This is a genomic window from Leptospira stimsonii (assembly GCF_003545885.1).
GTDB lineage: Bacteria > Spirochaetota > Leptospiria > Leptospirales > Leptospiraceae > Leptospira > Leptospira stimsonii.
In genome coordinates this window covers 557033-614703 of sequence record NZ_QHCT01000003.1, presented here as the reverse complement: position 1 = coordinate 614703, position 57671 = coordinate 557033, and the positions used below count along the sequence as shown (strand labels likewise).

50 protein-coding genes and 1 tRNA gene (2 of these 51 running past the window's edge) are annotated in these 57671 nt (G+C 44.0%); 28 read left to right on the top strand and 23 right to left on the bottom strand.

Annotation, left to right across the window (positions count from 1 at the left end):
• A protein-coding gene (locus DLM75_RS14300; RefSeq protein ID WP_118969143.1) for an LTA synthase family protein crosses the window boundary here: on the bottom strand, positions 1-723 show its 5' end (the start). It extends 1254 nt beyond the left edge of the window; 723 of the gene's 1977 nt are visible here — the first part of the coding sequence; the start codon lies at positions 721-723; its stop codon lies beyond the left edge, outside the window.
• A 363-nt stretch (positions 724-1086) separates the two neighbouring features.
• Between DLM75_RS14300 and DLM75_RS14290 the strand changes: the two genes are divergently transcribed.
• From DLM75_RS14290 to DLM75_RS14260, 6 genes are all read left to right on the top strand, one after another.
• Positions 1087-1794, top strand: coding sequence for a TetR/AcrR family transcriptional regulator (locus DLM75_RS14290; RefSeq protein WP_118969205.1), 708 nt, complete (start codon positions 1087-1089; stop codon positions 1792-1794).
• Positions 1795-1809: 15 nt separating this feature from the next.
• Positions 1810-2625 carry a secretion protein HlyD gene (locus tag DLM75_RS14285; protein WP_118969141.1) on the top strand — a complete coding sequence of 272 codons (816 nt, stop codon included), beginning with the start codon at positions 1810-1812 and terminating at the stop codon, positions 2623-2625.
• Complete coding sequence (locus DLM75_RS14280) at positions 2625-3863, top strand: ABC transporter permease (protein WP_118969140.1); 1239 nt, start codon at positions 2625-2627, stop codon at positions 3861-3863. Before DLM75_RS14285 ends, DLM75_RS14280 begins: the two co-directional genes overlap by 1 nt.
• A 1-nt stretch (position 3864) precedes the next feature.
• Positions 3865-4581 carry an ABC transporter ATP-binding protein gene (locus DLM75_RS14275; protein ID WP_118969139.1) on the top strand — a complete coding sequence of 239 codons (717 nt, stop codon included), beginning with the start codon at positions 3865-3867 and terminating at the stop codon, positions 4579-4581.
• 62 nt (positions 4582-4643) lie between these two features.
• On the top strand, positions 4644-5864 hold the full coding sequence (locus tag DLM75_RS14270) for a hypothetical protein (RefSeq protein WP_118969138.1): 1221 nt from the start codon (positions 4644-4646) through the stop codon (positions 5862-5864).
• A gap of 629 nt (positions 5865-6493) precedes the next feature.
• Positions 6494-6883, top strand: a complete 390-nt coding sequence (locus tag DLM75_RS14260) for a hypothetical protein (protein WP_118969204.1) — start codon at positions 6494-6496, stop codon at positions 6881-6883.
• Positions 6884-7493: 610 nt separating this feature from the next.
• On the opposite strand, the gene DLM75_RS14250 is transcribed toward DLM75_RS14260, so the two are convergent.
• Positions 7494-8351 carry an A24 family peptidase gene (locus DLM75_RS14250; protein ID WP_118969135.1) on the bottom strand — a complete coding sequence of 286 codons (858 nt, stop codon included), beginning with the start codon at positions 8349-8351 and terminating at the stop codon, positions 7494-7496.
• A complete protein-coding gene (locus tag DLM75_RS14245; protein WP_118969203.1) occupies positions 8335-9447 on the bottom strand; it encodes a pyridoxal phosphate-dependent aminotransferase in 1113 nt (370 codons plus the stop codon). Before DLM75_RS14245 ends, DLM75_RS14250 begins: the two co-directional genes overlap by 17 nt.
• Before the next feature lie 165 nt (positions 9448-9612).
• Between DLM75_RS14245 and DLM75_RS14240 the strand changes: the two genes are divergently transcribed.
• From DLM75_RS14240 to DLM75_RS14200, 9 genes are all read left to right on the top strand, one after another.
• Entirely contained in the window at positions 9613-12645 is a 3033-nt protein-coding gene (locus tag DLM75_RS14240) for an AAA family ATPase (protein WP_118969134.1), read from the top strand.
• A gap of 212 nt (positions 12646-12857) precedes the next feature.
• A complete protein-coding gene (locus DLM75_RS14235; RefSeq protein WP_118969133.1) occupies positions 12858-14177 on the top strand; it encodes a hypothetical protein in 1320 nt (439 codons plus the stop codon).
• Positions 14178-14359: 182 nt separating this feature from the next.
• Complete coding sequence (gene smpB / locus DLM75_RS14230) at positions 14360-14845, top strand: SsrA-binding protein (protein WP_069607876.1); 486 nt, start codon at positions 14360-14362, stop codon at positions 14843-14845.
• Between the two features lie 21 nt (positions 14846-14866).
• Positions 14867-16339 carry a ribosome biogenesis GTPase Der gene (gene der / locus DLM75_RS14225; protein WP_069607875.1) on the top strand — a complete coding sequence of 491 codons (1473 nt, stop codon included), beginning with the start codon at positions 14867-14869 and terminating at the stop codon, positions 16337-16339.
• Positions 16336-16986, top strand: a complete 651-nt coding sequence (plsY, locus tag DLM75_RS14220; protein WP_118969132.1) for a glycerol-3-phosphate 1-O-acyltransferase PlsY — start codon at positions 16336-16338, stop codon at positions 16984-16986. Before der ends, plsY begins: the two co-directional genes overlap by 4 nt.
• Positions 16961-17713, top strand: coding sequence for a hypothetical protein (locus DLM75_RS14215; RefSeq protein WP_118969131.1), 753 nt, complete (start codon positions 16961-16963; stop codon positions 17711-17713). The genes plsY and DLM75_RS14215 overlap by 26 nt, the downstream gene beginning before the upstream one ends.
• A 114-nt stretch (positions 17714-17827) precedes the next feature.
• Positions 17828-18040, top strand: coding sequence for a hypothetical protein (locus tag DLM75_RS14210; protein WP_069607872.1), 213 nt, complete (start codon positions 17828-17830; stop codon positions 18038-18040).
• 144 nt (positions 18041-18184) lie between these two features.
• Positions 18185-18763, top strand: coding sequence for a hypothetical protein (locus DLM75_RS14205; RefSeq protein WP_118969130.1), 579 nt, complete (start codon positions 18185-18187; stop codon positions 18761-18763).
• Between the two features lie 254 nt (positions 18764-19017).
• The gene (locus DLM75_RS14200; protein ID WP_118969129.1) at positions 19018-19335 is read left to right on the top strand and encodes a hypothetical protein; all 318 of its coding nucleotides are present in this window, start codon (positions 19018-19020) and stop codon (positions 19333-19335) included.
• A gap of 94 nt (positions 19336-19429) precedes the next feature.
• Here the strand turns inward: DLM75_RS14200 and DLM75_RS14195 are convergent, their stop codons facing one another.
• A complete protein-coding gene (locus tag DLM75_RS14195) occupies positions 19430-21268 on the bottom strand; it encodes a motility associated factor glycosyltransferase family protein (RefSeq protein ID WP_118969128.1) in 1839 nt (612 codons plus the stop codon).
• Positions 21269-21357: 89 nt separating this feature from the next.
• Between DLM75_RS14195 and DLM75_RS14190 the strand changes: the two genes are divergently transcribed.
• A complete protein-coding gene (locus tag DLM75_RS14190; protein WP_118969127.1) occupies positions 21358-24132 on the top strand; it encodes a chromosome segregation SMC family protein in 2775 nt (924 codons plus the stop codon).
• Between the two features lie 112 nt (positions 24133-24244).
• Here the strand turns inward: DLM75_RS14190 and DLM75_RS14185 are convergent, their stop codons facing one another.
• Together DLM75_RS14185 and DLM75_RS14180 are read right to left on the bottom strand one after the other, a co-directional pair.
• Positions 24245-24769, bottom strand: a complete 525-nt coding sequence (locus DLM75_RS14185; protein WP_118969126.1) for a DUF1564 domain-containing protein — start codon at positions 24767-24769, stop codon at positions 24245-24247.
• Between the two features lie 106 nt (positions 24770-24875).
• Entirely contained in the window at positions 24876-25883 is a 1008-nt protein-coding gene (locus DLM75_RS14180) for an HD domain-containing phosphohydrolase (protein WP_241547926.1), read from the bottom strand.
• Between the two features lie 681 nt (positions 25884-26564).
• Here DLM75_RS14180 and DLM75_RS14170 point away from each other — a divergent pair.
• Positions 26565-27392 carry a thiazole synthase gene (locus tag DLM75_RS14170; RefSeq protein ID WP_118969123.1) on the top strand — a complete coding sequence of 276 codons (828 nt, stop codon included), beginning with the start codon at positions 26565-26567 and terminating at the stop codon, positions 27390-27392.
• The gene (gene thiH / locus DLM75_RS14165) at positions 27373-28506 is read left to right on the top strand and encodes a 2-iminoacetate synthase ThiH (RefSeq protein WP_118969122.1); all 1134 of its coding nucleotides are present in this window, start codon (positions 27373-27375) and stop codon (positions 28504-28506) included. Before DLM75_RS14170 ends, thiH begins: the two co-directional genes overlap by 20 nt.
• A 470-nt stretch (positions 28507-28976) precedes the next feature.
• Here the strand turns inward: thiH and DLM75_RS14160 are convergent, their stop codons facing one another.
• From DLM75_RS14160 to DLM75_RS14150, 3 genes are all read right to left on the bottom strand, one after another.
• Positions 28977-29261: a Cys-rich protein gene (locus DLM75_RS14160; protein WP_118969121.1), complete on the bottom strand. Its 285-nt coding sequence runs from the start codon at positions 29259-29261 to the stop codon at positions 28977-28979.
• 20 nt (positions 29262-29281) lie between these two features.
• Positions 29282-29355, bottom strand: a tRNA-Met gene (locus tag DLM75_RS14155).
• Positions 29356-29431: 76 nt separating this feature from the next.
• Complete coding sequence (locus tag DLM75_RS14150; RefSeq protein ID WP_118969120.1) at positions 29432-30718, bottom strand: hypothetical protein; 1287 nt, start codon at positions 30716-30718, stop codon at positions 29432-29434.
• A 327-nt stretch (positions 30719-31045) separates the two neighbouring features.
• Here DLM75_RS14150 and glnA point away from each other — a divergent pair, with 327 nt between their 5' ends.
• Positions 31046-32467, top strand: a complete 1422-nt coding sequence (gene glnA, locus DLM75_RS14145) for a type I glutamate--ammonia ligase (RefSeq protein ID WP_100784112.1) — start codon at positions 31046-31048, stop codon at positions 32465-32467.
• A 301-nt stretch (positions 32468-32768) separates the two neighbouring features.
• On the opposite strand, the gene DLM75_RS14140 is transcribed toward glnA, so the two are convergent.
• Complete coding sequence (locus tag DLM75_RS14140) at positions 32769-33497, bottom strand: hypothetical protein (RefSeq protein ID WP_118969119.1); 729 nt, start codon at positions 33495-33497, stop codon at positions 32769-32771.
• A 322-nt stretch (positions 33498-33819) separates the two neighbouring features.
• Here DLM75_RS14140 and DLM75_RS14135 point away from each other — a divergent pair, with 322 nt between their 5' ends.
• Positions 33820-35160, top strand: coding sequence for a protein-disulfide reductase DsbD family protein (locus DLM75_RS14135; RefSeq protein ID WP_429945475.1), 1341 nt, complete (start codon positions 33820-33822; stop codon positions 35158-35160).
• A 13-nt stretch (positions 35161-35173) separates the two neighbouring features.
• Complete coding sequence (locus tag DLM75_RS14130; protein ID WP_118969117.1) at positions 35174-35386, top strand: hypothetical protein; 213 nt, start codon at positions 35174-35176, stop codon at positions 35384-35386.
• A gap of 881 nt (positions 35387-36267) precedes the next feature.
• Here DLM75_RS14130 and DLM75_RS14125 read toward each other — a convergent pair.
• Both DLM75_RS14125 and DLM75_RS14120 read right to left on the bottom strand, forming a co-directional pair.
• Positions 36268-37200: a prolipoprotein diacylglyceryl transferase gene (locus DLM75_RS14125; protein ID WP_118969116.1), complete on the bottom strand. Its 933-nt coding sequence runs from the start codon at positions 37198-37200 to the stop codon at positions 36268-36270.
• 159 nt (positions 37201-37359) lie between these two features.
• Positions 37360-38376, bottom strand: a complete 1017-nt coding sequence (locus DLM75_RS14120; protein WP_118969115.1) for a M23 family metallopeptidase — start codon at positions 38374-38376, stop codon at positions 37360-37362.
• Positions 38377-38429: 53 nt separating this feature from the next.
• On the opposite strand from DLM75_RS14120, the gene pcnB reads away from it, so the two are divergent.
• Positions 38430-39968 carry a polynucleotide adenylyltransferase PcnB gene (pcnB, locus tag DLM75_RS14115; RefSeq protein ID WP_118969114.1) on the top strand — a complete coding sequence of 513 codons (1539 nt, stop codon included), beginning with the start codon at positions 38430-38432 and terminating at the stop codon, positions 39966-39968.
• Here pcnB and recJ read toward each other — a convergent pair.
• From recJ to DLM75_RS14085, 6 genes are all read right to left on the bottom strand, one after another.
• A complete protein-coding gene (gene recJ, locus DLM75_RS14110) occupies positions 39965-41896 on the bottom strand; it encodes a single-stranded-DNA-specific exonuclease RecJ (protein WP_118969113.1) in 1932 nt (643 codons plus the stop codon). The two genes, pcnB and recJ, sit on opposite strands and share 4 nt — an antisense overlap.
• Positions 41897-41898: 2 nt before the next feature.
• On the bottom strand, positions 41899-42219 hold the full coding sequence (locus tag DLM75_RS14105; RefSeq protein ID WP_118969112.1) for a bactofilin family protein: 321 nt from the start codon (positions 42217-42219) through the stop codon (positions 41899-41901).
• A 471-nt stretch (positions 42220-42690) separates the two neighbouring features.
• Positions 42691-43857, bottom strand: a complete 1167-nt coding sequence (locus tag DLM75_RS14100; RefSeq protein WP_118969111.1) for an iron-containing alcohol dehydrogenase — start codon at positions 43855-43857, stop codon at positions 42691-42693.
• An 82-nt stretch (positions 43858-43939) separates the two neighbouring features.
• Positions 43940-44263, bottom strand: a complete 324-nt coding sequence (locus DLM75_RS14095; protein ID WP_118969110.1) for a flagellar biosynthesis anti-sigma factor FlgM — start codon at positions 44261-44263, stop codon at positions 43940-43942.
• 12 nt (positions 44264-44275) lie between these two features.
• On the bottom strand, positions 44276-45043 hold the full coding sequence (gene rsmI, locus DLM75_RS14090; protein WP_118969109.1) for a 16S rRNA (cytidine(1402)-2'-O)-methyltransferase: 768 nt from the start codon (positions 45041-45043) through the stop codon (positions 44276-44278).
• Positions 45040-45780 (bottom strand): LIC11073 family putative lipoprotein, encoded by a 741-nt coding sequence (locus DLM75_RS14085; RefSeq protein WP_118969108.1) that lies wholly within the window; start codon positions 45778-45780, stop codon positions 45040-45042. The genes rsmI and DLM75_RS14085 overlap by 4 nt, the downstream gene beginning before the upstream one ends.
• A gap of 121 nt (positions 45781-45901) precedes the next feature.
• Here DLM75_RS14085 and DLM75_RS14080 point away from each other — a divergent pair, with 121 nt between their 5' ends.
• Positions 45902-46603 carry an LIC_20245 family lipoprotein gene (locus DLM75_RS14080; protein ID WP_118969107.1) on the top strand — a complete coding sequence of 234 codons (702 nt, stop codon included), beginning with the start codon at positions 45902-45904 and terminating at the stop codon, positions 46601-46603.
• A 585-nt stretch (positions 46604-47188) separates the two neighbouring features.
• Positions 47189-47500, top strand: coding sequence for a HigA family addiction module antitoxin (locus DLM75_RS14070; protein ID WP_118969202.1), 312 nt, complete (start codon positions 47189-47191; stop codon positions 47498-47500).
• A gap of 2 nt (positions 47501-47502) precedes the next feature.
• Here the strand turns inward: DLM75_RS14070 and nadE are convergent, their stop codons facing one another.
• Entirely contained in the window at positions 47503-49437 is a 1935-nt protein-coding gene (nadE, locus tag DLM75_RS14065; RefSeq protein WP_118969105.1) for an NAD(+) synthase, read from the bottom strand.
• Positions 49438-49551: 114 nt separating this feature from the next.
• Between nadE and pyrE the strand changes: the two genes are divergently transcribed.
• Positions 49552-50115 carry an orotate phosphoribosyltransferase gene (gene pyrE, locus DLM75_RS14060; RefSeq protein WP_118969104.1) on the top strand — a complete coding sequence of 188 codons (564 nt, stop codon included), beginning with the start codon at positions 49552-49554 and terminating at the stop codon, positions 50113-50115.
• The gene (locus DLM75_RS14055) at positions 50108-50815 is read left to right on the top strand and encodes a hypothetical protein (RefSeq protein WP_118969103.1); all 708 of its coding nucleotides are present in this window, start codon (positions 50108-50110) and stop codon (positions 50813-50815) included. Before pyrE ends, DLM75_RS14055 begins: the two co-directional genes overlap by 8 nt.
• A gap of 11 nt (positions 50816-50826) precedes the next feature.
• Here the strand turns inward: DLM75_RS14055 and DLM75_RS14050 are convergent, their stop codons facing one another.
• The 4 genes from DLM75_RS14050 to DLM75_RS14035 all read right to left on the bottom strand — a co-directional run bounded on the left by DLM75_RS14050 (position 50827) and on the right by DLM75_RS14035 (position 56388).
• Positions 50827-51756 carry a hypothetical protein gene (locus DLM75_RS14050; protein ID WP_118969102.1) on the bottom strand — a complete coding sequence of 310 codons (930 nt, stop codon included), beginning with the start codon at positions 51754-51756 and terminating at the stop codon, positions 50827-50829.
• An 80-nt stretch (positions 51757-51836) separates the two neighbouring features.
• Positions 51837-54326, bottom strand: a complete 2490-nt coding sequence (locus DLM75_RS14045) for an FtsX-like permease family protein (protein ID WP_118969101.1) — start codon at positions 54324-54326, stop codon at positions 51837-51839.
• 5 nt (positions 54327-54331) lie between these two features.
• Positions 54332-55033, bottom strand: a complete 702-nt coding sequence (locus DLM75_RS14040; protein WP_118969100.1) for an ABC transporter ATP-binding protein — start codon at positions 55031-55033, stop codon at positions 54332-54334.
• A gap of 230 nt (positions 55034-55263) precedes the next feature.
• Entirely contained in the window at positions 55264-56388 is a 1125-nt protein-coding gene (locus DLM75_RS14035; RefSeq protein WP_118969201.1) for a SpoIID/LytB domain-containing protein, read from the bottom strand.
• Between the two features lie 203 nt (positions 56389-56591).
• On the opposite strand from DLM75_RS14035, the gene DLM75_RS14030 reads away from it, so the two are divergent.
• Both DLM75_RS14030 and DLM75_RS14025 read left to right on the top strand, forming a co-directional pair.
• Entirely contained in the window at positions 56592-56921 is a 330-nt protein-coding gene (locus DLM75_RS14030) for a hypothetical protein (RefSeq protein ID WP_118969099.1), read from the top strand.
• Positions 56915-57671: the 5' portion of a hypothetical protein gene (locus tag DLM75_RS14025; protein ID WP_118969098.1), read on the top strand. The gene runs 386 nt beyond the window's last position; 757 of the gene's 1143 nt are visible here — the first part of the coding sequence; it begins with the start codon at positions 56915-56917; its stop codon lies beyond the right edge, outside the window. Before DLM75_RS14030 ends, DLM75_RS14025 begins: the two co-directional genes overlap by 7 nt.

Here is a 57671-nt window from a genome sequence, read left to right as displayed (position 1 = left end):
TTCCAATTTTAAGAATTTTGGAATGGACTGACTTTTCAAATCCATGATCGAAGTGAAAACTCCGTTTAACGCGATATTGTTGACGAAGTTGTTTCCCGATACGATGGCATTCGTCGCACGAATCGGAGATTCTTGAATTCCGCCTCTGACTGCGATAATCGTAAGGATCAAAACGATTCCTAAATGAGCTCCGTAGGTTTTCCAAGATTCTCTTTTGTATTCGTATGGATTGTATTTTAGAAAAAGCCAGGTCGAGACTGGAAGGAAAATCAGCAAGAATCCGATTCCGATGATAAACGTAGTCGTATTCTGTTCCAAGGCGGACTTTAAAATCACACCCAGGTCTTTTCCGATAAATACGAATCCTTCGTAACCGATGTGTTTGTTTGCGTTTTCGAAGTATATGATATCGGCGATCAAATGTGCAATCATCCAGATCCCCAAAAGGATCGGAGTATATCCCCAAAAAAACCGATAGGCTTTGAAACGATTCAAGTAAGGAAGAACGGATAAGAATGCGAATACCCCGAGGGTCATGCCGATTACTGCGAGATCGAATCGAAATCCCAAAAGAAACGCGATTGCAATTTCGTCTAACGGAACTCCGTGTAGACGATACCAATATACCGAAAGAAACGCGATCTTGTATAAGAGTAAAATGACGGCGAAGTAGACTACGTAACTGAAAATCAATTTGAGATGAGTTGGTATTCTTTGAAACATTCTGGCTCTTTCTAATTTATTCTGGGACTGATCGGATCGAAGGACGTTTCCTCAGGTCAAACCCGATTCTTATAATAAGCCGGAACGGAGGCAGACGCTCAAGTCAAAAACAAAAGAAATCGAACGCGGATCCAGATGAATCCGGTTACAAAATGGAAACGAAGGTTTCGTTTTGTCCCTTTGTCGATTCGATTCTCCGTATGTATATCGTTTCGAATTCGAGTGAAATTTCAGTTCGCTAACGGTTTCACTACGGATTTCCTCATTTTATTTTTTTGGAAATGGTTGAAGATTCTTCTTTCCTCGCTTGACAAAAGAGCTGTCCTGATTAAAATGAGTGAGTAATCACTCACCATGGAAGAAATCAAAGAAAGCATTGAGCTGGATCCGAGTTGGCCAGAGGGTCAAAAAAAGATATTTTTGGCGGCGATGGAGATCTTTGCTCAGAAAGGTTTTTCCGCTACGACGACGGGAGAAATCGCAAAGAAGGCTGGAGTCGCCGAAGGGCTGATCTTCAAACACTTTAAGAGCAAGAAGGAACTCCTTCTTAGCCTTGCAATGCCGATTATGGAAGGTTTTATCGCTCCTCTTACCTTAAAACGGATGAAGGTGATTTTCTCCCAAGAGTTTAACACTTTAGAAGAATTCCTACAGGCGGTCTTTGAAGAGAGAATCTCCTTTATACGAAAGAATCGAAATTTGATCCGAATCATTGTGCAGGAAGCGTTGATCTCGATCGAAATTCGTGCGATCTTAGAAAGAGTTTTCAAACAAAGGCTCGCCCCTTTGATCATAGAACGCCTACAGTCGTTTCAAGAACGAGGGATGATTCGGGACATTCCGATCCTTTCCGCGTTTCGACTCGTGGCTACAAATCTTGCCGGCTATATTCTTCTGACAGAGATATTCTTTCAACCCGGTGAGGACTGGGATGGAGAAGCCGAAATCAAACGAACCATAGAGTTTGTCGCAAGTGGTCTCGCCCCTAAAAAAATAGAATCTCCGGTTGCAAAACGCCAAGCGAAGAAAAAGAGAACGTTCCCTAAAGCTACAAAGGGGAAAAAAAAGTAAGCTGGAGTCAGTCATATGAACGTCGTAGTCAACACACTTAAATCATTATTCAGAATTTATAAGTCCTTGCGACTTCCTTATCGGATTCTTTACACGGCTCTTCCGATACTCGTGATTCTTGTGATTCTACAATTTAGAAACAAACCGAAGGCGGATGACTTTGCCATCTCCGGGCCGATCTCCGAAAAAGCTTACGGCTTGGGAACGGTTCATTCTTTGGATACGTTTCGTTTCCGAGTTGGAGTGCCGACGAAGGTTACTAAGGTTTTCGTTCTGGAAGGAGACGAAGTGTTTCCCGGTCAGAGCCTTTTGCAATTGGAAGGTCTCGCGACCGTTCGCTCTCCGATTCACGGAATCGTTTCCGATGTCGGTTATCATGAAGGAGAGGTTGCGTTCCAGTCGATGCAGGCCGTCGAAGTGTTGGGTGTGGGTTCGAAGTATCTGGTCGTCGCCCTCGATGAGCAGATTCTACTTTCCGTAAAAAAAGGACAAACCGCGCTCATACGCTTTGAAGGCAAACCGAATGAAGTCGTTTCCGGAAAAGTGCAAGGAACTTTTTCTCACGCAGGTCAATTTTTTGCAAGAATCGAGGCCTTCCGCTTTCCGGAGGGTGTTCTTCCCGGGATGACCGCAGACGTCGCGATCGAAGTCGGTAAACGGGATAGCGCCGTATTGGTTCCTCGGAAATACGAAAAGAAACAGAGAATTATAATATTCAGAAATGGTAAATCTTCGGCGGTCTCCTTTGTTCCGGGACTCAGATCGGAAAAGTTTATAGAAGTCAAAGAAGGCGATATTCAACCGGGAGATTTACTCTCCGAGGCGCCCTGATGTTGTTCATAGCGCTCAGGCAGATGCTCGTTAGGGGAAAGCAGACCCTGACGACACTTTCCGGGATCGTTCTAGGAACGGCGGCCTTTATCATCATATCCGGAGTTCTCTTGGGATTTCGAGGATATCTCATCGATCAATTGATCAACGCCGATTGCCATGTTCGGATTTCTCCCAGACAAGAGATCATTCAGGCGAATTCCATGGACGATTTATTTCCGAATGAGAACGTGTTCTGGCTTTCTCCTCCCTCCGGCAAGCGCGGGTCGAATCATTTGAACCAGGCGAGTCTCTGGTATGAACGACTTGATAGGGACCCAGCCGTCGAAGCGTATTCTCCTCAAGTAAGCGGACGAATCTTTTTATACTCCGGTTCCAATCAGGAAGCTGGAAAGATCATAGGAATCATTCCGTCGAGACAGATTCAAATCACTCCGCTCGCGGAATACATTACAGAAGGAAGTGTGGAATCCCTCGCGGCAGGAAATCGACTGATTTTGGGGGACGGCCTCGCGAAACTTTTAGGTTTGGGCCTGAACAAAACGGTCTGGATCACGGCTGGCCTTCAAGAAAGAACTCCGTTTCGTATTTCCGGAATCTTTCGATCCGGAAACAAAGCTTTGGACGATAGTATCGCCTATGGACTGTTATCCGAAGTCCAACAGTTGACCGGTCAGTCCGGAATGATTACGGACATCGCAGTGCGTTTGAAGGACGTAAACCAATCTATGCAGAAGGCCGAGGAATGGAAGAAACTCGGGGACGAAAAAATTCTAAGTTGGCAGGAAGCGAATTCGAGTTTTTTCGCGATCTTCAAACTGCAAGACGCGATCCGATATTCCATGACCGCCGCGATTCTGGTAGTCGCCGGATTTGGAATATATAATATTTTGAATGTGATTATCAATCAGAAAAAAAGGGAGATCGCGATTCTTCGTTCCATAGGGTTTCGACCGAAAGAGGTCTTGATGATTTTTTTGATGCAAGGGGTGATTCTCGGAGTGGTGGGAGGAATCATCGGACTGATCGTCGGATTCTTAATTTGTTTGAGAATCGAATCCCTTCCTTTTACGAATCCTTTGTTTTCGGCGGGAGCGAGTTCGATGGTGGTTTCGTTCGCGCCTTCGATTTATTTTCAGGCGTTCTTACAATCGATGGTCGCTACATTAATCGCGAGTTGGATTCCTGCCAGGTCGGCCGGTAAACTTTCCCCGATCGAAATCATACGAGGAGAATAGAATGCAGACCGCTGTTCAAAATGGAATCTCCGTTTTTAATCTTCAAAAAACGTTCGGAAGCACGGAAATCATCAAGGGTGTGAGTTTGGATATTGAAGAGGGAGACTACGTTTCTCTTACGGGAAAGTCCGGTTCGGGAAAGAGTACTCTTCTATATATGATCAGTTCTTTGGATCCTCCGAGTCTGGGTGCGATTCATATCGACGGCAAAGATATCTATCGAATGGACGAAGAGGAAATTCACGAGTTTCGAAACAAAAGAATGGGTTTTATCTTTCAGTTTCACTATCTTCTTCCGGAGTTTACGGCTTTGGAAAACGTTTTGATGCCCGCGAGAAAGGCGGGACTATTGAACGAACGTCAAAGTTATGCGGAACATCTCTTGGAAGAATTCGATCTCAAGGACAGAATGAACTACAGAATCAATCGTCTTTCCGGGGGCCAGGCTCAGAGGGTTGCGATAGCAAGGGCGCTCGTGATGAATCCTAAGTATATCTTCGCAGACGAACCGACGGGCGCCCTCGATTCCGCCAACACCAAAGTGGTGATGAATATTCTCGCAAAGGTCAATCGGGAGATCAATACGACCATCGTCGTGGTCACACACGACCCGGATTTCGCCGCAAAGACCAAAAGACAGATTCATCTGGTGGACGGAAGGATCGTATCTGGTAAGGAATGGGAAACGATTCAGAAGGTATCGAAAGCAAGCCGCTGATTATTTGAATTTGAGAAAGTTTTGAGATAGGCCGTACGGACGCGATATTAAATTCTACTTCCATGCTATGGAAGTTTCCTAAATTTAAGTCGGGTCAGCTGAGGAGATGGGAATATCTGCTCCCAACGGGATCCGCGAAGGAAACCGAACAAACCGCGAAGAGGATCATCAGCGATTCTTATCTTCCGAAAATGTCGACACCGTTTCTCAAAGTTCTCCCTGGGAAAATTTTACTCGAGAATGCTAACTTTCGTCAGGCACTCGAACTCTTGGTAAGAATTCCTTGGGTTCGGGACTTCCGACTCAATCTGGGGATGTATCCTCTCAAACGTTCTTTTGATTTTAAGGAATTCGAAAACTCGTTACGGAAATCCGAGATTCTTCCTGATGATTGGGATCTTCAGTTTCATCCTCAAGTCAAAGGTGCAACCGAATGGACCCCGGAAGATCTGAGAAGGCTCTGGGAAACGGAACACACGAACCCCGCAAGCGGGAAGAGAACGACCGAACTCAGCGCGATGATCATGGACGACGAGATCGTGATGAACGTAAGTCTTGCAGGCGAACCGCTGAATCAAAGGGGAAAGTTTAAACCTCTTTCCAAGTCCGCACCCATCCGGGAAGACCTCGCAAGATTTTTGATCCAGAGAATGCACAAGATTCTTCCCAATCCCGATGCCGTTTTTGTTCCGTTTGCAGGAACGGGAACCCTGATTCGAGAGTCGGTGGATTCGATTTTTGGAGTCGGCTTTCCACATTATCAGAGAACTTTTTTGTTTCAGGACATGGGAGAATTTCCGGAGTCCACTTGGGACTTTCTGAAGAAAAAAACTCTTAAACCCCCAGGTAAGAATCCGATCGCAGTTTGGTGGAACGAACTCAACGAAGAGACGTTTCAATACACGTGCAAGAGAATGGATCAATATCAGGCTTTCCTAAAGGAGTCTCAGATCTTGGATTTGGTTTCGATGCAACAATGGAAAGGTGATTTTTTTACAGGCTCTCCGAATGAAATCTGGGAAAGTGTCGGTAAGCCGAAACGGATTTGGATGCCTCTCAATCCTCCATATGGCTTGAGAATGGAAGCGGGTGCGACGAACGCGTTTTATAAGAAGTTAGGCGAAAAACTCAAACTTTGGTGGGAGCTTCCCGTTGAAATCAGCGGTTTGATTCTTTGTCCGGACGAAGATTCTTGGTCCATTCTCAATCGAAATATGGGAATCAAAACGGATACGATTCATGTGACGCACGGAGGAGTGGATCTCAGAGTCGTTTATTTTTGATTCGGGAAGAATGAAAAACGTATTAGAGTTATAGAATGTGTTTTCGTTTCTTTTTTTCGAAGCGAAAACTTCCTCTTCCTTGTAAATAACCCTTCGAGCCAATCCTAAGATCGATCGGATCGGACCTCTTTCGAAAGTCTTTTCTATACGAGCCCAATTCAAAAAGGTTACAGCAATCTTTCCCATTCCAATCAGAAAGAGGAAGGGGAAGGGAATCCGTTTTCTTTAAAATCCTCAAAATCATATTAGAAAAAAGTAACCTTTTTCCAAGAACCCTCGAAAATATTTTCAAAGAGTAAATCGAGCTCTAAGTTATAAGTAAGGGTTTGAATTTTGTCCTGATTTCCTTTTTTAGGAACCGATTTCTCGCATCCTTACAAAGAATTTGAAAGTCGAATGCTCTTTTTGATTCGGAGATTTATTTTCTGTGGTTCATTTTATTTTTATGAGAAATATTTTGATTTACAAAAAAATCGAGTCAATGAAGTAAACACTATGACATAAATGTAGAAAATTTGCGTTATTCGACATCGAAGAATTATTTTTGAAACTTGTTGCTCAAGGTGCATTTTGAGTTTTGGGGTTTTTCGATCTTGAATCCGCCGTTTCGATTGTGGAGGAAAAAGGTTATGGTTGGAATTTGGGGAGCTGAATCGAGTTTGTTTTTGTACATCCTCGTCTTTTCAACGTTCTTTGTTTTTGCGCTTCCAATGTTTTTGGTGCCGCTTCGATGGGCGGCAGTTTTGGGTTGGGAAATTCCTTCGCAAGGGAATTTGTCCATTTACTACGGACGTTGTCTTGCGAGCGTGATGAGCGTGCTTTGTTATATGGGGTTTGTTGCCGCAGGAAATCGAGAGGTGCAACCGTTTTACTTTAACATTCTATTGGGATGTTTCGGATTGATGGTCATCGTCCATGCTTACGGGGGAATCCGAAGAATTCAACCTTTGAGTGAAACAATCGAGACTGGTTTCTGGTTGATTCTTTTTTTCTGTGGGCTCTTTTTTTATCCGATTTAGGAGAACGCCCCCGACTTGTTCGGTGATTCCTTTTTAAGGAGAATTTCCCTCGTCGGAACAACGACGAAGCTCTTCTGTGAAACGCGGGCGGCCCCACCCTGATTGGGTGGAGGAGGAGGGCTCGCGGGAAAACTCCGGGAGACATTCCTCTATCACAAAATTGCGCTTCCTGCAAGGAGAATTTCTCTCGTCGGAACAACGACAAAGATCTTCCGTGAAACGCGGGCGGCCCCACCCTCATCGGGTGGAGGAGGAGGGCTCGCGGGAAAAATTCGGGAGACTTTCCTCTATCACAAAATTGCGCTTCCTGCAAGGAGAATTTCTCTCGTCGGAACAACGACAAAGATCTTGGATCTTTGTCGTTCTAATTCCTTTCTCAGAATAGGGGTGAGCTTGATTCAGGTGCGGTTCAATTCTCAAAAGAATGTGGCAAAAAATTCTCTCTCGTTTGAAGGATTCTAACAGACTCCTCCGAAAAAAGCCGGGAAAAAAGAAATCTTACCAAGAAAAATTTTTGAATCTTCTTAAATCAGAATGGATTCATTTTTGAATCTTCAATTTCATTTTTGTAAAACGGCTCTTTGGCTTTCTGTATGATTCGTTATTTTTTTTATTGTGGATTCTGATCCAAAAGATCGGAAAAGATCGGAATCGAAAGAAACTCCGATTCGAAAAGAATCTTCCCAAAAAAAGTCAGCACCGTTCCTAAACCGAAATACAAACCCATCGGAATCGGAGTTCTTCGAAGGCTTTCGCCTTTTTTACGAAGCGCGACTGTAAACAAAACCGCAGGGATATAAGAGGCGTTTAAAAAAAACATCCACCAAGGATGACCTGCGATCATTGCAAGAACCGGTGCAAAGAGAACGTCTCCAAAACCGATTCCACCCGGAAAGAAAAAAAACAAGATCAGAAACGCGGCAAAAAAACCTCCGAAGACAAAGACCTCGTTCCAACCAGGGAGTTTGCCGTTCAAAAGATAAACTGCGGTCAAACCGAAGAATAAAATCCAAGGAAGATTCTCATAATCCAAAGAAAAATGATACGCATCGGTCAGACAGGAAATCAGAAGATGACCGCATAAAAACAAAAAGACAAAACTGAAAGCAGGATTTTGGGTAAGAACAAAACACAAAACAAAAATAGAAAAAAAAGAAAATTCAACCAAAGGGAAGATCACAGGGATCGGCTTTTTACATTCTTTGCATTTTCCTCTTGAGATCAGATAACCCACAACCGGAAGAAGTTCCGGATAACGGATCTCTTTTCCGCAATGATCGCAAGCGCTCGGAGAAGTAAAAATTTGTTTCCACTTCTCCCCAAAAGAAAGAGATTTTCTTTTTTTACCGTAATAGTATTCTAAGATCCGAAATCCTAACGTAACGTAAAAACTTCCCAAGGAAACCGCGCCGAAACTTCCGAATCCCAAAAAGATCCAGAAGGTCAACGGATCAAGCGAGTGAAACAAGCGCTGAAATTCCCTTCTTCAAATTCTCCCATTCCGATGCGAAGCTGATCCGAATGTAATTCTTAGAATCGGCAAAGATATAACCAGGAACCAAGATCAATTCCTTCTCTTTGATGGCCCTCAGAACAAAATCATCGTCTTTTTCTTTGATCTTGATAAAGAAGTAGAATGCGCCTTCGCTCTTTTCCACCTCATAGTGATCTTTTATGGAATCGTAGACGAAGTCCCTTTTTTCTTTGTAGTCTGCTATGTAGGAACTCATATCCGTTTTGAGTGCTTCGATTCCCATCCACTGAGTGACGGAAGGAGCGCAGACGATCGTATATTGTTGCAGAGTAGTTAATGCTTTTGTAATGGGTTCCGGCGCGAGAATGGAGGACAAACGAAGCCCAGTCATACTGTACGTTTTGGAAAAACCGGAAAGAGTTATCGTCTTCTCGTAAAAAGAACCCGCCGAGATAAACTTCTTATCATAGTCGAAGAGTTCGTAGATCTCATCCGAAATCAAATAGGCTCCGGTTTTCTCCGCGAGTTCTGCGAGTGCTTCCAATTGTTTCCTGGAAAGAATTTTACCCGTGGGATTGGAAGGAGAAGAATAGATGATAATCTTCAGTTTTTTATTGGAGAATTCCTTTAGATCTTCCGGTTCGAAGGATTGATGCACCGTGTTCATCTTTCCCCCGTAGATCTTGATATAGGCGGGATACATCAAAAAGTGGGGCGTGACTACGAGACATTCGTCTCCTTCGTTTAACAACGCGTTGAATAAAAGTAAGAATGCGGAGCTGATTCCGGAAGTGACCAAAATTCTTTCTGGCGTCGCATAGGAGATACCGTTAGTCGTCTTGTATTTTTCCGCAAGAGCGGAACGAAGTTCCGGAATTCCACCTGTGAGAGTATAAGCCGTTTTTCCGTCTCTGAGCACCTTACAACCAGCTTCGATAATATTCGCGGGACAAGGGAAATGCGGCTGACCGATGGAAAGATTGATCGGGTTTTTTAAACTCCCCGCGAGTTCGAACGCTTTGCGGATCGCGGAAGTGTCGAGGCCTTGGATTCGATTTGCTAAAACATATTCTAATGGATTCTGACTCATACTAGATCCTTTTTGAAATTTCCATCCGAGAGAACCACTGCAAAACGGTCTTCTCAAATGAATCATCTCGAAAAGTTGATTTGGTAGTCAAACAATTCAAACCGTTCAAAATATAATTTCGGGAATTCAGGTTGCCAGAGGATTCTACCTGATAATCTTTGAGTCATGGAAACCGTAAAAATCGCCGGTCTGAATGTTCCCGTTTCTAAGTCGGGAATCAACACAGGAAGTCTTGGATCCGATCTCGTTGAGACCGATTCCACCGTTCGTAATCTATCCAATATCCTCTATCCACTTCTGGAAGGAAAACCCGTCCTCCTCGTGGGAGATGCCGGCGTGGGAAAAAACGCTCTCATCTATTATATCAACTTCATGAGAAAACATCCCACTTCTCGTTTTAGTTTTAACGAGGATACACTTCCGGAAGATCTGATCGGGTCGTATCGAATTCTCATGGACGGTCAAGGTTTTGCATGGTCGGACGGGCCTTTGACTGCGGCGATTCGTTCGGGCCAGAGCTTCGTCGCCGACGAGATGAATCTTTGTCCTCCGCATATCATCAAACGATTCTCCACAGTTTACGAGTCCGCCTATTTAGAGTTAATCGAAGGAGACGGCTCGAGAATTTCCTGCGGCGACGGTTTTAATTTTATCGGAACCCAGAACCCCTCCGAAGGGTTTGAAGGAAGAAAGCCGCTTCCTTTCGACATCACCCGATTCTTCTCCGTAATTTTTATCGATCCTCATACTCCTGATGAAATTCTCTTTATTCTGAAAAAACTCTATCCTGCCTTGAGCGAGTCTCTTCTTCAATCCTGCATTCGTATTTCTTTGGAGACGGAGAATCGTGTGATCACGGGTAAGCTCGGAAAAGGCGATCTGGAAAAGTATCACTTCAACATTCGAAATCTAAAAAAACTCTGTAATCGTATTCTCGGCTTAAAGGCCGAAACGAGCGAACTTCAGTTTCGTGAGTTCTGGAATTTTTATGTGGAACCGTTTCGTAAAAAAGAAGACAGAGACCTTCAAGTCGAACTTTTGTTAAACGAAATCGGACTCAAGATGACTCCGGAACTTCCGGAACCAACCTTTCAAGTTCACAAAGGTTTCTTGTATTGTAACGATAAGGCATTTCCCGTTGTGGATGAAAACAAAGCGAAGAATCTTTTGAGTAGCGTTCCTCTTCCTCTGAAACTTCGCGAATTTTCCGAAAAGATTTTTACCGCGGTTCAGTTTCAGGAAAACGTTTTGATCGAATATTCGGAAGAACAGGATCCTCAGATTCTTCTTCCGCTCTTCACCGAAATTTCGGGTCTTCCTCTGGAGACCGTAAGTTTGTGCAAGGGAATTCATACTTCGGATATCATCGGAGCCTTGAAACCGATCAGCGGTTCCAAGGTGGATTGGGTGGACGGTCCTCTCACTCGTGGAATCCGAGAAGGCGGAAACATTCTCATCACAAACCTGGAAGCGGCAGGAGCCGAACTAGTAGAAAAATTGAATATGCTTACGGACGACGCTCGATCTCTCACTCTTCCTCCCGAAGCCGGAAGAAGCGAACCGATTCAGTTGACCGGGGATTCCCGCATCTTTGCCCTAAAACTTTTTAGAAAATCAAAATCGACCGCGACCATTTCCCGCGCGTTTCGAAATCGTTTTACGAGCGTCTTGTTTCCGGATCTCGAAGACGAATCCACGTTAACCGAAATTCTTTCCTTTTATCTTCCCGGAAGCAGTTTGATTTCGAAGATGGTGACCTTTCACACAAAGATCCGCGATCTCGCAAAAAAGAGAACGATCGGTTCCGCGAATCTTTTGCCGTATCTATTCGGACTTTCTAATCTTCTTTTCTGGAAGGATCATATTCTTCGTTATGCGGATGAAAAAATGGGAGAAGCGGGCCTCAAAGAAACCGCGGTGAGAGGCGGTAAGATCGCTTATACAAATCAGATCGCAGATCCGAAGGAAAGACAGGAACTCGAAAAAATCTTAGATTTCCAAATGTCGGGCATCGAAGTAGAATCCGATTTCTTCAAGGTTCTTGAGGATAAGAAAAAAAAAACTCTAACAACGGCCACCGACATTGAAAAAAAACGTTGGTGGAATCCCGAACTTCATAAAAGGGAAGCGTTAACCGGAAAGGCGAAACTTCTCAACTCGGGCAATCCACTCAAACGCGGAGTCGAAATCGACACCCCCGAAACGGGAGGTCAGATGAAGGAAGGCGCCGACGCTTGGTATGGTCAGGACACCCGAGGCAACAAAGGCCAAGGAGAACCCGCAGGCGGAGGCGGAGCTTGGGGTTATCGCACCGAAGAACTCTATAAACAATTTCTTGCCAAACGGAAGATCCTCTGGGACTACACGATCCAAGTTTCCTTAAAAGAATTCAAAGAAGTATTCGGTCAGAGTTTGGAAGACATCGAGCTTAATCTCGATCGTCTCTTTGATCCGGAGATCGACATCACGAGAATGTATCGAAACGAAGGAAATCGGATCGATACTCGGAAATATATTTCATTCTTATCCGGAAGAGGGGACTCGAAAGTTTTCGATCGTACGATCATCGATAAGAACGAAGAAAAACTCAAAGGTGTGGAAGTAGCGTTTCTCGTCTCCAAGTCGAGAAGGATCTTCAACTTTGAATACGCGGTCGCCGTGATTTCGGCGATGCTTTCTTCGGCGTATATTCTCAAAGAACACGAGGTGGATTTTTCGATTCACGCGTACTCGGATCGAAACAATAAGAAGGATCGGATCGATCTCGTTCCGATCAAACGTCTCGACGAAGAATACGACGACGCAAAAGAAGAGGAAATGTTCAATTATCTACGAACCGACTGGCAAGGAGACTCCGTAGAAGAGTATCAACTTCTCGAAAAAGTAGAATCGTATTTTTCGCCGGAGGCACAGACGAAAATTGTGGTAATGATCTCCGATTTTCGGGGACAAAGGGGCAAAGCAGAAGTTTCCGACGAAATCAATTCTCGGGACAACCGCAAACTCCACGCCGAAATTCTGAAAAACCAGAATCGGAACTACGTCTTTCTGGGAGTCGGTCTCGGAAGACGATACATAGCGGAACATCTGTTTCAGGATTCCATCCAGATCACTTCGGATAATTTTTACAATATGCCCAACCTGATCGGGACCGAACTAGGCAGATTGATTCTCACCCATCATAGCATGAGAAATTAATCGGAATTTGGCTTCCAATAAGATAAGAATTGAAAAAGGAAGAACGACTGTTTGAGTCGCCTGTTTTTCGGAATGAACCTCTTTTTTTTAGGAATGAACGACTGGAAAGAGCCTGCAAAACCCATTTCTTTGAAATGTTAGAATCACTTGGTAAGGGAAGAATGTTCTGAAGTTTTTTCCTTTCCTATTTGAACGAAGAGAGAGTGTCTTCTATGAAAGATAAAACGATGCGGATAAAGGCGATTGCATGTATCTACGCCTTCCTCGTAATTTTTTCACAATGTAAAACCGAATCATCCGATAAATCCTTGAACGCTGTAATGGCCTTACTTCTTTTCGGTTCGTCAAGCGCGGAAAACGTTAGTGTCCAGTTAATAACAAATTCAGGAGCGTCATCCTCGATTCTGGCTCGTTCGAATTCGGAGCAGATTTCCTTTCCACCAATCGAGTCGAATATATATGGTATTTCGTTCGATCAATTCGGAGATAAACAACCGGACGCGTTTCGAGATAATTTCATAACACCTAAGGCGGTTTCACTCAACGTGTGCGCGATTCTATTGTACAAATCTCAAGATCAAGGCGGTCCGGGCCCGGGAGCGGAATCCGTGTTTAATTTTGATAAGGTAATCTTCAGCATGGTCGATTTATCGTCGGAAAGCGAAATGCTTAAAAATCATTTAGGGTTAGGGAGCATCTGTCATCAATACAAATCGATCGGTTCTACAATCGGTTCCGATTTGAATTCGGAAATAAAGGCAGATTTGAAGGCGATCGGTAGCGAGCACGATCGTATTGGTTTGATTCTTCGATCCGTGACTTATTTCTTCTCCCCAACCGATGTTCCTGATCCCGAGTATCGTTATGTTGATCTTTCGACCGGGGTGACCATCAGTCGCGCATCGGATGGTCCTTTTGAGACGTTAGAAAGAGGGATCGTTAGTGCCTTGCTGTTCGCGGGAGACTGTCCTCCGGAGTGGCTGGAAACACCAGGATTTCTATTTACACCTTCTGAAAAAACCTTGGGAGGAGTCGGGTCTTCGGAATGTCGTTTTCGTCAATCTCAGATCGTAAGTAAGGTTGCTTTGCGAAATGGATCGGTGGCAACCGGAGTAAATACCCAGACTCTCAATCCTGGAAGTTATCTCGCCAATCAAAACGAAGCAGAGCTGGGTACTAACGTCGCTTGGTATCCGCATCCGTTCTATTATCCTCTTGGCGGAGGGTTTTTAGAAGACTTCGAGGGGCAACAATTTTCGAGTAGTCGATTGAATTCTCGGTTCGAAGCTTCGGGAAACTTGATCCGGATTCTTCCGATCCAAAGAAATGGATCGGAGCCGATTTCCCGACTACATATCGGACTTCGGGTCGATCGTGTCTTGTTTTGGGATTCAAATGGGGACAGCGTTTTCGCACCAAGAAGCGATGCGGACGACCGATCCTCGTTTCAACTTGGAGTTCATCCTTTGCATTCGAGTCTTAAGAATGTGACTTATTCGCTACCAGGAATTACCGCGACCTTTTCGCAATAAAAAGCAAAGTTTTCCCAGATTTTCGTCGCGGTCTTTCAAAAGACCCGGCGAAAAATGCGGGCAAAAATCGGAAATTAGCCCACCTAAAAAACTTTAATCTGTCGTCTTTGTGAAGCTAGATTGTTTTTCACTTGGCCTCGGTCATTTCTTCGAAAAACTGGATTTACTTCCGATAAAGTAAGATGGCAGACAAAAAAGAAGAATCCGGGCATTCGCCCTTGGTCAACAAAAAGGCCAAGTTCAACTTCGAATTGATTTCATTCATCGAAGCGGGCATCGTTTTGACCGGATCCGAAGTCAAAAGTCTTCGTGAAAAAAAAGGGAATCTTACCGACGCGTTCGCCAAGATCAAAAACGGCGAAATCTTTTTAGAAAACTTTTCCATCACTCCGTATAAAAACGGAGGTTACGCCAACCATCCGGAGATCCGAGCTCGCAAACTTCTTCTGCATAAGAGGGAAATCGAAAAGTTGGATCGTCAGGTAAAAGAGAAGGGTTTGGTTCTCGTCGCCACCAAGGTTTATTTTAAGAATAACCTTCGAGTGAAAGTGGAGATCGCCGTCGCCAAGCCGAAGAAGATACACGATAAACGGGATGACATGCAGAAAAAAGACGCACAGCAAGAAATCGCACGCGCCTTAAAATCTTCCAATCGTTACGATTCTTAGGCAGTTCAAATTAGGATCTATATGGCTAAAGCCAGAAAAAAAACAACCGAAGAATCGGACGAAATCGTTCCGATCAAAGCTCCTCGAAAAGAACCCGGCGAAATCATTCCCGTAGTATCGATCGTGGGAAGACAGAACGTCGGAAAGTCCACGCTCTTCAACGCGCTCTTAAAAAAGAAATTAGCGATCACCGAAGATTATCCCGGTGTGACGCGTGACGTTCTTTCCGCGAGAATCTATCAAGAAGACAAGGACTTGGATTTTTATCTCTGCGATACTCCGGGACTCGATATCGACAATCCGGATACGCTGGCACAATCCATATTAGAAGCCGCTTATAGACAACTCAAAGCCTCCGATCTCATCATCTTTTTATTGGATAAGAACGAGGTCACGCCGGCGGATCATACTCTTCTCGGTTATCTAAGAAGGGAACCGGAAGTCGCGAGTAAGCCGATCATCTACTGCGTAAACAAAGCGGACAAAGAACTCGACGAGTTCGATCTCGAAGAATTCTATAGAATGGGGCTCGCCGAAGTACTTCCGATCTCTGCGGTGGGAAGAAAGAATCTCGGACTTCTCCTGGAAAAGATTAAATTTTTCTTAAGCGGAAGAAAGCTCGGAAAAGTCTGGATCGAAAAGATGAATCCGGCGAAGAAGAAGGACGCACAACCGCTTCCTCTCGCGGAAGAAGACTACGAATTCCGTCTCGCGATCGTAGGAAAACCGAATTCGGGAAAATCCAGTTTGTTAAACGCGATCTGCGGATACGAAAGAGCCGTTGTGAGCGCCGTCGCCGGAACCACACGAGACTCGGTCGACACTCTATTAGAATTTGGTGATAGACGTTTACTTTTGACGGACACGGCCGGGATCCGAAGGCACAGTAAATCCGCGGAAGCTCTTGAATTTTATTCGTATCAGAGAACTCTCAAGGCGATCGACGGAAGCGATCTTGTAATCCATCTTCTGGACGCAAAAAAAGGATTCGGGGATTTTGATAAAAAGATCACCTCACTTTTGCAGGAAAAGGGAAAACCGTTTTTGATCGCGGTCAACAAATGGGATTCCATCGAAGACAAGAGCGACAAGACATTCAAAGAATATAAGGAAAAACTCTTTAGTCGGTTTCCTTTGTTAAACGAAGTCCCGATCATTACGATCAGCGCGACCGAAAAACTCCGGGTCAAAAAACTGGTGGATCTCGCCTTTGATCTCGCGACTCGTTCGCAGAGAAAGGTAAGCACTTCCGAGTTGAACAAAAATCTCAAGTCTTGGATGGGACTCGCGGGAAGATCTTTTTCCGCGCACCAACCTCCGAAGATGTTGTATTGCACTCAAGTGTCGACTTCTCCGTTTCATCTCATTCTTTTTGTAAATCACGTGGACTACTTCAAACCGAATCTCGTTTCTTTTTTAAAAAAGAAACTTACAGAAACCTATGAACTCCAAGGAATTCCGGTTCAATTGGAGTTTCGCTCGGATCGAAAATGAATTTTCTCTGGATCGTTTTTTTAAGTTTTGCCGCGGGTTCGATTCCTTTCGGATATTGGATCGCGCTTCACCTTGCGGGCGTGGACATTCGGAAATCGGGAAGTAAGAACATCGGTGCGACGAACGTAGGTCGTTTGGTTGGATGGAGATACGGGTTTCCCGTTTTGGTTTTGGACATAGCCAAAGGGGCGCTTCCGGTTTATCTTTCCGGTCATTTCTATCCCGAAGGAGGAATTCCGTTTCAACTCCTCTGCGGAGTATTGGCAATACTGGGACATATGTTTTCTCCATTCTTAAACTTTAGAGGCGGGAAGGGAGTTGCAACGGCGTTAGGCGTTTTTCTGGTTCTGACTCCGATCGCGTGTTTGGGTGCGGTTCTTGTCTTTTTAGCGGTTTATAAATTTTTTAAATTTGTTTCTCTGGGATCAATTTTTGCTTCCCTAACGCTTCCTCTCGTTTATGCTTTTTCCTCGGTTCTTCTTTTGCACGAAGAAGTTTCGTATTGGGTTTTAGGAACCATGATTTTTATCTCTATCGGGATCATACTGACCCATAGGGAGAACATTCTTCGGATATTAAATCAGTCGGAGTTGTTCGCGGTCAAAAACGAGGATCAAAAAAGTGATTCAGAGAGAAATCGACGATAACAAATCTCGCGAAGAAAAGATCGAATTCTTAGATCAATTCTTACTCTATCATCCCGTCTTTGAAATCGCTGATCTTTACAAATGGCTCTACTACGGAGAATTTGGAGAAGTAGAAAAACAGGAATTTTATACGGATCACACGGAAATCGTTCCGGAATTACAATCCATTCTGGACGATATCAAATCGGAAGAGGGAAAACCGTATCCCGATCGAGTTTGGGAGCCTCTCGGATTTTCGCAGAGATATCTTCTGATCTATCTTACGCCTTACGCGAAGAGGGATTATCCGATCAAGAGATTGGTCAATTTGATCCAGAGATCGACCGCGTTCCAAGGTTACCGGATGCGTTTTAAATTGGATTGGATCATACTAAAAGATCTGATCACCGAAAGGCTTCCGGTTTACACCAAACAAGAGTTTAACGACTTCGAGGATCGAATCCAGTTTCAACAACTTCCGGACGTGGAACTTTCCTCCACGTATAAGAGCGCGTATCCTTCCAAGTTTCGGGTCGTTTCCGCGAAGTTATTCTACGAATACTTTCCCGAATTTGTGAGAGAACCGAAAGGATTCTCCCTTCTCATGAAAATGAAAGACGAAGGAGAATCGGAACTTGTGTTACCGAAGAGAGAAAAAAGTTCCGAAAAGGTTTCGGCGATTCTTGCGGAAATTCCGGAGGAAGAAGAATCGGAAAACACGGAAAATTTTAATTTCGACGGTTTGTGAATCGTTCTGAAAGGGAGGTCGCGGACGCTTAAGAGCATCGAATCAAAGGTCGATTTTCGCTTTACAAAGTTCTAAATTTGTCTTTCCCTTGAAAGAAAAGGACATTCGCAGGTCATGCTCAAAGAAATCAATTTTGCACTTCAAAGTTCACCCGGCGCTCGCCAATTTTCAAAATCCGAATTTACGATTCGGAATATGCCTGATCGTCTTCATCCTCTTTCCGAATTGGAAAGCGTAAATTCCGGAGCGAGAAACATCGCAAAGGTCGGAGTCAATACGGATGATCAAGCGACTCGGAGAGGTTATCTCATCGATCTGAACGCCTGATCGTTTCTAAAAAGTAGGAACTCATACTTTACGGAAGTTTCTACGGACGGATTCTTCTTAAAAATTTTTAAAAAAACGGACCTTCGTTTTCTGAACGCCAGCGGGAAATCGGGCGCCGAGCTTAGAGGTCTTTTGTAGAGAAGGATGAAATCTCGTTTTGTTTTCGCTACATCATTCGGCCTAAGTTGCATTTTTACATTTCATTCTATTTCGGCAAAGGATCCAAACGATCAGAATCAATTCGAAGGAACTTGTCGTTCTTCCTTAAATCAATGGATCGAATCGATCGCCGGTTTGCGCGGATCGGAAGATGAAAATATCAAAACACAGAAGTCTTCTTTCAGAGACGGAAGTTTTTGGCTGATCGATTCCACACCTTCTAAAAATTGGGATTGGTATCTTCTTCAACCGCAGAGAAAAAACAAGCTCTGTCTTATCTTCCATACCAATGCCTTTCAGGTGAGGACGATCGAAAGAGGAAAGCATCGGATGATTTTTTCCAAAGTTCGGGGATCCGGTAATTTTCCTTCGAGGGAAATCGATTTCGTTTTCGAAAGGAAGAATCAAACCTTCCAGCCAAGGAGATGTTCGGAGATTCGGTTTCGAGAAGGAAGATCTTTTCGAAAGAAGGTTTCCTGTTTTTCTTTTTTAGAATCAGAAGTTTCTCTCGGAATTTTTGCGGGAGTTCCCACGAGAATTCTTGAGGGAGACGTTCCCTTGTAAAAAAGATAATTTTACGGGGGTGAAAATTCTTTCCAAGTTTTCTCTGAAAGCCGATCCAATGTGAGTCTCAGGTTCCTATGCTTTGCTCTCCTCTCCAACCGATGAACGAAACTTTTCTACATGTGCAATGAATCTTAAAAAGACTTTGTCGTAAGAACGACGATCCCCCGTCGACGGCGCGCCCCACCCTGAATTGGGTGGAGGAGGCGGGTTCGCGGGAAGAAGAGGTGATTTTTCTCTATCACAGAAATTGCATGTTTTCAAGAAGCATTCTTGCTGTCGGAGTTCCGACTTTTACTGTGAAAATGGCGCGCCCCACCCTGAATTGGGTGGAGGAGGCGGGTTCGCGGGATGAAGAGGTGATTTTTCTCTATCACAGAAATTGCATGTTTTCAAGAAGCATTCTTGCTGTCGGAGTTCCTACTTTTACTGTGAAAACCGCGCGCCTCACCCTGAATTGGGTGGAGGAGGCGGGTTCGCGGGAAGAAGAGGTGATTTTTCTCTATCACAGAAATTGCATGTTTTCAAGAAGAATTCTTCCTGTCGGAGTTCCTACCAGAAAACTTGAATGAAATCTTTGTTGATTCTATATGGTTTTCTAACTTTTGGCAAGGCTCGTGATCCTATGGGGACTGGCTTCGGAGTATATGAACGTGGCTTTCCCCTTTAGGACGGATTTTTTTCGATCCCCGAAAGAAGTTTTCGTTTTAGTCCGGTGAATTCCTTTAATACGGCTCCCAAAAAAAGGTTTTTCTTTCTTGTTTCGTCTAACGTGTCTCTGTGTCTGAGAATATAGATTTCCGTTTTTCGAACGAGATAACTCAGATCTTCCCAACCTTCGATCTTCTTTTTAAACTCTGAGAGAACCGATTCATACGTTTCTTCCCGAATCAATGGATTGGAAAAAGTTTCCAAGACGCTCTGGATTCTTTCCAAAAGTTCTTTACGGAAGGTTTCTGCCGTTTCCGAAGATACTTCCGGATCTCGCTCTTCGCTCCAGGGAAGAAATTTTTTCCAATAATATCCGTGATCGGAAAACTGAGAAAGAATGGAATCCGCCTTTTCGATCGAGACGTTTTCGCAATTTTCAATCTTCGCGCCCCGAACGTTGACGTTGTAAACCGGAAAGTCTAATGTTTGAAAGGATTCTTCAAACCAGTGACGGTATAGGTCCAAAACGTAATCCGTCAAAACCTCTCCTCCACCGGCGGACGGAACCAAACGAGTGTCCCGTTTTCGGATGATCATCTCGTTGATTCTCTCGAGACTCTGAGTTCGTTTTAAAAGTGTGAGCCACTTTTCGTTATGATGAGTTCCGGTCGAATGAATCTCCCTTCCCGAATACGCAAGATCCTGTCCCACCAAAAAGATCGGCTTACAACCAAGATTTCTAAGAAGATCAAACGCGGTCGTAGCGACGCTTCCTCCGGACTGAATGTCTCCGATCGTTCCGAGGATTTTTTCCGCGGTCTTTGAGCCGGCGGTCACCTCTCTTTTTAATTCACCGCTCGCGTCCACGACGTATTTCGCGGTGAGGGAATGGACAATCTTGGAAAATTTCTGTGTTCTCAAAATCGAAGGGGAACTGACCAAGTCCGCGAACAAAGGAACGTTAGACGATTCCGCACCCATAAAGTGGAAGAAAGAATGAGTTTGTGCGTCGAGCGTGATCACTCCGTCGGGAACGATTCCGAACTTGAGGAGCGCTTTTAAAGAAGTATCGCAGGAAAATAAAAAAACCTTGTCTCGAACCTTGGAAATCCACTCACACTGACTTCGAAGTGAAGGCCCTGCGGAGACGAGCATCGCCGGAGTATTGGAAAATTTTTCCTTTAAGAGTTCCACTCGGGTTCTCGGATTTTTGGAATCCGGAAAATTCGCCGTGTTTACGAACGTGTTGCGGACCCAGATTCTTTCAAATTCAAACTTGGTCAAAAGATCGCTCATCTTCGAGGAAAGAATCTTTCGGATCTTGACCTCGAGTTCTCCGTAATACATCTCGTTCAAAGAAGTGCTCGCCGCGTTTCGAAAAATTCGAATTCCCGAAACCCTTTCGACGGGAAGCGATTCCATATAATTCCACAATAAGTTGAGCGCGGAATGTCCGAGGAACAAATGTCTTCCGGGGACGTCCATAACCGGTTCCAAAATTCCGTCCCAAAGAGAAAAGATCAGCTCGGGATGTTCATCGATCAAAAGAAGAATCTGGCCCGGCTCTAAATTCTTATGAACTTCGTAGATGAGGTGAGGATTTCCGAGCCCGATCACAGCGACTAAATCCGTCGCGGAAATTTTTTGCGCCTGAACGGATCGGAGCGCCTGGGTCAAAGGAGCGACCGTACTCGAAAGCGCGCGTCCGTTTAAGTCGAGAAACCATTCTTCCGGATTCTTTGCTGGCTTCAGAGTGAATTGGATTTTCGGGTCGGATTCTCTTTGGAAATAGAGGGATAAGTACGGCTTTTTCCCGAATATTTCTCTTGTCTTTTCAGAGAGATTGTGAGACATAATAACCCAGGTGCATTCTATTCCCTGCCGAAATCTGGTCAATTGGAATCATCTTTCCGGAAGATCCGGAATCGAAAAACACAAAAACTATGTATTTAAAAAGCCTGAATATTGTTGGATTCAAAACGTTCGCGGACGAGACGGAAGTTCTTCTCGATCCGGGTTTTACCGCCGTGGTAGGACCGAATGGAAGCGGTAAGTCGAATATCGTAGACGCGGTGAAATGGGTCTTCGGTGAGAAGTCTGCGAAGGGACTTCGCGGTGATAAGATGGACGACGTCATCTTTCACGGCTCCGAAGCTCGCAAACCCGCCGGTTACGCCGAAGTCTCGGTGATCTTTGATAATTCTTCCCGACTCATCAAGATGGATTATCCATCGGTCAAGATGACTCGTCGTCTTTACTTGGATGGGAACAACGAATACTGTATCAACGATTCGAGGGTTCAGAGAAAGGACATCGAAAAACTTCTCATGGATACCGGAATCGGAAAGTCTTCTTATTCCATCATGGAACAAGGAAAGGTGGATCGGATTCTCCATTCCAAACCGGAAGAAAGAAGATTGATCTTCGAAGAGGCGGCCGGTGTTTCCCGTTTCAAAATGGAACGTCAAGAAGCCCTCAAACGTCTGGACGATACAAAACAAAACCTCCTTCGTATCCAAGACATCATGAATTCCATGAAAAAGGAAATGGAAGTCAAAGAGAAACAAGCCGAAAGAGCGGAGGCCTATTTCAAACTCAAAGCCGAGTTAGACGAAACCGATAAGATCATCCGTTATCTCAAATACAGCACTCTTACAAAAAAACTAAAGGCTTCCGAAGAGGAACTCCAATCCATCAAGGATAAGAATCAAACTCTTCTCGAAACGATCAGCGAAGAAACCGGAAGAATCGAAGTATTAGAAAAAGATAAAGCTGAGATCGAAAAACGCGTTTCCGAAATCGATAAAAAATTATACGATCACCTTTCCCAAACCAAGATCCAAAAAGAAAAGATCGAGAAAAACAAACAGATCATCCTCGAATACGAAGAAAGAATTTCCGATATGACGGAAACTCTAAACTCCGAAGAATCTTCTCTGAGCCTTCTTGTCATCGATTTGGAAAGAATTCAAAGAGAATGTTCCGAACTCCAAGGAGAAGTCGAACTCCTCGAGGAAGAAATTACTAAATTAAAAAATTCGAAATTGGTTCTCGAAAAACAAATCGAAGACGAAAATCACAGCGTTCTCGAAAAAGAATCCAAGATCGGCGCGAACGACAAGGCTCACAACGAACTCAGAGAAAGACTCAAAGAAGTCATCTTTGAATTGATCAGCCAACTCGAATCCAGAAAAAAAGAAGCCATCGATACGGAAACTCGCAGAAAGGAACTCAAGGAATTTCTTCTTTCCAAGATGTCCGAATACGCGGTGCAAATCCAAGAGTTACGGAACAATCTACAACTCTCGGACAATTCTAAAGTGGCGGCGGTTCTGGAAACCTTGGATCTCGGAGACGTTCAATCCAAGTTAGAAGAATTTGTTCATCTGGAAGACATGATCCGAAACATTCTTTTTGATCGGGACGGTTTTCTTTCCCGAAAAGAAACCTTGGATCAACAGATCGAAGATCTCATCCTGGACAACGAAAATCTCACGAGAAGTATCAAAGACTCCGGTTTAAAGATCGAAGCTCTCAGAGAGGATCTGGAAGCGAACAAGGAACAAACCGTATTCTTAGAAAAGAAAGTTCTGGAACTCGGGTCCGAAAGAAATGCAAGGCTGGAAGCCGCAAAAGCGATCGGACTTCGCAGAGAAGAAATCGAAAAAAGAATCCAGAACGCAAAGGATTCCATCCAAAACGTAATCACTAAAAAACAAGAATTCGAAAAGGAAGTTTCCGTGCTCGAACAACAGATCGAGTCGAGCTATAACGAATTCTTAGATATGAGCCGCGCCTTAGAATCGGAAAAAGAAACGCTTCGGAATATCTTAAAAGAGATCCAAACTCTCAAACACGATATTCAGAAAAATCAGGACGATTTTAAAAATCTCATCCCCGTTTTGACGGAGAAAGAAAGAACCGCTTCCGGTCTGAAAGTGCAGATCGATTCTTTCACGGAAGAATTGTACAATGATTATTCCATCTCGGAACAAGAACTCAGCGCCGAGTTTGAAAAGAGAGACTTGGAAAGAACCAAGGAAGAAGTCAAACTCAAACGTCTCAAATCCGACATTCAGATGTTGGGATCGATCAATCCTCTTTCCATCGAAGAATACAGAAGTGTCAAAGAGATTTACGAACACCACCGTGTTCAAAAAGAGGATATCGAAAAGTCGAAAGGGGACGTGGAAGACGTTCTCAACCGGATCAACGAAGAATCGGAAAAACTCTTTCGAGAAACCTTCGAGAAGATCCGCGAGAATTTTCAAGAAACCTTTTCTACCCTCTTCAACGGCGGAAGGGCGATTCTTGAACTTACCGAAAGCGAGGATAGCTTAAACGCTGGAATCGAAATTATGGCGGAACCTCCCGGCAAACACGTTCAAAACCTAAGACTTCTTTCCGGCGGTGAAAAATCCATGACGGCGATCGCGCTTTTGTTTGCGATTTACATGGTAAAACCTTCTCCGTTCTGTTTCTTGGATGAGATCGATGCGGCTTTGGACGAGGCGAATAAACTTCGCTTCTGTCAGATTTTGGATAAGTTTAAGGACAAGTCTCAGTTTATCGTGATCACGCACGCGCAGTCCACGATCAACAGAGCGAATTCCATCTTCGGTGTTACGAACGAAGAACCGGGAATTTCGAAAATTCTATCCTTAAAACTAGACGAAGCGGCTCATCTCGCGGAAAGGGTTACGGAAGCCGCGGTGTAAACCAGAGCGAAAATTCTGTAGGTTCTTGAACGTATCAATGTGCCTAGAGAATTTGTGCTTTAAATTCCCTGAAGCAAAGTTTTGTTTTGAAATTCGGTAGAAGAGTGAATATTTAGGAATAATCCTCCGGCGTAAGGATCTGAATTGGGTTTGGTTCGAATTCCAACCTTTTTGTTATCTTGTTTTTGAGTAGATCTAGGTGCCAGATATAACTGTAGAGATTTTGAAAGGTGGGACATCCCACATTCAAAATTCTATCAAGGTAAATTCCGCCTCCAGAATCTTCCAGCCAGAAAAGGTAATTCACCATAAAACAACGGGAGACACCGTGTGCGGCCGCTAAGACGCCGAGAAGAGCCCAAACTCCGGTATCAATTCTCATATTGATTCTTTTGAGTTTTCCTTGATCCCTCTGATAAAGAGTTTTTCTAGCGTTTCGATTGATTCTCCTGAGGGAAAGAATGAGTTTCTGATATCTCCTCAAAAGCGGCAAGATTCGTTTCGGAAGCGCTTTTCTTTCTTTTTCGCTCAAACGATTCAAATATTTTTCAGGAATTAAGATCGTCTCGACGTTCATCCTCGATAAAACTAAAGCGGATTGAATTTCTTGATTTGTATTTAGATAGATTTGTCCCATATTCTTTTCGGTTCCTGAAAAGAATCGAACGCGGCCTATTACTGGAAAAAAATTTCAGAGCCACGCTCTTTTTTATTTTCAAAAGCCTTCTTGAAGAATGGGCTGATTACGCGATGATTTCTTCGTTTTGAGTGTCTTTCCCGTTCATCTGAGTGTGAGCGGTGAATTCAACCTTTGCTCTCAACAGATCGACAATATTTTCTTCGAAGATTTCTACGATTTCCGGATCGAATGAAATTCCCGACTGCGATCGGATGTATTCCACTGCTTGTCCGATCGGCCATCCGTTTTTATATGGACGGTTGGTGGTCAATGCATCAAAGACATCGGCGACCGATGCGATCCTTGCGGAAATGCTGATTTCTTCCCCTTTGAGTCCGTAGGGATAACCGGAGCCGTCCCATTTTTCGTGATGGCCAATACAAATTTCTCTCGCAACTTTGAGCAAACCAGTTTCGTGTTCTCCTATGATGTTTGCTCCGATCACAGGATGTGTCTTGATGACCTCGAATTCTTCAGACGTCAATCTGCCGTTTTTTCTTAGGATAGAATCCGGAATGCCGATTTTGCCTACGTCGTGCATCGCTGAAGCGTTGTAGATGTCCTCCACTTCTTCCGCGGAAAGCCCGTAATGATTCGCGATTACTTGGCAATATTTACTCATTCTTAGAATATGATTTCCGGTTTCATTGTCTCTGTATTCCGAAGCGACAACCAATCTTCGAATGATTTCCAAACGAGAGGATTTAATTTCCAACAATCTACTGAGTTCGAGATGCGACTTGATTCTCGCTCTGAATATGGGCGGGCTAAACGGTTTTTTAAAAAAATCTACAGCGCCCATTTTGAAACCGAGCGTTTCCATTTTCGGATCTTCTATGGATGTGATAAAGATTACGGGAATATCCGTCGTCTGCGGATAGTTTTTTAATTTGCGACAAACTTCCACGCCTCCGATTTGAGGCATCATAATATCCATAAGAATCAAGTCCGGCTGATGTGTTCTTGCAATTTGGATCGCCAAGTTCGAGTCTTGAACAAGGATCGTTTCATAATCCTTTTCCAAATGATGTTGGATCAGTCTTAAATCCATCAGGCTATCTTCTACGATCATAACTTTCTTTTTTCTTTGAATCGGAATTGTGTGCATCGGTTTGACTCTAATCAATAATTTGTAGAAATCGGCAGAAAGTTTAGCTTCGGAAAATTTTCTTCCTAAATTAAGTGACTTATAAATAAATATGAATAATCAATTCTTACCAAAAAAAGAGAAATAAAGGTTCTAAAAAAAATAGAACTCAAGAACTACCTAAGTGAATCCGAAAGAAGGGAAAAATCCAAATTCCTCCGATTGGAAGGTTCAATGAACGGCCGTTTTCGAATGTAAAATTTGGTCAATTGAGTCAATTTATTTATTTGGGAAAAACGGAGGAGAACACAAGGTATTCGGAATTCTTCCCTGAAATGGCGATTCAGAAAATTTTATATGGATCCGCAGAAATTCCGGAAGTTTAAGAGAAGAAAAACCTATCTGTTTTTCATTCACATTTGTGTTTTAATCTAAGTCAAAATGGCCTCGAGAAAGTCCGTACACTAAAAAAAACCATTTCTCCCTTTTGGAATCGGATCGATGGATTACGGATTTCGTGTTCACTTTGGGAGGTGAAAACGAGGAGAAAAAAATTCCCGCTCGATCAATCAAGGCTCCGTTCTAAGACGAAATGGAAAAAAGGAACTTCTCCGATTCAGAAGCCTTCTTGACGAAGCGGGGTCTTCCAAAGATCTCTACAGAAGAATGTTAAACGAATTCAAAGAACTCGCGGATTCTCTCGTGATTGCAGGACGGACCTTTCACTCCAGGCTCTTTTTAGGAACCGGAAAGTTTTCCTCCGGACAGATCATGCAAAATGCGATCGAGGCTTCCGGAACCGAGGTGGTCACGGTTGCGTTACGAAGAGTGGATTTGGAATCTCCCGAAGACGATATTCTTACGCATATCGATCGGGATCGAATTCTTCTTCTCGCAAATACGAGCGGCGCACGAAACGCAGAGGAGGCCATACGTTTAGCAATTCTTGCGAGAGAATTGGGAGCGGGAGAGTGGGTGAAGTTAGAGGTCACACCCGATCCGGTATATCTTCTTCCCGATCCGATAGAAACCCTCAAGGCCGCAAAGATTCTTGTCAAAGAAGGATTTAAGGTGCTTCCCTACATCAATGCCGATCCGATTCTTTGTAAACATCTGGAAGACGCCGGTTGTGCAACTGTGATGCCCTTGGGTTCTCCGATCGGATCCAATTTGGGAATTTCCACAAAGACAAATCTCGAAATCATCATCTCTCAATCTAAAATCCCGGTCGTCGTGGACGCGGGTCTTGGACTTCCGTCCCACGCGGCGGAAGCGATGGAACTCGGCGCGGATGCGGTTCTTGTAAACACCGCGATCGCAATTGCAAAAGATCCGGTCTCCATTGCAAAGGCTTTTCAACTCGCAACGATCGCAGGAAGAATGGGACGTCTTTATTCCGGAAAAGGAAAAAAGTTTACCTGGGAAGCGTCGGCTTCGAGTCCGTTGACAGGTTTTTTAAACGAAGAAGAGAGAAATGTACACGGAGCTCTTTGAAAAAACTTCCTTCGAGACCGGTTCACAAATCATCCGGTCCAAAACAAAGGAAGATGTGGAAAGGGCTCTTCACAGAGCTTCTCTGGGTGTTTCTCTCGACTTCGAGGATTATCTTTCTCTCGTTTCTCCCAGCGCTTCTTCCTATCTCGAGCCGATGGCTTTTCTTTCCAAGGAAATCAAAAAGGAACGATTCGGAAATATCATTCAACTTTTTATGCCCCTCTATCTTTCGAACGAGTGTCGCTCATCTTGTCTCTATTGCGGATTCAGCTACGAGAATAAGATTCCGAGAAAAACTCTTACCGAAGAGGAAATACGAAAAGAGGCGGAGGTTCTTCAGTCGAAGGGGATTCGGCATCTCGTGATTCTTACTGGGGAAGATTATAGTAAGACCAATTTGAACTATATCCTTCGAGCAATTTCGATCTTAAGAGAATTCTTCGATTCGATCGCGATCGAAATCTATCCTCTGGATACGGACGACTATCGGACCGTGATCGATTCCGGAGTAGAGGCGCTGATCGTGTATCAGGAAACGTATGACCCGGAAGTGTATGTGGAAAATCATTACCGGGGAATCAAAAAAAATATGCGCTATCGTTTGGAAGCGCCGGACAGAGGAGGGAAGGCCGGATTTCGAAGAATCGGGCTCGGCGCACTTTTGGGGCTTTCGGATCCTCTTGGTGAAATGTTTAAGCTTGGAGAACATGCAAAATATCTAATGGGAGAATATTGGAAAACTTCGTTTCAGATTTCTCTTCCGAGAATGCGTCCCGCCGCAGGAGAATTTCAGAAAATTCTTCCGGTGAGCGATCGGGATTTTGTCCGTTATCTTTTTGCGCTTCGTATTTCATTTCCGGATATCGGAATGGTTCTTTCCACAAGAGAATCCGCCAATCTGAGAGATCATCTTTCGCGTCTTGGAATTACGAGTATGTCCGTGGAATCAAAAACGGAACCGGGCGGCTATTCCAATTCCGGAGCGCTGAAACAATTCGAGATCGAAGACGATCGTTCCGTTTCAGAGATCGTTTCTTCTCTCAAAAAATCAGGTCTGGATCCGGTTTTTAAAGACTTCGATCGAGCCTTGTTCGGATCGAAAGAAACTCTTTGATTCTTCTTTAGCTTCGTACGTGTTTTGAAATCCGGCTAACAACGGGAAATTTTCGAGTGGGGAGTTTTTAAAAAACGAAACGGATCAGAGAGTCAGAACGTGTAGTACTTCCTCATTTAAGAATGTGGAAGAATGAATTTTTTTTTGATCAGGGTCGAAGTGAACCGTAAATCGAGTTTCTCATTTCATCCCAAAACGAAGAGCCGTGTAGGAACTCCTAAAAAGAGATTTTTTTACTGGGTGGATCGTCTTCTGAGCTTCTGAATTGTGAGAGTTCCCACGATCGTATTTTCGAGTCCTCATCTTGGAATTTTCGGGTCCGAAGATGGAAATTGAAGTTTGATTGAGGGTTGTCGGAAGCCCATTGAGTCGATTGAAAAATCGCGCTTCCCCATGGAAAAGAACAGAGGATAAAAAAAGAGCGGGGAAAAACCCGCTCTTTTTAATTCAAACGTAGAAACGGAATCGTTCTATTTTTTATTTGCGTTGTACGCGTTCACAATACAGTCGTTAAACGGTTTGCACTGATTTTTGTGGTTTTCGAAACAAGCCGCAACCGCTTGAGAATGTTTTTTGCAAGAATTCAAACATCCGGCTTTTACTTTTGTTTTTTCATCCGCGCTTAACTTTCTCGGAGCGTTCTGCTCCACACATCCTGAATAGAATCCACAGACTTCACTGCAGACCGGGGATTGAGCTGGCACAGACTGAGCCAGAAGGAAGAAAGAAAGAATCATTAGAAAGAGATATTTCAATGTCTTCTCCTTGAAACTATTAGCGACGCAGGGATTCGAACCCCGGACCTGCGGATTATGATTCCGTTGCTCTAACCAGCTGAGCTACGTCGCCGCTTTTATTGGACCCGACGAGTCGGTTCCAGTGCTATTTTTTTGAAGGGAATCGACCTGTCAAGGTTTCTTGGGATTCAGGATTTCCAGATTTCGATCAGAGATTTCCAGGAAGAAACGTTTGCGATTTCGTCAATTTTTTTCGTCGAGAGCGAGTTTCGTTCCTTCCATTTTTGAAGAATCAAATCGTTCGTCGAAGATTGAAGATTTTTCCAGAGTTCCTTTGTCGATTCGTCAGCGTTCAAACTCTGCGAAGATTCTTGGATGATCTTGAGACGATCGAGGAGCTCCGGAATTTCGATCTCTTCCAATTCTTCTTTACGACCTTCCAAGTGAGAATCCAAAATCTTTTTCGAAACGTCGAATTCTTTCTGAAGGAGTTCGAAAAAGAATGCCTCATCGGTTCCTAAATGTCTTGCGACGTGTGCGGCGAAACGGTGTTCCGTGAGATCTCTCCAAGATTCACTTTTCGTAAACTTAGAATTTGGATTCGAATTCGGAATGGCAACCTTACCGTTTTCCCATTTTTCCCAAGCATCCAGAATCGAAGAATTCAAAACTAACAATACAAAAGACGCGCTGAGCCAAGGAGCGATCGTAATCTCCAGAGACGATTCTTCATAAACGGGAGCGTTTTCAAAATCGAGTCCGGCAAGAACGCTCCCGGAACGTTCGATCCAAACCGGAAGAATTTCTTTCATCGAAGAAAGATCGATTCGTACACTCTGAATCGTGAATTCTAAATCGGAAATGATTTCGTTAAAAAGATAAATAGCGAATAAACTCTGGACCGCGCCGAGTTTTGGTGTAACGAGAATTTTTTGATTTCCTCTTTCCAGAATACGTTCCACGAAGTTTTCGGGAATTTCCGCTTCCAGAATTCTTTCCAAAGAATCGTTCGTTTCCGAAGAGATCAAAAACTCCAACTGAAACGTTTGGGTCTCACCATTCTTCTTCGTCTTTTGAAATCGCTCGAACGCAATCTTTTCTTCCAAGAGGGAAATTTTGGAAGCGATGGATTCTTCCTTCGCCACGAAAGGAAAGTAGAACAAATTCTTCCAAACAAAAGGAGGAAACGTTCGAGAAGGAATTCCCGGAAACGGAAAATTGGAAAATTCGGTTATAGCTCTTATGGAACGATCGGCTTGGCGCAAAGAATCGGGAAAAGGTGATTGTTCGATCGCATTCTCCGGAAATTCGATACAGTATTTTGCGTTCTGTTCTCCGGCCCAATTTTTTAGTTGTTGATAGAATTCTTTGAGAGCCGCTTCGGAAGGCTGATCCTTTGCAAATAAGAATTCTATCGTTTCTTGGCCGACCATTTTTTTTAGAGCCGCTTCGGTCAGGAATTGAATCTGTTTCATCTGGTTCTCAGTGCTGAATAATATTTATGCAGAATGTAAATTCCTGGTACTGGTTCTGTACGAAATTTAAGCTAGTTGCCAATCGGATTGGAAAAAAGATAAAATCTGCTTCCGCATTGTATTTTAGGGCTTGCCTGTCGTTCAAGGAATTTTACTTTGATTCCGGATTCGTCTTCAAAACGGATTCAAAGAGTAGAACTGACTCTTTTTTTCGGAAAACCGAGGATTTGCATCCTATGGTACGAAATTTGCATCGAATCTACAGACGCACGCTGAGCGTGAATTAGAGATTAGTTATTAATACTCGAAGACAAATAGGAGAATAGAATGTCCAGAACACCTAGTGAAGTTATCGCATACGCCAAGGCGAATAACGTTCTTTTCTACGATTTCCGTTTTACGGATATCAAAGGAGCTTGGCACCACGTATCTTATCACACCGTTGCCATCACTGAAGATTCCTTTAAGGGTCTTCCTTTCGACGGAAGTTCCATCCCTGCATGGCAACCGATCGATCGATCCGATATGCAATTGATTCCCGATACGGACGCGATCTTCTTAGATCCTTTTACTGCGGATCCGACTCTCGTAGTATTCTGCGACGTTTTCGATATCTACAAAGGCGCTCTTTATGAAAAATGTCCTCGTTCCATCGCGAAGAAAGCTCTGAAATATCTTGAGTCTTCCGGACTTGCGGACACCGCTTACTTCGGTCCTGAAAACGAATTTTTTATTTTTGACAGCATCAAAGTCAGAGACGCGATCAACGTTCAATACTATGAAATCGATTCTTCCGAAGGAATTTGGAATTCTCACACCGATTTCCCAGGTGCGACCAACACGGGTCACCGTCCTGGAACGAAAGGTGGTTACTTTCCGGTAGCTCCTGTGGATTCTCAAGTGGATTTGAGAGCGGCGATCGTGAAGACGCTTCACCAAATCGGAATGGAAACGTTTGTGGTTCACCACGAGGTTGCACAAGGGCAAGGTGAAATCGGAGTGAAATTCGGAACTCTGATCGAAGCGGCGGATAACGTTCAAAAACTGAAATACGTAGTGAAGATGGTCGCTCACCAACACGGAAAGACTGCGACTTTTATGCCGAAACCTCTTTACGGTGACAACGGAAACGGGATGCACTGTCACCAGTCGATCTGGAAAAACGGTGTGAACCTTTTTGCCGGAAAAGGATATCAGAATCTGAGCGACACTGCGATGAACTACATCGGCGGTGTTTTGACTCACGCAAAAGCTTGTGCGGCGTTTACGAATGCTTCCACAAATTCTTATAAGAGACTTCTTCCTGGTTTCGAAGCACCTTCGATTTTGGCGTATTCCGCTCAGAACCGTTCCGCTTCTTGTAGAATTCCTTTCGTAAACGGAGACAAAGCAAGAAGAGTGGAGTTCCGTTTCCCAGATTCTTCCGCAAATCCGTATCTTGCTTTCGCGGCTATGTTGATGGCGGGGATCGACGGAGTTCAGAAGAAGATCGATCCGGGTCCACCTCGGGAAGAAGACCTTTTCGAATTGTCTCTGGACGAAATCCGCGAAAAAGGAATTCAGCAGATGCCACACACTTTGAGAGAAGCTGTGGAGAATATGCTTTTGGATAGAGACTTCCTCAAAAAGGGAGACGTTTTTACCGAGGATTTTATCCAGACTTACAAAGCGTATAAGTTTGAAACTGAGATTTGGCCTTGGGAAGGAAGACCTCACCCATTCGAATTTCTTACCACTTATTCTTGCTAATTTGGATGAGCGCGGACCTATTGGGAAGCGCTCCTCTCGTTTAGAGAAAATAAAAAAGCCCGGAGAAATACCGGGCTTTTTTATTTGAGAGAAGGGATGAGTTTTCACCGTCGGAGTTACGACCTTTGTCGTGCAAGTTGCGGGCCCCACCCTGCATAGCTATCCATCGGGAGCTATGCACTGAGTTTCTTGGGTGGCGGGAAAAATTCGCGTCGATCCGCCGTATCAGAATATTCTTCTTTTTGCAAGTAGATTCTTCACTACCAGATCTTGTAGGAACTCCCACAATTTCTTTTCGGCTTTACTGTTCAAGGAGAGGCTTGTTTGCGTCCGGATGTTGGACGAGATATTCTTTTACCGTGTTTCTTTTTTTCTCTAACCTGGAAAGGTGATCTTCTATGATCTTTCCAAAATCGAGTTTCCCCGTGATGATTTCATATCGTTCCGTCTCTAATGTTCCTAAATCCAGGTCCGCGTCGATCTCGGAGGACCGGTCCGCGTATCTCTGCGCTTCCTTCCAGTAGGGAATTGCTTCCTTGTAAAAGCCGTCAGCGACTTCGAAAGAACGATCGAGCTCGTATGCGAAATCCAGATTGTAGAAGTAAAGATGTCGCTTATCAAATTGGGATGCGATTCTCATATAAGAGCGCATGATCTGGAGATTGATATGCATAAAAAGAAGATTGCGATATTTATAATATTCCTCTTCGTCTTTCACGGGACAGAGGGCGTTTTTCGGGTGTCGAAAACGTTTCTTTAAACCGATTTTTAGAAAGTAGATATCTCGTCTGAGATCGTTCTCTTTGTAGTGAAGTTTGAGGCCGTAGAGTTGATAGAAGTCTTCTAAGAATTTCGGTTCCCACTTATGAAGTTTGTATGGAACCCAGTCCGAGAATTTCGTATAAGGTCCGTTCTTCTCATACTCGTAGTTGTAGTCCAGATCGATCTCGGCGGAAATCGGATTTGTTCCGAAATCGCAGATCACTCCTAAGAGGATACAAATGAGGAGTCGCAAAAATCCGGCGTTCATTCCCCTTGATTTTCGGCAGAATCTGACTTTTAGGTGAGTTCCGAATCGCCAAAAAGCCGGTGATTGGAAATGGAATGACACGAATTCCGAATGGGAACCTGAATTCTCTTCCCGGGTTTTCGGAAGGGAGAATCTAAAAAAAATATCCTTTTAGAATACCCTAGAGTCTAAACTACGAGTTCAAGCTCATCTTTGCTCGGAATCGGGTTGACCACTGATTTTTTAGCAAAAGCATTGTTTCTTGGATGAAGTTTAAGATTTTCTGGTCATTTGATCCGTGGTATTGAGAACCCAGCAACATAAGAATTCGAAACAAAGATTTCTGATCTTGGGATTCCTGTCTTTTTTTCTCTTTACCTTGTCTCTTTCAGCTGAAGATCTCTCCGTTTCCTGGTTTGAAGAGATTCAGAAGTCCGTTTCCTCCGGAGTCTCGAGCGGGGGATTTGAATGGTCCACCGGCTTTGTTCTCATCGCGGGGGGGATTCTCGCGAGTCTTCTTCCTTGCGTGTATCCTCTTTATCCGATTACGGTAGGAATTGTAAGGGCAAGAGGAGAAGGCTCCCCGAAGATCCTTCATCCGTCAGTCTACTATTTGGGGCTCGTCGCAGTTTATTGGTGTTTCGGTTTGATTGCGGGTTTTTCGGGAGGAGCGTTTAACGTGATTCTCCGCTATCCCTTTACGAACCTCGCACTTTCCGTTCTTATTTTTCTCCTCGCACTCGCTTCCTTAGATTTGATTCATCTTCCTTTTTTTCAGTCCAAAGAAGTCAATACCGGCCAAGGTTGTAAGGGAACCTTTCTCTTAGGAATGGGAGCGGGACTTCTTTCTTCTCCTTGTGTGGGTCCCGTTGTCGTCGCAATTCTTCTTCAGATCACGGCGGGTTCTGGGGCGATTTCGATCGGTTCCATTCTTCTTGCATCGTTTAAGATGTTCCTTTTTGGGGTCGGATTGGGTTTTCCTTTTTTGATGATTGGTGTTTTCGGTCTTAGCCTTCCGAAGTCCGGAAAGTGGATGCGCTGGATCCAATGGGTTCTTGGCCTTTTCGTATTATATTTTTCTTATACATATTTTCAAAAGGCTCTTTCCGGTTGGGGAGTTATCGATCGTTCGATTCCTATCACCGCTCTGGGAATTTTGATTCTTCTTGTTTGCCTTTACTTTTTTCTCCCGGAAGATTGGGATAAATATAAGAGAACAAAGAAGGCCCTTTTCTTAGGCGGAGTCGTTTTGTCCGCGACGGGGCTCGTGATTCTTCTTTCCGGAGGTTTGGGAGGAACGAATGCCGCCGGTGCTTCGGAGACCGAGACAAAAGGAAATCTAACCTGGTTTCGACTTCCTCAGAAAGCCTATTCGGAAGGAAAGGATTCCGGTAAAAAAGTATTTATCGATTTTTATGCAGACTGGTGTACGAATTGTAAAGCATTTGAGGAATTGACACTTTCTGATTCTTCATTGAACGAGGCTTTGCAAGGTGCGGTCCTCTTGAAGATCAAAGAGAACGATCCTATTTTTGAAACTTACGCAAGAGATCCGCGTTTCGAAGAATTGAAGATCGGTCTTCCCTTCTTTGTGATCCTGGACGCAGAAGGTAAACTTTTGTATAAGAATACGGATTACCTGGATACAAAAACCATGATAGAAACTCTAAAGAATCATCCTTAGGGAGAAATCACGAATGAAATTTCCTTCCATCGATCTGATTTTCAATGGGTGTGTGGACCTTCTGCTCTTCGGCGCCAAAATCTTCGGGATCACCTATAACGAAATCAACGTTTATATTTTTTGCGTGATCTGGCCTCTTTTTACTTTGATTCTCCTTGGATGCGTTTTTCAACTTCTGAGAACGAATCGAAAATTGAGAACCGAACTTTTCAAAAAAAGAACCTAGAACTTTTTGATCCGGAAAAATTGCTTCCGAGGATTCGAATTTTTCAAAGTCTTTCATTCCGTTTTCAATCAAGTTTCGACTTTTAGAGCGTGTAACGTGGGAACTCCAATAAGAATGGACCACAATTCCTTTACTGAAAATGTTTTCCACTGCAAACGGATCGTTCCGTGTAGGAACTCCTATAAGAATCGAACAGAATTTGCGCTCTCTTGAACGACCAAAAGCGATACACTTTCAGTTTTGTGTGGGAACTCCCCGGATTTTTATCAGATTTTTTAACGTCCTTTCCGGCGCTCTCCTATCATTTTGAATGAGCCTTACGTTTTAGAATCGGCCCCGAAATCCGAAAAGAGAGGAACGGATTTTGTTTCACAAAATCGATTCCTTCGTCTTTCTCAGGCAAACGAAAACGAAAGTGACTTTTTAGGAAATCTTGTCTCATTGCCGGATTCTTCCGGAAATGAGTGAGCTCCTACATTTTCCACTTCAAGGGAAGATTTCGATTTTTCTAAGAAGCACGTTGAGCGGGAAGAATGATTTCCAAACCTCAATCGCTTGCGGAGAAGAACTCCCTGGAGGATGGCCATGCAAGGAAGATTCTTTTTAGGAGTTCCTACACGGGGTTTTTTCTTGCAAAATTAGAATATTGTGATATAGGAAAATGCCGCGCTTGATTCCACCACCCACCCCTCCGCCCAAGATTTGGGTGGGGCGCGCGACTTTTACGGAAGAATTGTCGTAGAACCGACGGTTTTTCTTAAGGCCCCTTCAACTTGTAGATAAGGTTGTGGAGTCCCGAGGAGGGAACGAGCCGTCGGTACTAAAAAAACTGAGCCTTGATTCCCCGGCCTTTCAAAGTCGTTCGAAAGAAACGATTCCAATCAAACCGTTGCTTCTTTCTCCCAGAGTTTCCATTTTACGAAGAAGAAAATTCCCACGGCGATGATCGCGATCGAAACCCACTGAGACTGGGAAAAACCGTGCCAGTAGTATTGACTCAAGAATTCCGGATTCTGTTCCGCGTTTGGAATGTTGACTAACGGAGGAGGATCGATAAACGGAAAAACAGCCTTGTTGACTCTCAAAAATTCCACCATGAGTCTTGCAAAACCATGAAGAATCAAATACTGAGCTCCAATGGAGAATTTTCGAAAACCTTGGTCCTTTGCCCAAAATTGAAAGTAGGCGAAGAATACGAAAGAGACAATCGATTCGATGAGGGGAGTATTCCAAACCGGAACTCCGGAAGGATGAGCGCCGTGATAATCAAAAACCAAAAGAGGAATTCGTAGATCGGTCGCAAAACCGTAACATCCGTCACCCGAAACCCAACAACCCAATCTTCCGATCGCATAACCGATCGCCATACTCGGAACCGCGGCGTCCAAATACGAAGGAACGTCGAGTTTGAAATATTTCATGTAGAGGGAGATAAAAAGAATTCCGAAAAGAAATCCTCCGTAAAATACGAGCCCACTTCCGGAAAATAAATTATCCCAAAGAGCCATTCTTCCCGGAAAACCGTACCAATGAGTGAGGGGATAGAGAAATTTTCCGTCAAAGCCGGGAGTCTCCACAAAGATCTGATCCCAGATCTCGAAAATAAAAAAGATCTTAGCGCCGACCAGAGTTCCTAAGATTCCCAAAAGAAGAAGCCAGTCGGAATGTTCGGGTTCTAAGTTTCTTCTTTTTAATTCTTTTGGAAGAAGATAGGATGCGGCTAAAAAACCGAACATCATGAGAATGCTAAATGTGGAAGGTCCATCCCAATTGAAGAATTGTTTGAGAAAGGGCACAGGAATTCTATCGATCATAGTGTAACCAATTCTCTTGATTGCGGGAATGGATCAACCCATAATCCTTTTTTGAAAAAGACAAAGGTCTTTTGAAACATTTGAAAAATGGAATTCTTTTTTAAAAAACGAGGAACGAGGAAAAGAAAACTTTGGTCTTTTTTCTTTTTTTTGGAAGAATCACTCGATGTTGATGAATTCCGCCGGATCCAGAGGCGGATCTTGTCCCATGTGAACCTCGTAGTGCACGTGAGGCCCCGTCGCCTTTCCGGTCGAGCCGACGAGACCGATGAGATCTCCTCGTTTTACGACCTGATTCTTTTCTACAAGAATCTGAGAACAGTGACCGTAGACGGTAAAGATTCCGTTTAAGTGATTGATCCGAATGTTCTTTCCCAATCCTCCGGAAGATTGTCCGGATTCTACTACGATTCCGGGAGCGGTCGCGTAGATCGGAGTTCCCTCGGAAGAAGCGAAGTCCACACCCGAGTGATGCTCACCTAAGACGACAAGACCGAATGGATCGACCCTTCCTCCGAACGTGGAGGAAACAAATCCAACTCCAGGCTTGAGAGGTCGTCCCCGAGGCAACGCATAGAGAATGGATTCTCTTTCTTCAAGATAATCGAACGCGTTTTCAAAGGCCTGCCGAATTCGGAAGAGTTCTATGTTCTGAGCGGCAAAGCCTTCCACCGTATTCTTATAGAGTTCGAGATTGGTTTCGGAATCCGGGATCTCTTTTTTGAGTCGAAACTCGGGGATCACTTCGTAGGTAAGAATTCGTTTCCATGGAACCTCGTCCCAAGCTACGAGGTTCAACTGCTCGGTTTTTCTTTCCAGACCTCGAATCTCCTTTTTGGCGTCTTGGAGGAGCATATCATAATAGAGATATTGGCTCACATTCTCGTCGCTTTTTTGAAAAAGGTCTTCGTCGGGTCGATAGAAGAAGTTGAGATAAGAAAGAAAGACGAATGCGAGGGCGAGAATCGATCCTAAGAGGATTCCAAGGAACCAAGCCATAAAAACGTTCAGTTCGATCCGAATTACGTTCTCGTGACTGTGTGGAACGAGTAAAAAGGAGATCTTTTTGGACCCGCTCTCTTTGAATTTACGAAACCAATTTTTGAATTTAAGAATTCTGACCTGCAAACGCTCAGAATGCGTTAATTTGAGATCGAACTTTGCCGGGCTTGTCATAGATTTTTACTTGCAGGTAGGGGGAATGAAAGGATTATAGACTCATTCTTTATATGAAATTCCTGTCCAATCTGTTCAAGAAAAAAATAGGATCAGTTGAGGATATTCTCTCTCACCCGGATGGCAAGCGCTATTATCGGGATGCCCATCTGATCCGCAAAAACATGATAGATGAGGACGCGGTCAAGATCATTCATAGGCTGAATAAATTTGGCTTTAAGGCTTATATCGTTGGAGGAGGGGTCCGAGACCTTCTCCTGGGAAGAAAGCCTAAAGACTTCGACGTAGTCACGAACGCAACTCCGAACCAGATAAAAAAAATCTTCAACAACTGTCGAATCATCGGAAGAAGATTCAAAATTGTGCATATTCTTTTTCGCGGAAAAGTGATCGAAGTCAGTACGTTTCGTTCTCTGCCGGATTACCGGTTGGGAAAAGCCGTGGAAGATCAGGATTACCTCATCAAGAGAGACAACAAGTTCGGCACACCTCAGGAAGATGCCGCTCGCAGAGACTTTACAATCAATTCTTTATATTATGACGTTCGAAATGATTCCATCATCGATTACGTCGGTGGATTTGAAGACATTCAGAATAAGGTACTGCGAGTTATCGGAGACCCGGATATTTCGTTTCGGGAAGATCCTGTAAGAATGCTTCGCGCCGTAAAGTTCGCGGAGATTCTTGGTTTAACAATTGAAAAAGCGACCGCAAAAGCGATCCGCAAACACAAAGTCGAATTGGAAAAGGCTTCTAGTTCCCGAATGTTGGAAGAATACAATAAGATCTTCCGCACTTGGAAAACTTCTCTGATCTTTCAGGGAATGGCAGAGCACGGACTTTTGGAAGTTCTTTTCAAAGAAGCCTTTGAGAAAGAGCGTAAGAAGAATTCTAATTTTGGTGAAAAGTTTTTAGAAACCAATATCGGAAAACGTCTTGCGATCGCGGACAAACTTCTCACGGAAAGAGAGGAGATGACTCCTCATATTTTCTATTCTCTGATTTTTTCGGATCTCGCGAGAGAAGCTTTGACGAAAGAGAATATGCATTTGGTTCCTGCGATTAAAACGAGCTTGGATCCGATTTTCAATCGACTCGAAACTCCTAAAAAAGACAAGGATCGATTGATTAAGATTTTTGCAAGTCAGCAGAGATTCCTTAGCACGGAAGACGAAAAATCGTCTCAGAATAATTTCTTCCGGATGAAGGATTACTTTTACGACGCCTTTATGGTTTTTAAAATCGGAGCCATCGCCGAGAACGACGAACAATCGATTCAGAGCGCTTTCTTCTGGGAAATTTCGGTAAGAAAGAGACCGATTCCTGTGAAGAAGTTTCACGAAGGAAGAGGTGGCGGTGGTGGTGGAAATCAAAGCCAAGGCGGCGGCCCAGACAGACCCGGTCCGCGTCCGAATAAAAATCGAAACAAGAATTTTCGGAATAAAAACCGAGGAGGAGAAGACGGAGGACAAAGAGGAGAACGCGGAAACCGAAAAGAAGAAATTTCGAACGGTGAAAGTGGAAACTCTAAAAGCGAATCCGACGATTCTCGCGGAAACAACGCCGCAAATTTTCCCGGAGAAGAATCTTAATTCTCAGCTTCTTGAAAGTAGTTCACTACAAACTGAAGTGAAGTTTTGGATCGAAAGGTAGATTCCTCCAAGGAACCCCAGAGATCCAGACTTCCGGTTTTGCTGAGTAAATCTAAAAAGTCTTTCCCCCGATTCCAGATCAAACACTGGATCGTTTCGGGAGCTCCCAAAATTCTAAAACGAACGTGTTTTCCGTCGGTCATCGGCTTGGTGTGATAGATCTTTGCGCCTTTGATGGAATAAAGAGGAACCGGATTCTCATGTCCGAAGGGTTCAAAGACGGAGAGTTCTTGGAAGATCTTTGCGCCGAGTTCGGTTGGTTCGAGAGAAACTAAACTCGAAGTGGAATCCAAGATCGCCTGTTTTTGTTCTTCTTCCAACCAAGAATCCGCGTGTTCAAAGATGACTTTCGCGAGTTCGGGAATTCTATCGATGGAAAGAGAAAATCCCCCGGCTTCTTTGTGGCCTCCGTATTGAAAGAAGATCGATTCCGCTTTTTTCAGAAGATTCAGAACATTCTCCTTTCCATAGGAACGGATGCTTCCCTTTGCGTGACCGTGATCCGGCGTGATAAACAAAACCGGTTTTTTATATTCTTCTACAAGACGGGTCGCGACGATTCCGGAAACTCCGGGTTCGAAGTCGGGTTCGTAACAAAATAGAACTGCTTTCTGAGTTCGTTCCTGTTTTCGTTTTAGAAATCCATCCACTTTGAAAAGATTTCTTTTGGTTCTTTCTCTTCGTTCTTCGTTTAATTTTTGGAGTTCTTTCGCGCCTGTTTTTGCACGTTCCGGATTCTCCTCCAAAAGAAGATTGAGGGCCACTTCGGTGGAATTCATTCTTCCCGCGGAGTTGATCATGGGCCCGAGTCCCCAGCCGAGATCTTTCGAGGTCACGTGTTTTTCGCTGAGTTCCATGAGCGAAAGAAGTTGAAACAATCCTTCTCTGTGTCGGGTTTCCTTACGATAGAGTTTGGAAAGAATCTTACATCCTTCCTTGACGATGATTCGATTTTCTCCGAAGAGGGGCATCATATCGGAGACGGTTCCCACCGCCGCGAGATCGAAGTTCTGGAGATACTGTTCCAAGATCGCGGGGTATTTTAGAAATTCTTGATAGAACCATTCTCTTTCCGGATATTCGGAGGTGAAGCTGAAGTGCGCTTCGCAGATGGGAAAGGAGAATTTGGATTCTATTTCCTGTCTTTCCCCTTGAAAGACGAGCTTTCCTCTGTAGATGAGATAACCCGAGAAGAGAGAATTTCCGTCTCCGATCCAAGTTCCCAGGTTGTATTCTTCCAAGGAAGAATAGAGATAGGCTTGGATCAATTTGAGTGCGAGAACTGCCGTGCAGATTTTTTCGTTCGGATATTGTGAATCCGGACGTTTCGGAGAAACAAGAAAACAAGCCGGAATTCTTTCCGGAATCTCGTGATGATCGAGGACGATGACCTTGATTCCAAGAGAAGCGAGTTCGTCGATCTGAACGTGATTGGTCGTTCCGAAGTCGAGGGTGATGAGAAGATCGGGTTTTTGTTTTTTTACGAAGTCGAGCGCGGCGGGCGAAAGTCCGTAGTCTTCTTCGTTGGAAACTTTGAGGATCAATTCTCCCCGATGAATTTTTTTTAAAAAACCTCCGAGGAGGCTCGTGGAAGAAACTCCGTCGCAATCCCGATCTCCAAAGAGAAGAATTTTCTTTTCAGAGGCAACGGATTCTTTTAAGAGTTCGAGGGCCGGTTCGAGATCCGGAAGCAAAAAAGGAGAAGGAAGTTCTCTGAGTCCGTGGAAGAGAAGGTGTTCCGGGTGCGATTTTTCTCGTAAGTGTGTTTGGTAGAATCTTTGTTGGAGAGGAGTGAGGGGGCCGCGAAGCCCGGAGGAAGGGAGTTCCTTTATACCCGGGCCGTGAGAATAGGGAGAGTTTTTGAGCATTCTTACATTGCGCTGTTGCCGCTAAATTTTGCTCCGGATTCTATTTCTAAATCAGGCGTGCGAACGTCTCCGATCACTTTGCCGGTTTTGCGAATGGAAACCTTTTCATTTGCGGAAACGTTTCCTTTCAATGCGCCTTCTACTTCGAGGGTTCCGGTCTGAATGTCGGCTTCCACTTCTCCCGTGTCTCCGACCACGAGCCTTCCGGTCGTTTCGATCGTTCCTTTGAAGTTGCCTTTGATTTTCAGGGAATTGCTGAATTTCAATTTTCCTCTGAATTGGATATCGTCTCCGATGATTGTATCGATGTGTTCGTCGCTCATTCTGTCTCCAAGTTTTAGAGGAAGAGAGGCAGATTCAAATGTTTTTTTCCGGTTTGAGGCCGCCTTTTCCTTTTCCCTTCCGTTCTAAGACGGTTCTTGAAGACGAATCCTCGTGGCGTTTTTTGGGATTTTTTTTGTCGGAATCAAAGTCGTAACTTCGACCGTTTTTACCGTGAAAGCCAATCCGCGATCCTGGTCGGGTCATTTCCTGATTTGAAGGCAGACTTGAATCTCAAGGAGAATTTTGTAGGAACTCCGACGCTCTTCCGTGACAGTTTCGTGCCCCACCCAAAATTTGGGTGGAGGGGTGGGGGGCGGAAAAAAACTCGGGAGACTTTCCTATATCACAAAATTCTAATTTCGCAAGTAAAATTCCCTTTGTAGGAACTCCGACAAACCTCGGAAGACAAAAGATTCTCCGGAAAAAAAGTTTCTCGAGGGTCGATTCAAACCTTTTTTAAAAATGAATTCTTAGAACGCCGCGACCAAAATTGTCTCGATTTCGTTTTTCGGAAGTTCTCTTGGAAGAGAATCCAAAAAGGGAAACGAAGCCGCGATGTTTGCGATCAAAGGAAGGTCCATCTTTCTCACTTCGTATTCGGACAATCTCTGGGGAATTTTGAGTTCTATAAAAATCTTCCGAATTCCTTCTACGGCTTTGATAGCGGCTTCGATCACGGAAATGTTCGTGATGTCTTCGTCTAAGGCCCTTGCGATCATCACGTATTTACCCGCTGAGGAAGTCAGGTTGTATTCCATCACGTGGGGAAGGAGGATGGACATGGATTGGAAGATATCTAAATTTGTAATATTCGAACTTGCTAATGAAAGAGCAAAGCAGAGTCCTAAGGAGCTGGAAGACTGCGCGATCCCGGTCAAAAGACTCGCCGCATAAAGACCGTTTTTGTAGGTTATATTCTTCGGGTCTCTGATCGAAGGTATCAGGTTTTTCTGGAGAAGTTCGATCGCTCTCAGCGCAGAAGAAATCGTCAACTCGGTGGAAAATTTGGAAAGAATCGTGTCCACCGCGGCGGCCAAAATTCCCACTCCAACTTTCGAAATATCGGAAGAGCTCATAAAGGAGGAAATTTTAGGGTCAGCGATGATCAGTTCCGGAAAAAGAAGTTCGTGGGAGAAATATCTGATAATCTTATCTTCTCCCAAAAGAACCGTTGAAATCGGAGAACATTCCAAACCGAAAACTGGATGAGTCGGAATCAAAATGAGAGGAAGGGGTTTTCTTAATTTCGATTTCTTATCGTTTAACATCTCTTCGGCGAAGATGTCGTTAGTAATTAGAAGGGCGATGATTTTCGCCATACTTATGGATTCGTAAGAGCCGTAACCTATGATACAATCTGCGTTCGCAATCTTCGCAAAGTATGCGGCCGTATCCAATTCTTCCAGCGTGGGTTGTTTTACGATATCGTCGTAGAGAATCACTCCGTCGATATGTTTTTCTAAACTGGTCTTGATGATGGAAAGTTCGTCCATATTTTCCAGCTCTTGTTGAGTGGAAAAAATGACGGTTCTCGTCCCAATGTTTTTTACGAAGTTGCCCACTTTGTAACCGCAGTCTGCTTCAAAGTGGATTTTTGGTGGAAATGTGTAATTAACCCAATCGGGGAGTATCGGCATCGTCGTCGTCCCCCAGAGTAACCTAGTGACTCGGAATCGTTCTAATTTAAATAGAGGTAAAAATCAGTCTTCCGTAACGTTATTATTGACCTAACATGGTCTCAGAAATTCTGTCAGCGATCGTGTTTAGCACGTCGGAACTCAGATTGTCGTAGTCTCCGTTTTTGAGTTTTTCTTTGACTTCTTTTAATTTCACGGAACGATCCGATTCTTCCGGAGTGGAAAGAATTTTACGAGCGATTGTTTGTACTTCAGCCTGAAGTCTTGCTTCGGATGCTTTTTGTTTTGCGGTATCGGAAATAGAAACGTTATCAAAAGTCTCTTTTGATTCCGCTTTTTTAACCGGAGTGGTTCTTTTCGGTTCGTATCCGCTTCCGCCGATCCCACCGATTTTATCGATAGTCATGATTTCTTACCTCTACTGAATTCTATCGGCCGATCCAAGAGAGCCTTTAAGCATTTTTTTCCGATTCGTATTGATTAAAACCACAAATTCACCCTTTCGGGCAAATTCCTTGAGTTTTCCTTCGGAATGGGGAGAATAATGAAGAATTTCTTCGTGAATTTTGGTCATTTCCCGCCCGATCAGGAATTCCCCATCTGGAAAAATTTCTTTTACTGCGTCAATTGTATCGCCGATTCGATGCACCGATTCGAAGATCATAATCAATCCTTCGAACTCTTTCCATTCTCCCAGTTGATTCCTTTTTTTTCCTTTTTTCTCGGACACAAATCCCAGAAACAAAAACGGGTTCGCCTGCCAACCGGAGATGGAGAGTAACGCTGTCAGGGCGCTCGCTCCGGGAACCGGTGTGACTTTGAGTCCCGCTTCCCGCACCATTCTTACGAGATGAGAACCCGGATCGGAAACCCCGGGCGCTCCGGCGTCCGAAATCAGAGCAAAATTCTTTCCTTCTCTCAATTCTTCCAGAAGTCCTGCGTAAGGAACCGCAGACTGATCCTTATAAAGCGTGGAAGCCGGCCTATCGATCCCGTAGTGTTTCAGAAGTCTTCGGGAATGTCCCGCGTTCTCACAGAGAATTCGATTCGTATTCTTAAGAATGCGAAGGGCTCGAAAAGTGAGGTCTTCCAAGTTCCCGATCGGCGTGGAAACGACGTAGAGCGTTCCCGGTTGGAGTGGAATTTCTTCCGAGGAAGGTTCTTCGAATTCTTCCTCTACACTCATAGATTACAGCCGGGAGGAGAAACGCCGGATGGGCAAGCACATCCAGTTTCTTCTGCGCCGGCGATCAGACAAGGATTGCAGAGAGTTCCCACGGGACAGTTTTGTTTTACCGTAGTGCTACAAGAGGCAGTATTGCATTCCGAAGGATTACAACTCGATCCCACGGGGCAAAGATAAGGACGGGAAGAAGAGCACATACGAACGGCGGTCGAAGGATTGGAAAAGATTCCGTTGTTCAAAAGAGCTCTCAACGTGAACGTATAAATTTCGCATTTGATGAACGGAAACACTCCCGGTGGAGGAACTTGGTTAAGAACACGATGGGTTTGTAGTCTTGTAGAACTTGTGGAAGCCTCTGACGCGAGGTGTGGAAAAGAAGGCTGAACTCCGTTTTCAAGATAGATGTTTCCACCGGCTAAGGTTTCCGCTACGGAAGGGGCCGCGGTCGTGATATAAAGATTATAACCTACGAACTGAGGTTCCCCATTCGTAATGTAATAGCGGATCAGGTATTCTGGTTTGTAGCTATTCGGTTCGGAAACGAAATCCGTATCCTTGACCGCCTTGTCCGTGATTCCCTCGTTCACTGCGAGAACGCTCAAAAACTGTGGAACTCCCACGGGAGAAATAAAAACAAAAGGGGATTGGGCCGTCTCGGTATTCTGACCACATCCGAAAAAAAGAAACGTCGCTAAGAGGGTGGAAAGAATCGCTGGATGCAGTGTTTTAGAAGACATTTTTTATCTTGCTTCGGATGCAAATTCTTAAAAATTTGAAAAGGATCCGCTTCCAGGATAGAATTTCCTAGAACAGCGGTCTTACAATCAAAATTTCCTGAATTCTTCCGGAGAACAACCCTTGGTCAGCATTCGTAAAATCGTCCTCTATTCCGGTATTTCCGTAGCCCTCGTTGCCCTGATTTGGATCCTTTTTTCTTCCGACGATCCTTCGGAAAGAGAAAAGAAAAACAGAGAGGCCGACAGCGTCGCTCTTCTTCTCGGTGGTGGAGGAAGTTCTTCCTCTTCTTCGTCCGGCTCTTCCGGAGGAAGGACCAACGATTCCATCTTCGATTCTTCTTTTTACAAAGCAGGAAAAGGGGAATACATAGAATCGGAAAAAGGAGAAACAAAGGAAGCAGATCCGAACGCGGCCGACCCCGATAATCCGATCAATCCTCAGACAAACAAACCGTATACAAACGACGAGATGGAACGTTTCGCGCAATTGAGGGAACGTTTTCCGAACAACTCCCTCGTTCCTAAAAAGTTGAACGCCGCGGAAAGAGAAGCCAAGAAGCAAGAAGAGAATCAGATTGCCGAGGCCGCAAGAAACGTCTACGCGAGAACTGCTTCTCCCACTCAGATCCGTTCTTACTACAATCATATGGAAAAACAAACCCAGGATAGAATGGATATCATCAACTATCTTGTGGATCTTCAAAAAGGTTCGGGAGAGGAAGAGACAGAAAAGAAACTCCAAAATATCCAGGAATCGATCAAGAACCAACTCCAACAGGTTCAAAGAGATAAGGAAAACGCATTCAAACAAGCGGGTTTCTAAAAAGCAAATCGTTGAATCCAACGTCGGTCTTTGATTCTCTGCCGATGTTGGATTGTTTCCTCCATTTCAAAAATCAAAACATCGCTCTACATTTTTATCTCCTCCGGACTTGAAGTCCGATTTCAACTATTTTTACAAAAGAAATATTCTGTCTAAAAAACATTCTATTTTTCTAATGAACCATTTTTTCCGGTTCATTCGGAAGAAAAAACGGATTCCATATGTTTTGCCTTGCTTCGCGTAAAGAAAGAGGATTCAATCTTTCGGAGATAGGCTAATCCGTCCCCGACGGATCGTCTCCGAAAGAATATCGCGCCTTTGAAGACGTCGCCGGAAGAAAACTTCGTTTTCTCGACTCTGCAAAGATTTTCTTGGATTTAAAAAGTCACCCGGAAATCGACTGGAAGTTTTGAAAGGAGATCGAAAAGGAAAATACTCCATTCGATTCAAAGATCAGTGGAGAATTTGTTTTCTCCGGAAAGACAAGGGGCCGCACGAAGTTCAGATCGTCTTATCACTGACTTTTTGATTCGTTTTTTTTTCGCGAAGAATTTGGTAAATAGTGCCTCGTACGAGGTTTACGTCATGAAAATAAAAAACAGAAGAGAATCCGATCCGCATCCAGGAGAAGTATTGAAGTTTGATTTTTTAGAACCGATGTCCTTGTCCGCAGATCGTTTATCCAAAGACATTGGAGTTTCCGAAAGTCTCATCTCTCAGATCATCTATCGCAAAAAATCGATCACGCCGGATCGGGCGCTCCGGCTTGCAAAGTATTTTAAGATGACTCCGGATTTCTCACTCAACTACCGGATGGATTTCTATCTCGAAGAACTCGTACGAATCAAAGGAAAAGAATACGATAGAATCAAACCTACCGATCTAAGAGTGGTTTGATCCTAAATTCCAGAACCCTTTTCTTCGGAAAGAATGGGAAATCGAAAACTCGATTTTGGATCGAGTCCGTATTCGTCCAGATGAAACGAAGGAGGAAGTCTTTCTCGTTTCCATTGATTTCGGTGAAACAGTTGGATGTATTTCCGAACGCTTTCTTCCAAATAACCGGAAGGAAGTTTTTGAACCTCGGGTTCGTGGGAAAGAAGTTGAACGATCTCCGCATACCCCGCTCCTCGCACTACAAAAAGTTCCTCGATTTTTTGTAATAGAGAATAGGGCATTAAATCTTTTTCGTCTTCCTGTTTGTCTTCAAGAGGTTTTAACTCCGCGCTAGGAGGAGAAAGAACGATTTCCTTGACCGAAGGAAAGGAAGGAAGAATCGGATCCTTTCCTTCCGCAACGAACCGCATCCAGTTTAGAATGAATTCCTTACTGACACCCGTCAGAGGCGCCACGGAACCGGAAGAATCTCCATCCATCGTCGTATAACCCGCGCTAGCTTCACTTCGATTTCCGGTAGAAAGTAGAAGATGTCCGTTTAAATTCGCAAGCATCCAGATAATCGGGGAACGTACCCTGGCCTGAATATTTTGTAGAACCAGATTGTGTTTTTCCCAACTCAGGGAAATTCCGGTAACCTTGGAGATTTTTTCAGTGATCGTTTTCACTTCTTCGTCGATCGTCAAATCTCCGTGAATCGTCTGTAAATCCTTCGCGAGTTCCGCGGCGAGAGATCTCGTTCTTTCCGAATTATTCTTCGTTGCCTGATAAAGCGTGGAAAGAATTTCCTTTTCGGGAATTCCCTTTGCCTCGAAGAAATTTTCACCTAATTCTTGTTTTGCGATTTTTTTCATCGCGGTGACCAGTAAGGCGCAGGTCGCGCTGTCCGCGCCTCCCGAGAGTGATAGGGTATATCCTTTTGTCTTCGATTGGATCAGATAATCGAACAATCCCAAAGCGACCGCTCTCGTGAAGTCGACGTACGATTCTTCCTCTTTGGAAAGGAAAGGTTCGGCGATAGAACGCTGGATTTTCGGTTTTCTTTCTTTGAATTGGATTCCAAGATAGATTCGATTGTCTTCTTCGGTTCGATTTTTCTGGGAGCGGTTTCCCGAAGGTCGAAAGTTTCTCGCACGATCGGACCTGGAAGCATCGAAATCGATCTCCGAAGAACAAACCTGAAAATCTCCGAAGAACAATCGTTGCGATTCTGCGATCAGATTTCCGTTTTGTACGACTAAGGAACCGCCCTCGAAGATCAATCTTCCGGATTCGTTTCCGCAGAGATTGGAAAAAAGATACACGTTAGACTCTCTTCTCGAACTTTCCTTAAAAATCTGTCTCCGAATTCTTTGTTTTCCGAAGGCGAAGTGAGAAGCGCCCGGTGAAAGAATGAGATCGGTTCCCGATTCGGAAAGAGTAAGAGAAGGTTTTTGTAATACCCAGGAATCTTCACAGATCTCGACTCCGAATGAAAAATGATCGGTTTCAAAGATCAGAGATCCGAAGGGAATCGCAGACCCGTCCGGTGCGACTAGATTCTCCTGAGCTTCTTCTCCTTTTGCAAACCATCGATTTTCGTAGTGAACTCCCGTGGTTGCAAGATTGGATTTGGGTACGATTCCTGCGATCGCACCGTTGCAAAGTACGGCGGAACAATTGAATAGATAAGGATTTTGGAATATAGGTAAGCCGACTACGACGATCTTATTCTCGGTGAACGGGAGTAGTTTATTGAGAGTTTCCCAAGATTCTTTCCAGACTCTCGGAAAAAAAAACGAATCCTCGCAACCATAACCGGAGATACAGAGTTCCGGGAATAAGATCAGATCGGAATCTTTTTCCTTCTCCAGGACTTTTTTGATTTTTGCAAAGTTCCCCGAAAAATCCAGGACTCGAGTTTTGAGAGAAACGGACGTAAGTCTCACTGACTGCATGATTTACAGAATTCAGGTTCGAACTCCTTTTGAAAGTGTTTTTTCCGGTTTTCCAGATTCTTTCTATTTCGGATTCTGGTTAAAAATATTTATAAAAAAGAACGAGAACTCTTTATGAAACAAGATCTTTTGGACCTCATTCGCCATCACGCGTATCGTTATTCCGAACAACCCTTTACTCTCGCTTCCGGAAAACTATCCAGGCACTATTTTAACTGTAAGGAAATCACTCTGGTTCCGGATCGTCTGGAACTTCTCTGCAAATTCATCGTTGACGAACACCTTCCACAGGTGGGGATCACAAAACCGGAAGCCTTTGGCGGACTTACCATGGGAGCCGATCCGATCTGTTACGGAATCAGTCTTGAATTTAGAAAACAAAATAAAAACGTCTATCCGTTGATCATCCGCAAAACCTCCAAAGAACACGGGACCAAAAAGCTGGTCGAAGGCGCGGTGCACACGATCAAGTCCTGCGTCGTCGTGGACGACGTGATTACAACCGGAGGTTCCACGATCCAAGCGATCCGAAGTCTAAGGGACGCAGGAATCGAAGTCACCCAAGGCATTTGTATCCTCGATCGTCAGGAAGGCGGGATGGAGGCGATCCTCGCCGAAGGAGTTCAGATTTTTCCCATATTCAAAAAATCTGATTTTGGTAATTTAGAACATGCGTGAATTCTTATATGATTCCCCGAGATTTCGCAGAAATCTTCTTCTTCGTTCTTTTGCCGTGATTCTTTTGTATCTTTCCTTTTTGGCGTGGAACTTTCTAAAGGTTCCGGAAGAGGGAAGAACGGACTTCGTGAGAATTTTCGGTCTTCTTTCGATATTTCTCGCTTTCCTTCTTTATAGAAATTTTTCAAGACAACTTCGGGTTTTGGAAGGCGCGAAGATCCAGTTGAGTCCGAATTCATTGACCCTCTTCAATTCCAAAGGACAATCCCTGGAAACAAAACTCAAGTCGGTCGTATCGATCGAAAGGGATGTGTTTCGTTCTTATGATCGTTTTTTGATTTCTACAAAAGAGGATCAGATCCCCGTTCTCAACATTCTGGAGCCTGACTTGTTTCAAGCGGAGATAGAAAAATACACCGGAAAAAAAACGATTCGAACCGAAAACAAGGGTGGCTTTTTTCAACCCAAAACCCTTTTGTATTTTATCCCTTCTTTTGCCGTTCTCGCAGGTTCGTTTTATAAACCCTTCGGAATCAAGATCGAATCTTTTTATCTCGTTGGTAACGTGAACGCACTTCTTGTGGCGATCTATTATCCGGAGGATAAAATCAAGATGGCGTTTTCCGCAAAACGGCGTTGGGTTTTTCTTTTAGGCGCGCTTTTGATCGCCCAGTGTGCGATTTACTTAAAGCTTTTCTAATGTGAATTTTCTCAGAGGATTTTCGATTTCCCGATAAGGTTGATTTTCCTCTGAGTGAGTCGTCTTAGTTCCACCATTTCTTCCAGGTAGGTAGCGAGCACCTTGTCGACGTGGATGTTCTTTTCCATTTTTAACAGGGTATCACGGACCAAACGTAGTTGTTCCTCTTCTCCGACTTTTCCTGTGATGATCAATCTTCGGATCGTTTCGAATTCACATTTTCTAAGGTGAACACGAAGAAGAAAGTCAATGGAGAATTTCGAAACCATTCTTCCCCAAGGGCTGTTCGGATTGACGTTGTTTAACGGATCGATTCGATCCGACGCGCGTTGAGAAGGAACTGGGCTGAAGGTGCTGGAGAAAGAAGAAGGCGCTGTTTCGTCTCCGATATCCTTTCCTTCGGACGGACTGCTTCCCTTCGAGACGAGGATCTCCTCCAAGGCTTGTGTTCTGAACTCGTCAATGAAGTCGTTCGGATTGTTGTTCATCATCCGAATGAATTCTTCAAGCATCACGGAGATGTTTACGATTCTTCCGATCGGAGTGTTGTTCAGTTCACGGATTTTCGGAAAGAGTTCTCTTGCGATGAGGGAAGGAGATTTTTTCTTGTAGTAGGTCGACTCGTATAGGCGTTCTAATTTTTTCTCGGAGTAATATTTTAGGTCGGTAAGAATTTTCAGATCCGCATACGCATATGCGTCCACTCCCGGATCACTTAACTTGTTGGCCCTTTCTTCGGGTAATACGATCTTTATAACAAAGATAACTTTCGCTTCGCGTAGCGCTTCTATGATATTGCGAAGATCTTCCGGTTCCCTTGAATAAAGAGACATCAGATCCTTGATGAAGGTATCGGAAGTGGGTATTTTTTCGTCGTCTTGAAGATTGACTTTCCGAATCTCGGATGCGATTTCTAAGGCAACGTCTGTCAGGCTCTTCATAACGGTGGGAACATCCTAATCGAAAGTTCTTCTACGATCAAGTTGGTTTTCACAAGAGTTTCCAAGTCGTTCGGTTGAAATCATTCTTGACTGATTCGAAATCCGAGTTTTCGCAGAGTATACAACGGAACCAAGGCCGAAAGAATTCCGAGGATCGGGGAAAGAACAAGGAAGAAGACGGAGACCTCCGGAGTTACGGTGAATGTGAGGGTCCATCCGAAGGCGTTTTTGTTGATCACGTAGAGAACGATCGGGGATAAAAGAAACGCAAGAAGAATGCCGAAACAGGTCGAAAGGACCGTGAGAAAAACGCTCTCGGTCAAAAGAATTTTACCGAGTTGTTTGTGATCCGCTCCCAAGTATTTAAGAATCCCTAACGTCATTTTTTTGGAGATCAGGTTATGAAGAAGAGAGGAAACCAAGGATATCATAGCAATGAGAAACGCGGTCGCTTTGAGAGTATTGAGAACGCCAAACACTTTATCTACTCCCTCCGTATAGATCTCTCTCAGTTCCTTTGAATTCAACAATTTCAAAGAAGGATATTGCGTTATTATTTTTGAAATCGCAGTCGCAGATTCTTTTTCTTTCTCAGGTTCTTTTAGAAAAATTTTGATCGAGTTGTATCCGCTCAGTCCGAAAAAACGATCGTAATTTTTGATATCCATCATGATCGTTCCACGTTCGGAAAAAAAATGTTCTTTGATTCCGCGAATCCGAAATTCCTGCTTTCCGAATTTTGTGGAAAGAAGCAAAGGATCTCCGATTTGAAAGTTTTGCAGATAGGCCATGTTTGAAGAAATTAGAATTTCATTCTCCTTTGTTGCCAATTTCTCGGCGGAATCCGTATGATCGTAAGTGGAAAAAGTATATGCATGAATCGTAAAGTTCCCTCGATCCGTTTCAATTCTCGTATTTACGCAAAAACCGTCGAGAGATTTTACTTCGGGAAGTTTTGCCAGTTCGTTTAACAACGAAATCGGAACTCCTCCGTGGATTCCGGCGGCGAGATTCTCCGTGTTGATGACTGTAAGTTCGGCTGGAAATTCGGAATCCACCCAGTCGTTGAGAGATCTTCGGTAACTGTCCGTCAGAATGGAAAGACAAACGACGAGGGAAGTCGCGAGCATCAAAGTCGCCGAAGTCAGCGTGTTTCGAAGAGGCTGATTTTTTGTTTCTTCCATGCCGACCCTCATAAAGACAAAGGATCGATCAGAACCCTCCATGATGCGAAAGAAAAAAGTCGTGATCGTCCGAAAGATCCAAGGAAAACAAAGCGTGACACCGATTACGATTCCGCCGATTCCCAAAAGACCCGTGATCGGGAATCTCCAACGAAGAGGAATGAATGCGATTCCGATAAATACGACCAAAAGAAAAATTCCAAAGGTAAGAAGTTTTTTTTCCGGCACTCGGTTGTTTCCGGAAGAGGATTCTCGGAGGATTGTCACCGGAGAAATTTTTCCGGCACGCAAGGAGGGAAAGGCGGCGGATAAAAAAGAACCGAAGATTCCAATGCTCAATCCCAAAATCCAAATCGTAGAAGGAATCGATCGATAGGTCTTGACGTAAGAAAGATCTGAGGACGCGGCTTCCGGACTAAAAAAATCCAATCTTGAAAAAAAGAATCCAAGCCCCAAACCCAAAATACTTCCCACAAATCCCAGAAGTACTGCCTGCGATACGAATAGAAGAAACGTGTGACCCGCGCTTAAGCCCATCGTTTTTAGAATTCCGAGTTCTTTCTCTCGAGCGATATACAAACCCGACATCGTATTCGATACCATAAAAAAAGCGATGATGAGGGAAATAAAGGAGATCACGAGAAGATTGAGTTGAAAGGATCGAAGTGCGTTTCCTGATTTCTCGCGGATATCGTCTATCGTCTCCACTCGATAAAGATTCCCCAACTTCTTCTCAAGGATTTGTTTTTGGGAAGAATGGAACGTCCTCGGCTGGATCAAAAGAAAACTAACGTTTCCGTTTGTCTCGAATCGTTCCATAGCGGATTCAATTTCCTCAAGGAGAATATTACCCCCGTCGCTATCGAACGGTTTCAGATGATTTAAGAAGAAGGTCTTGGATTGGGAGCGAAGTTTTGTTTCCGATTTACCGAGCCTTTCAAATAAACTTCGACTGATGTAAATCGATTCAAAGTTTTCCGCGTTGTTCGGAGCCGCAAAGGCTTTCGAACCTTGCCATCCGTCGTTTTCCTTCAAGAAGTCCAAACCTAAAAATACGGCTCGGATTCCGTCTTCTAAGATGACTTCTTTTTGGAAACGAGGAACGATCTTTACGATCCATCCCAGTTCTTGATCCGAGGAAAGATCCCGAATCAAATTCGAAGGAAGATTTTGTTCTCCTTGGGAGGAAGTGATCTTGATCTTATAGTCGCCTTGGAAATAGCCCATCGCAAAGTCTGTGAGACTTTTTTCCGCTTTCATACCGTTCGCGGTCGTGGAGACAAAAAGACCGACTCCGAGCGCGATGCCGACTAACGCGAAAAAAGCGGCCAACTTATGACTTCGAAAGTATTCGAACAAGAACAGGAAGTAGATTCGTGAAGACATTGACTCTAAGAAACCAAGACCCCGTCCGCCATCTTGAGTTTGAATTCTCCGAGGGAACCCAGATTTTGATCGTGAGTTACGATGAGAAGCGTGAATTTTTGTTTTTTCTGCAGATCCATCAATAAGCGGATTACGTTTTCGGCATTCTTCGTATCTAAATTTCCGGTAGGTTCGTCGGCGAGAATCAAAGACGGACTTTTACAAACGGCTCTTGCGATCGCGACTCTTTGTTGTTCCCCTCCGGAGAGTTCGTCCGGCTTATGCGAAATTCTCGCTTCGAGTCCGACTTTTTCCAAAGCCTCTTTCGCTTTTTTTTGTGCTTCTTTTTTTCCGATGCCGGAAATGTAGAGAGGAACGGCGACGTTCTCGAGAGCGCTCAAATAAGGAAGAAGATGAAAGAATTGAAATATGATCCCGGTTTGTTCCCTACGATATTTCGTGAGTTCGGTCTCGTTCATGGAATGAAGCGGATGACCGTTTACGAAAATTTCTCCGGAATCGGGTGTGTCGATACCGGAAAGAATATTCAAAAAAGTTGATTTACCCGAACCGGAAGGTCCCATCAGAGTGATCACGGATTCGCTGGGTATATCCAGATTGACTCCCTTCAGAACGGGAGTTTGGAGTTTTCCGCTTTGATAGGATTTTTTAAGAAGAGAAATGCGGATCCGAGAATCGTTAGATTGAGTGAGAATTGGGTTTGTCATTTCTTATGATCAGACAGAAGATACGGGAAACGAGATCGTGAAAAGAGAAAAAAAGTCCGATCCGATTGAAAAGAAAAAAAGATCTCCTGATTCTATCCTAACGTTTCGTTTAGAAAAAAGAAATTTAGAAGAAAACCCGGAAAAAAAATGAGGCAGAAGGAAACGAAAAGAGGGAAACGAAGACTTTCAGAAAGGAGATTCTAAAAGCCTATCGTTTTCGGAATAGGGTATTACCGAGTGATTCTCGCGAGTTCGATTCCGGGATAATAGTGTCTTAGAATTTCGACGTAGTTGTAATTTTCCTTCGCCATACCAAAACTTCCCCATTGACTTAAACCCACCCCGTGACCGGAACCCATTCCTTTTACGAGATAACCGTTTCCTTCTTTTTGAATTCCGAAACGAAGAGAGCGGACCGGCGCGCCAAGGGTTTGTCTAAATTCTTTCCCACGGATTCTTGCCGTTCCTTCGCTTCCCACAAGTTCCATGAGATCGACACGACCGGAACCGGTTCTGGATAATACTTGAATGGATTGGATTTCTCCGATTTTCAAATTCGAAAACTTCGAAGCGATCAGATCTTGGGAGATCGTTTCCTTCCAATAAAAATTATCTCCCGCACGATCAAACTCCGATGCTACGGTCGGAAGGTAAGGAATTCTTTTTCCACCCCAGACGTTTTCCGGTGTCTCCGTCTTACCGCCGCTATTCGAATGAAAGAACGCTTGGATTGGAGTTTCTTCGTAAACCGCCATAACCCCCGTGGTGTCTTGAACGGCTTTGGTTGTGGAGGGATGTTCTTTTTCCAAACCTCCGTAGACCTGGGAATTTGTCGTGGCCTCAACGTCGTAGAGAGCGTTCTTTTTATTTAAGATTTCTCGGACCGCGTATGTTCTTGCGCAGATCGCTTGCGCCTTCAAGGCTTCGTTCGGCCAGCTATAAGGAACTTCGGAAGGAACCACTGCGTAGAGATATTCTTCTAAGGGAAGAGAGTTTACGATCAACGCCGGTCCTTGCGTTTGAGGGACCACAAAGATCGAACCGCGAACCTTTAAGGATTTGTATTCGAGGCCTGCACCTTCGGCCACAAAACGAATCGGAGCCTTGAGTCTAGAAACGTCGAGAGTGATGAGATCGATTCCTTTTTTAATGAGAAGTTCATTCGCGTCATAGACGGAGATGATTCCTTCTCCTCGAATCTGAAGGTCTCCTTCGGCTTTTCCGATCAGGACGCGGACGTCGTGAACGGATCGACTTTTGTAAGGAGGAGTCCAAGGACGGATGATGACGGTATTACAACCCGTTTCCCAAAGAATTAAGATCAAGAGAAAGAATAAAACTAGTTTTCTGGTCATTGGAATTCCTGGAGATACGTCTATCTCTCTCCTAAATATCGTTGTGAATTCTGAATTCCTGCAGAGTTTTTTTGAAATGGAACCGAACGTAGTTCCGAGTTTCATCCGAATGCAAAGTTCCAAATTTCGATTTTTTTGGAAAGTTTTGCTAAAAATCCAAGAAGAAGAAAAACGTTCGTCAAAACTCGTCCTTTGCTTGAAGAATGGGAACGAGAAAGAATTTGTTTGTTTCTCACAAGCAATCGCCGGATGATTTCAAAGATAAAGAAGCACTCAAAAAGTTTATCCATGACAAAGAGATTCAGGATGAACTCGGTTTGGTGAAGAGTGAAGGTTCTGTGGTTAGGAAGAACCATCTCGCGATCGTTTTTGCGGAATTGGGTCAAACCGCTAAAGCGAAACAATTTCTTACACTTACGAAAAAGATAAAATCGACTAAAAAAAGAATGATGTGTGCGCACCTTGCGAGGAAGAACGATCTTCGTTCTTCGGTTAAAGGAAGGAAATCAGAAGAATCGGATTCTTTATGTTAAAAATTGGTAAAAACATTCCCATCGCAATTTTTTGCTTCACTCTAAGTTTTTGTTCCTCTTTGCAAAATGCAAACGGTGAAAGGGACAAAGTCATATACGTTCAGAACGTTCAAGGGATCAATTTGGATGACCTCGAGCTAAACGCAAAAAGAAAAATTTTAGAAAACGGTTTAGGCGAACTGATAGAAGGAAGTTCGCAGACGATTGACGGGCGGATCCAGGAGATGATTACCAATTCTTCGACGGAAGGGTTCGTTACCGAATTCGCATTCGTCGGAGAGATTCGAAAAACAGGAAATCTCGTCGAGGCCGACGCCAAGGGAAGGGTGAATCGGAAGGCAGTCGAAGACGCATTAAAAGAACGATACAGAGATTTAGGAAAACCCAAATTCTTAATGATCATCGATGAAAAAATATTAGGAAAATCGAATGGACATTCTTTTGGTACGATATCCGAAAATGCGATTGTAAAGAAATTTGCCGAATTCGACTTCCTGGATAAAAATCAGTTTTCCAGAATTTTGGCGAAAGAAGGAGGGAAGACGATTGAAGTTTACGGAAATCAAACTTTTGAAGGTAAAGCGATCACCGCGGCCGCAGAGATGGAAGCACAGATTTTATTGGTCGGTCAAGTCGAGGTAAAGGACGCAGGTGAGCTCGAAGGAAGCGGACTCCATTCCTATCAAGCGGTTCTTCGATTTAAAATTTTCGACGTAAACACGGCCCGAATCATCGCCGCTGATAACACGA

What these genes read in the sequence shown, in the direction of transcription:
- der (WP_069607875.1), top strand. Translation starts at nt 14,867, where the DNA reads ATGGCTAAAGCCAGAAAAAAAACAACCGAAGAATCGGACGAAATCGTT.
- glnA (WP_100784112.1), top strand. Translation starts at nt 31,046, where the DNA reads ATGTCCAGAACACCTAGTGAAGTTATCGCATACGCCAAGGCGAATAAC.
- DLM75_RS14055 (WP_118969103.1), top strand. Translation starts at nt 50,108, where the DNA reads ATGCGTGAATTCTTATATGATTCCCCGAGATTTCGCAGAAATCTTCTT.
- DLM75_RS14260 (WP_118969204.1), top strand. Translation starts at nt 6,494, where the DNA reads ATGGTTGGAATTTGGGGAGCTGAATCGAGTTTGTTTTTGTACATCCTC.
- DLM75_RS14280 (WP_118969140.1), top strand. Translation starts at nt 2,625, where the DNA reads ATGTTGTTCATAGCGCTCAGGCAGATGCTCGTTAGGGGAAAGCAGACC.
- DLM75_RS14030 (WP_118969099.1), top strand. Translation starts at nt 56,592, where the DNA reads ATGGGAACGAGAAAGAATTTGTTTGTTTCTCACAAGCAATCGCCGGAT.
- DLM75_RS14140 (WP_118969119.1), bottom strand. Translation starts at nt 33,497, where the DNA reads ATGAACGCCGGATTTTTGCGACTCCTCATTTGTATCCTCTTAGGAGTG.
- DLM75_RS14130 (WP_118969117.1), top strand. Translation starts at nt 35,174, where the DNA reads ATGAAATTTCCTTCCATCGATCTGATTTTCAATGGGTGTGTGGACCTT.
- DLM75_RS14200 (WP_118969129.1), top strand. Translation starts at nt 19,018, where the DNA reads ATGTTTTCAAGAAGCATTCTTGCTGTCGGAGTTCCGACTTTTACTGTG.
- DLM75_RS14085 (WP_118969108.1), bottom strand. Translation starts at nt 45,780, where the DNA reads ATGTCTTCTAAAACACTGCATCCAGCGATTCTTTCCACCCTCTTAGCG.
- DLM75_RS14195 (WP_118969128.1), bottom strand. Translation starts at nt 21,268, where the DNA reads ATGTCTCACAATCTCTCTGAAAAGACAAGAGAAATATTCGGGAAAAAG.
- DLM75_RS14045 (WP_118969101.1), bottom strand. Translation starts at nt 54,326, where the DNA reads ATGTCTTCACGAATCTACTTCCTGTTCTTGTTCGAATACTTTCGAAGT.
- DLM75_RS14040 (WP_118969100.1), bottom strand. Translation starts at nt 55,033, where the DNA reads ATGACAAACCCAATTCTCACTCAATCTAACGATTCTCGGATCCGCATT.
- DLM75_RS14275 (WP_118969139.1), top strand. Translation starts at nt 3,865, where the DNA reads ATGCAGACCGCTGTTCAAAATGGAATCTCCGTTTTTAATCTTCAAAAA.
- DLM75_RS14105 (WP_118969112.1), bottom strand. Translation starts at nt 42,219, where the DNA reads ATGAGCGACGAACACATCGATACAATCATCGGAGACGATATCCAATTC.
- DLM75_RS14270 (WP_118969138.1), top strand. Translation starts at nt 4,644, where the DNA reads ATGCTATGGAAGTTTCCTAAATTTAAGTCGGGTCAGCTGAGGAGATGG.
- pcnB (WP_118969114.1), top strand. Translation starts at nt 38,430, where the DNA reads ATGAAATTCCTGTCCAATCTGTTCAAGAAAAAAATAGGATCAGTTGAG.
- DLM75_RS14070 (WP_118969202.1), top strand. Translation starts at nt 47,189, where the DNA reads ATGAAAATAAAAAACAGAAGAGAATCCGATCCGCATCCAGGAGAAGTA.
- DLM75_RS14190 (WP_118969127.1), top strand. Translation starts at nt 21,358, where the DNA reads ATGTATTTAAAAAGCCTGAATATTGTTGGATTCAAAACGTTCGCGGAC.
- DLM75_RS14095 (WP_118969110.1), bottom strand. Translation starts at nt 44,263, where the DNA reads ATGACTATCGATAAAATCGGTGGGATCGGCGGAAGCGGATACGAACCG.
- DLM75_RS14035 (WP_118969201.1), bottom strand. Translation starts at nt 56,388, where the DNA reads ATGACCAGAAAACTAGTTTTATTCTTTCTCTTGATCTTAATTCTTTGG.
- plsY (WP_118969132.1), top strand. Translation starts at nt 16,336, where the DNA reads ATGAATTTTCTCTGGATCGTTTTTTTAAGTTTTGCCGCGGGTTCGATT.
- smpB (WP_069607876.1), top strand. Translation starts at nt 14,360, where the DNA reads ATGGCAGACAAAAAAGAAGAATCCGGGCATTCGCCCTTGGTCAACAAA.
- rsmI (WP_118969109.1), bottom strand. Translation starts at nt 45,043, where the DNA reads ATGAGTGTAGAGGAAGAATTCGAAGAACCTTCCTCGGAAGAAATTCCA.
- DLM75_RS14125 (WP_118969116.1), bottom strand. Translation starts at nt 37,200, where the DNA reads ATGATCGATAGAATTCCTGTGCCCTTTCTCAAACAATTCTTCAATTGG.
- DLM75_RS14050 (WP_118969102.1), bottom strand. Translation starts at nt 51,756, where the DNA reads ATGAAGAGCCTGACAGACGTTGCCTTAGAAATCGCATCCGAGATTCGG.
- DLM75_RS14100 (WP_118969111.1), bottom strand. Translation starts at nt 43,857, where the DNA reads ATGCCGATACTCCCCGATTGGGTTAATTACACATTTCCACCAAAAATC.
- thiH (WP_118969122.1), top strand. Translation starts at nt 27,373, where the DNA reads ATGTACACGGAGCTCTTTGAAAAAACTTCCTTCGAGACCGGTTCACAA.
- DLM75_RS14240 (WP_118969134.1), top strand. Translation starts at nt 9,613, where the DNA reads ATGGAAACCGTAAAAATCGCCGGTCTGAATGTTCCCGTTTCTAAGTCG.
- DLM75_RS14235 (WP_118969133.1), top strand. Translation starts at nt 12,858, where the DNA reads ATGAAAGATAAAACGATGCGGATAAAGGCGATTGCATGTATCTACGCC.
- DLM75_RS14180 (WP_241547926.1), bottom strand. Translation starts at nt 25,883, where the DNA reads ATGATCGTAGAAGATAGCCTGATGGATTTAAGACTGATCCAACATCAT.
- DLM75_RS14120 (WP_118969115.1), bottom strand. Translation starts at nt 38,376, where the DNA reads ATGACAAGCCCGGCAAAGTTCGATCTCAAATTAACGCATTCTGAGCGT.
- pyrE (WP_118969104.1), top strand. Translation starts at nt 49,552, where the DNA reads ATGAAACAAGATCTTTTGGACCTCATTCGCCATCACGCGTATCGTTAT.
- DLM75_RS14170 (WP_118969123.1), top strand. Translation starts at nt 26,565, where the DNA reads ATGTTAAACGAATTCAAAGAACTCGCGGATTCTCTCGTGATTGCAGGA.
- DLM75_RS14245 (WP_118969203.1), bottom strand. Translation starts at nt 9,447, where the DNA reads ATGAGTCAGAATCCATTAGAATATGTTTTAGCAAATCGAATCCAAGGC.
- DLM75_RS14205 (WP_118969130.1), top strand. Translation starts at nt 18,185, where the DNA reads ATGAAATCTCGTTTTGTTTTCGCTACATCATTCGGCCTAAGTTGCATT.
- DLM75_RS14185 (WP_118969126.1), bottom strand. Translation starts at nt 24,769, where the DNA reads ATGGGACAAATCTATCTAAATACAAATCAAGAAATTCAATCCGCTTTA.
- DLM75_RS14210 (WP_069607872.1), top strand. Translation starts at nt 17,828, where the DNA reads ATGCTCAAAGAAATCAATTTTGCACTTCAAAGTTCACCCGGCGCTCGC.
- recJ (WP_118969113.1), bottom strand. Translation starts at nt 41,896, where the DNA reads ATGCTCAAAAACTCTCCCTATTCTCACGGCCCGGGTATAAAGGAACTC.
- nadE (WP_118969105.1), bottom strand. Translation starts at nt 49,437, where the DNA reads ATGCAGTCAGTGAGACTTACGTCCGTTTCTCTCAAAACTCGAGTCCTG.
- DLM75_RS14150 (WP_118969120.1), bottom strand. Translation starts at nt 30,718, where the DNA reads ATGAAACAGATTCAATTCCTGACCGAAGCGGCTCTAAAAAAAATGGTC.
- DLM75_RS14285 (WP_118969141.1), top strand. Translation starts at nt 1,810, where the DNA reads ATGAACGTCGTAGTCAACACACTTAAATCATTATTCAGAATTTATAAG.